Annotated in this window: 47 protein-coding genes and 2 pseudogenes (2 of these 49 running past the window's edge); 20 read left to right on the top strand and 29 right to left on the bottom strand. The window is 38.0% G+C overall.

Features of this window, described 5'->3' with window-relative positions; genetic code table 11:
• The 3 genes in view from accC to aroQ are tightly spaced (at most 17 nt apart) and all read right to left on the bottom strand, a layout consistent with a single transcriptional unit that may run on beyond the window.
• Positions 1-1,141, bottom strand: partial view of an acetyl-CoA carboxylase biotin carboxylase subunit gene (gene accC / locus D9K81_RS05455; protein ID WP_106986341.1) — the 5' portion only. It extends 224 nt beyond the left edge of the window; the window shows 1,141 of its 1,365 coding nt (coding positions 1-1,141); its start codon is at positions 1,139-1,141; the stop codon falls past the left edge of the window.
• A gap of 17 nt (positions 1,142-1,158) precedes the next feature.
• The gene (accB, locus tag D9K81_RS05450; RefSeq protein WP_120374160.1) at positions 1,159-1,578 is read right to left on the bottom strand and encodes an acetyl-CoA carboxylase biotin carboxyl carrier protein; all 420 of its coding nucleotides are present in this window, start codon (positions 1,576-1,578) and stop codon (positions 1,159-1,161) included.
• 17 nt (positions 1,579-1,595) lie between these two features.
• Positions 1,596-2,051, bottom strand: a complete 456-nt coding sequence (gene aroQ, locus D9K81_RS05445) for a type II 3-dehydroquinate dehydratase (RefSeq protein ID WP_120374159.1) — start codon at positions 2,049-2,051, stop codon at positions 1,596-1,598.
• 1,247 nt (positions 2,052-3,298) lie between these two features.
• Here aroQ and D9K81_RS05440 point away from each other — a divergent pair.
• From D9K81_RS05440 to D9K81_RS05410, 7 genes and pseudogenes are all read left to right on the top strand, one after another.
• Positions 3,299-3,778 (top strand): hypothetical protein, encoded by a 480-nt coding sequence (locus D9K81_RS05440; RefSeq protein ID WP_147395913.1) that lies wholly within the window; start codon positions 3,299-3,301, stop codon positions 3,776-3,778.
• A gap of 293 nt (positions 3,779-4,071) precedes the next feature.
• Positions 4,072-4,413 (top strand): immunity protein Imm33 domain-containing protein, encoded by a 342-nt coding sequence (locus tag D9K81_RS05435; protein WP_120374157.1) that lies wholly within the window; start codon positions 4,072-4,074, stop codon positions 4,411-4,413.
• A complete protein-coding gene (locus D9K81_RS05430; protein WP_227602042.1) occupies positions 4,403-4,792 on the top strand; it encodes a hypothetical protein in 390 nt (129 codons plus the stop codon). Before D9K81_RS05435 ends, D9K81_RS05430 begins: the two co-directional genes overlap by 11 nt.
• Before the next feature lie 1,064 nt (positions 4,793-5,856).
• Entirely contained in the window at positions 5,857-6,276 is a 420-nt protein-coding gene (locus D9K81_RS05425) for a YeeE/YedE family protein (RefSeq protein ID WP_120374156.1), read from the top strand.
• A pseudogene (locus D9K81_RS05420) lies at positions 6,273-6,688 on the top strand (DUF6691 family protein). The gene D9K81_RS05425 and the pseudogene D9K81_RS05420 overlap by 4 nt, the downstream one beginning before the upstream one ends.
• A gap of 4 nt (positions 6,689-6,692) precedes the next feature.
• Entirely contained in the window at positions 6,693-7,565 is an 873-nt protein-coding gene (locus tag D9K81_RS05415) for an MBL fold metallo-hydrolase (protein WP_120374155.1), read from the top strand.
• Between the two features lie 163 nt (positions 7,566-7,728).
• Entirely contained in the window at positions 7,729-8,490 is a 762-nt protein-coding gene (locus D9K81_RS05410) for an alpha/beta fold hydrolase (RefSeq protein ID WP_120374154.1), read from the top strand.
• Positions 8,491-8,517: 27 nt separating this feature from the next.
• Here the strand turns inward: D9K81_RS05410 and D9K81_RS05405 are convergent, their stop codons facing one another.
• From D9K81_RS05405 to tssH, 6 genes are all read right to left on the bottom strand, one after another.
• Entirely contained in the window at positions 8,518-9,498 is a 981-nt protein-coding gene (locus D9K81_RS05405; protein ID WP_120374153.1) for a M15 family metallopeptidase, read from the bottom strand.
• Positions 9,495-10,187, bottom strand: coding sequence for a hypothetical protein (locus tag D9K81_RS05400; RefSeq protein ID WP_120374152.1), 693 nt, complete (start codon positions 10,185-10,187; stop codon positions 9,495-9,497). The genes D9K81_RS05405 and D9K81_RS05400 overlap by 4 nt, the downstream gene beginning before the upstream one ends.
• Before the next feature lie 12 nt (positions 10,188-10,199).
• Complete coding sequence (gene icmH, locus D9K81_RS05395) at positions 10,200-11,009, bottom strand: type IVB secretion system protein IcmH/DotU (RefSeq protein ID WP_120374151.1); 810 nt, start codon at positions 11,007-11,009, stop codon at positions 10,200-10,202.
• An 11-nt stretch (positions 11,010-11,020) separates the two neighbouring features.
• Entirely contained in the window at positions 11,021-12,385 is a 1,365-nt protein-coding gene (gene tssK, locus D9K81_RS05390) for a type VI secretion system baseplate subunit TssK (RefSeq protein ID WP_120374150.1), read from the bottom strand.
• Positions 12,386-12,390: 5 nt separating this feature from the next.
• The gene (tssA, locus tag D9K81_RS05385; protein ID WP_120374149.1) at positions 12,391-13,521 is read right to left on the bottom strand and encodes a type VI secretion system protein TssA; all 1,131 of its coding nucleotides are present in this window, start codon (positions 13,519-13,521) and stop codon (positions 12,391-12,393) included.
• 103 nt (positions 13,522-13,624) lie between these two features.
• Entirely contained in the window at positions 13,625-16,327 is a 2,703-nt protein-coding gene (tssH, locus tag D9K81_RS05380; RefSeq protein WP_121523148.1) for a type VI secretion system ATPase TssH, read from the bottom strand.
• Between the two features lie 423 nt (positions 16,328-16,750).
• Here tssH and D9K81_RS05375 point away from each other — a divergent pair, with 423 nt between their 5' ends.
• The 11 genes from D9K81_RS05375 (at position 16,751) to D9K81_RS05325 (ending at position 30,425) form a co-directional block, all read left to right on the top strand.
• The gene (locus D9K81_RS05375; protein ID WP_120374147.1) at positions 16,751-17,410 is read left to right on the top strand and encodes a hypothetical protein; all 660 of its coding nucleotides are present in this window, start codon (positions 16,751-16,753) and stop codon (positions 17,408-17,410) included.
• Positions 17,411-17,429: 19 nt separating this feature from the next.
• The gene (tssB, locus tag D9K81_RS05370; protein ID WP_120374146.1) at positions 17,430-17,933 is read left to right on the top strand and encodes a type VI secretion system contractile sheath small subunit; all 504 of its coding nucleotides are present in this window, start codon (positions 17,430-17,432) and stop codon (positions 17,931-17,933) included.
• Entirely contained in the window at positions 17,926-19,407 is a 1,482-nt protein-coding gene (gene tssC / locus D9K81_RS05365) for a type VI secretion system contractile sheath large subunit (protein WP_120374145.1), read from the top strand. The genes tssB and tssC overlap by 8 nt, the downstream gene beginning before the upstream one ends.
• A 50-nt stretch (positions 19,408-19,457) precedes the next feature.
• Positions 19,458-19,961 (top strand): Hcp family type VI secretion system effector, encoded by a 504-nt coding sequence (locus D9K81_RS05360; protein ID WP_120374144.1) that lies wholly within the window; start codon positions 19,458-19,460, stop codon positions 19,959-19,961.
• Between the two features lie 82 nt (positions 19,962-20,043).
• Entirely contained in the window at positions 20,044-20,520 is a 477-nt protein-coding gene (gene tssE / locus D9K81_RS05355; RefSeq protein WP_120374143.1) for a type VI secretion system baseplate subunit TssE, read from the top strand.
• Between the two features lie 11 nt (positions 20,521-20,531).
• Complete coding sequence (tssF, locus tag D9K81_RS05350; RefSeq protein WP_120374142.1) at positions 20,532-22,340, top strand: type VI secretion system baseplate subunit TssF; 1,809 nt, start codon at positions 20,532-20,534, stop codon at positions 22,338-22,340.
• Positions 22,304-23,293, top strand: coding sequence for a type VI secretion system baseplate subunit TssG (gene tssG / locus D9K81_RS05345; protein ID WP_120374141.1), 990 nt, complete (start codon positions 22,304-22,306; stop codon positions 23,291-23,293). Before tssF ends, tssG begins: the two co-directional genes overlap by 37 nt.
• 2 nt (positions 23,294-23,295) lie before the next feature.
• A complete protein-coding gene (locus D9K81_RS05340) occupies positions 23,296-24,741 on the top strand; it encodes a hypothetical protein (RefSeq protein ID WP_120374140.1) in 1,446 nt (481 codons plus the stop codon).
• 20 nt (positions 24,742-24,761) lie between these two features.
• Complete coding sequence (tssM, locus tag D9K81_RS05335; RefSeq protein WP_120374139.1) at positions 24,762-28,604, top strand: type VI secretion system membrane subunit TssM; 3,843 nt, start codon at positions 24,762-24,764, stop codon at positions 28,602-28,604.
• A gap of 44 nt (positions 28,605-28,648) precedes the next feature.
• The gene (tagF, locus tag D9K81_RS05330; RefSeq protein ID WP_120374138.1) at positions 28,649-29,608 is read left to right on the top strand and encodes a type VI secretion system-associated protein TagF; all 960 of its coding nucleotides are present in this window, start codon (positions 28,649-28,651) and stop codon (positions 29,606-29,608) included.
• An 88-nt stretch (positions 29,609-29,696) separates the two neighbouring features.
• Complete coding sequence (locus D9K81_RS05325) at positions 29,697-30,425, top strand: OmpA family protein (RefSeq protein ID WP_227602048.1); 729 nt, start codon at positions 29,697-29,699, stop codon at positions 30,423-30,425.
• Positions 30,426-30,556: 131 nt separating this feature from the next.
• On the opposite strand, the gene D9K81_RS05320 is transcribed toward D9K81_RS05325, so the two are convergent.
• Positions 30,557-31,981: an amidase gene (locus tag D9K81_RS05320; protein ID WP_120374136.1), complete on the bottom strand. Its 1,425-nt coding sequence runs from the start codon at positions 31,979-31,981 to the stop codon at positions 30,557-30,559.
• Positions 31,982-32,650: 669 nt separating this feature from the next.
• Here D9K81_RS05320 and D9K81_RS05315 point away from each other — a divergent pair.
• The gene (locus D9K81_RS05315; RefSeq protein ID WP_120374135.1) at positions 32,651-32,893 is read left to right on the top strand and encodes a VF530 family protein; all 243 of its coding nucleotides are present in this window, start codon (positions 32,651-32,653) and stop codon (positions 32,891-32,893) included.
• Between the two features lie 127 nt (positions 32,894-33,020).
• Entirely contained in the window at positions 33,021-33,719 is a 699-nt protein-coding gene (locus D9K81_RS05310) for a DUF1826 domain-containing protein (protein WP_120374134.1), read from the top strand.
• A 93-nt stretch (positions 33,720-33,812) separates the two neighbouring features.
• Here the strand turns inward: D9K81_RS05310 and D9K81_RS05305 are convergent, their stop codons facing one another.
• The 19 genes and pseudogenes from D9K81_RS05305 to D9K81_RS05215 all read right to left on the bottom strand — a co-directional run.
• Complete coding sequence (locus D9K81_RS05305) at positions 33,813-36,971, bottom strand: efflux RND transporter permease subunit (protein ID WP_120374133.1); 3,159 nt, start codon at positions 36,969-36,971, stop codon at positions 33,813-33,815.
• Entirely contained in the window at positions 36,961-38,190 is a 1,230-nt protein-coding gene (locus tag D9K81_RS05300; RefSeq protein ID WP_120374132.1) for an efflux RND transporter periplasmic adaptor subunit, read from the bottom strand. The genes D9K81_RS05305 and D9K81_RS05300 overlap by 11 nt, the downstream gene beginning before the upstream one ends.
• A gap of 13 nt (positions 38,191-38,203) precedes the next feature.
• Positions 38,204-39,526: a TolC family protein gene (locus D9K81_RS05295; RefSeq protein ID WP_120374131.1), complete on the bottom strand. Its 1,323-nt coding sequence runs from the start codon at positions 39,524-39,526 to the stop codon at positions 38,204-38,206.
• A 47-nt stretch (positions 39,527-39,573) separates the two neighbouring features.
• Positions 39,574-40,002, bottom strand: coding sequence for a cation efflux protein, CzcI-like (locus D9K81_RS05290; RefSeq protein WP_198488395.1), 429 nt, complete (start codon positions 40,000-40,002; stop codon positions 39,574-39,576).
• Between the two features lie 214 nt (positions 40,003-40,216).
• Positions 40,217-40,345 (bottom strand): annotated as a pseudogene (locus tag D9K81_RS05285) (aldehyde dehydrogenase family protein); the annotation flags it as partial.
• Positions 40,346-40,384: 39 nt separating this feature from the next.
• Entirely contained in the window at positions 40,385-42,553 is a 2,169-nt protein-coding gene (locus tag D9K81_RS05280; protein WP_120374129.1) for a TonB-dependent receptor, read from the bottom strand.
• Between the two features lie 213 nt (positions 42,554-42,766).
• On the bottom strand, positions 42,767-43,402 hold the full coding sequence (locus D9K81_RS05275; protein WP_120374128.1) for an ATP-binding cassette domain-containing protein: 636 nt from the start codon (positions 43,400-43,402) through the stop codon (positions 42,767-42,769).
• The gene (gene modB / locus D9K81_RS05270; protein WP_120374127.1) at positions 43,389-44,087 is read right to left on the bottom strand and encodes a molybdate ABC transporter permease subunit; all 699 of its coding nucleotides are present in this window, start codon (positions 44,085-44,087) and stop codon (positions 43,389-43,391) included. The genes D9K81_RS05275 and modB overlap by 14 nt, the downstream gene beginning before the upstream one ends.
• 17 nt (positions 44,088-44,104) lie before the next feature.
• Positions 44,105-44,860, bottom strand: a complete 756-nt coding sequence (gene modA / locus D9K81_RS05265; protein WP_120374126.1) for a molybdate ABC transporter substrate-binding protein — start codon at positions 44,858-44,860, stop codon at positions 44,105-44,107.
• A 55-nt stretch (positions 44,861-44,915) separates the two neighbouring features.
• Positions 44,916-46,157, bottom strand: a complete 1,242-nt coding sequence (locus D9K81_RS05260) for a molybdopterin molybdotransferase MoeA (RefSeq protein WP_120374125.1) — start codon at positions 46,155-46,157, stop codon at positions 44,916-44,918.
• Positions 46,154-47,077 carry a bifunctional molybdenum cofactor biosynthesis protein MoaC/MoaB gene (gene moaCB, locus D9K81_RS05255; RefSeq protein WP_120374124.1) on the bottom strand — a complete coding sequence of 308 codons (924 nt, stop codon included), beginning with the start codon at positions 47,075-47,077 and terminating at the stop codon, positions 46,154-46,156. The genes D9K81_RS05260 and moaCB overlap by 4 nt, the downstream gene beginning before the upstream one ends.
• A 47-nt stretch (positions 47,078-47,124) precedes the next feature.
• Complete coding sequence (locus D9K81_RS05250) at positions 47,125-47,676, bottom strand: molybdenum cofactor biosynthesis protein MoaE (protein WP_120374123.1); 552 nt, start codon at positions 47,674-47,676, stop codon at positions 47,125-47,127.
• Between the two features lie 2 nt (positions 47,677-47,678).
• Positions 47,679-47,930 (bottom strand): MoaD/ThiS family protein, encoded by a 252-nt coding sequence (locus D9K81_RS05245; protein WP_120374122.1) that lies wholly within the window; start codon positions 47,928-47,930, stop codon positions 47,679-47,681.
• 4 nt (positions 47,931-47,934) lie between these two features.
• Entirely contained in the window at positions 47,935-48,960 is a 1,026-nt protein-coding gene (moaA, locus tag D9K81_RS05240; RefSeq protein ID WP_120374121.1) for a GTP 3',8-cyclase MoaA, read from the bottom strand.
• Positions 48,961-49,292: 332 nt separating this feature from the next.
• Entirely contained in the window at positions 49,293-49,919 is a 627-nt protein-coding gene (gene mobA / locus D9K81_RS05235; protein WP_120374120.1) for a molybdenum cofactor guanylyltransferase, read from the bottom strand.
• Positions 49,916-52,702 carry a nitrate reductase gene (locus D9K81_RS05230; protein WP_120374119.1) on the bottom strand — a complete coding sequence of 929 codons (2,787 nt, stop codon included), beginning with the start codon at positions 52,700-52,702 and terminating at the stop codon, positions 49,916-49,918. The genes mobA and D9K81_RS05230 overlap by 4 nt, the downstream gene beginning before the upstream one ends.
• Positions 52,703-52,997: 295 nt before the next feature.
• On the bottom strand, positions 52,998-54,608 hold the full coding sequence (gene nirD / locus D9K81_RS05225; RefSeq protein WP_120374118.1) for a nitrite reductase small subunit NirD: 1,611 nt from the start codon (positions 54,606-54,608) through the stop codon (positions 52,998-53,000).
• 20 nt (positions 54,609-54,628) lie between these two features.
• Positions 54,629-57,175: a nitrite reductase large subunit NirB gene (gene nirB / locus D9K81_RS05220; RefSeq protein WP_198488397.1), complete on the bottom strand. Its 2,547-nt coding sequence runs from the start codon at positions 57,173-57,175 to the stop codon at positions 54,629-54,631.
• Between the two features lie 62 nt (positions 57,176-57,237).
• Positions 57,238-57,671, bottom strand: the end of a protein-coding gene (locus tag D9K81_RS05215; RefSeq protein WP_120374116.1) for an MFS transporter. Its footprint extends 916 nt past the window's final position; 434 of the gene's 1,350 nt are visible here — the last part of the coding sequence; its start codon lies beyond the right edge, outside the window — the gene reads right to left on this strand; its stop codon occupies positions 57,238-57,240.

The following is a 57,671-nucleotide window of genomic DNA, read 5'->3' as shown; positions in this document are numbered from 1 at the left end:
AATCATAGTAAGGCGGAATGCTATAACCTTGATAGATATGAGAGTCTAAACGAATACCTGCACCACCTGGCGCATAGAAATGCTCAATTTTACCTGGAGAAGGCATAAATGTCGTAGGATCTTCAGCATTAATACGGCATTCCATAGCATGACCCTTGCACTCGACATCTTCTTGTTCGATGTTGAGTCCGAGGCCAGCAGCAATACGTAATTGTTGCTCAATAATATCGATACCTGTCACCATTTCAGTGACAGGGTGCTCTACCTGTACGCGTGTATTCATTTCAATAAAGAAGAACTCATCTTCTTCAAAAAGAAACTCGAAAGTACCTGCGCCACGGTATTGCATCATTTTACAAGCATTCACACAAGCTTCTAAAATTTCTGCGCGTGCTTGTTCTGGTAAGCCTGGCGCTGGTGCTTCTTCAAGTACTTTTTGATGGCGACGCTGTAAAGAGCAGTCACGGTCATACAGATGAATTGCATGACCATTACCATCTGCTAATACTTGGACTTCTACATGGCGTGGTTTTTGTAAGAAACGTTCCATATAGACCGTATCATCGCCAAACCACATTTCAGCATCACGTTGTGCAGCTTGTACAGATTCGAGCAGTGTATCTACACGTTCTACAATACGCATACCACGACCACCACCACCAGAAGCGGCTTTAACGATCAATGGGAAGCCAATTTCTTTAGCTTCAGCGAGTGCGTTATTTGGAGTCACTGCATGTGCAGAACCAGGTACTGTTGGTACGCCAGCTTTACGCATTGCCATAATGGCAGAAACTTTATTGCCCATTAGGCGAATATGTTCTGGGCGTGGGCCAATAAAGATAAAACCTGAGCTTTCTACAATTTCTGCAAATTCAGCATTTTCAGATAAGAAACCGTATCCAGGGTGGATTGCATCAGCACCTGTGATTTCAGCCGCCGTAATAATGGCTGGAATATTAAGATAACTTTCACTACTTGCACCTGGACCAATACACACAGCTTCATCACAAAAGCGTAGATGCATGAGGTCTTTATCTGCATCGGAATAAATCCCTACGGTTTTAATTCCTAAAGTTTTGCAGGCCCGCGTAATGCGCAGTGCAATTTCACCACGGTTTGCAATTAAAACTTTTTGCAACATTATCTTTCCCCGAGGTTTTAGGCGCGGTAGCGGAAAAGTGGTTGACCAAATTGAATCACTTCGCCATTTTTCACTAGAATTTCTTCAATCACACCGCTTTGAGTTGCCTCAATTGGGTTCATGATCTTCATTGCTTCAATAATACCGAGTGTTTCGCCAGCAGACACAGTTTGACCAACTTTTACAAATGGTGCTTCACCTGGGTTTGGAGCTGCATAGAACACACCGACCATTGGTGAAGTTTCAACAGCACCACGAGGTGATTTTGCTGCTGGTGTAGATGCTGCAGCAGGAGCAGGCATTGCCGGAACAGCTGCGGCTACAACTGGATTTCGGCGTGAAAGAGCGATAGATTGATCACCCTCTTTCACTTCGATTGCCTGTAAGTCAGATTCAATCATCAGGTCGATGAGTTTCTTGATTTTACGGATATCCATGAGACAGTATTCCTAAATTAAGATTGCAAAGTTGGTTGAATTTTTTCGATAGCAAAGTCAAGCGCTGACGCGTAGCCTTTTGCACCTAATCCGCAGATCACACCTACGGCTTTATCTGATAAATATGAGTGATGGCGGAAAGCTTCACGTGCATGTACATTAGATAAATGTACTTCGATGAATGGAATTGCTACGCCAAGAAGTGCATCACGCACCGCAACCGATGTATGTGTTAAGGCTGCTGGATTGATGATGATAAATTGAACGCCATCTTGTTGTGCTTGATGAATACGATCCACCACAGCACCTTCCCAATTGCTTTGGAAAGTTTGCAGATAAATAGAGGCTTTTTGTGCTTGTTCGGTGAGTTGCTGGTTTATATCCTCAAGTGTGAGGTGTCCATAAACTTCTGGTTCGCGCTTTCCTAGCAAATTAAGATTCGGTCCGTGAATGACCAAAATGGTCGAACTCATTCAGCATGCTCCAATTGAAAGATTGCAAAATTACTTTGCAAGATATCTGCAAAGTTTGCGTATTATGGCACATTTTTCCATATTTTATTTATAAATTCTTTGAATTGACATGAATCTAGTGTGCCAGATTTGGGCTATATAATGCGAATTTTGCGAACATTTGACAATGTTAAAAGATTACAAATTTTATAGTTATGTCTGTTTTTTACATTGTAAGCCGAATTGGCTAAAACTGTTATTATCATTTATGTAACGGATGTTTTACTGTTTAAAAATGTAAGGCAAAAAATAGTCCTACTTTAGATGATATTGGACATGCGCCGTATAGTGAATCTATAAAATCGAGTTGAATCGGTTGGTTGCCACACTCGTTGTTTCAAAATTTAAATGCATAATTAGACCAGTGTAGAGTCAAAATTAAACGTTTAAATTTTTCTGTACTTTTATGCTGAATTTTTTTTAATTTATATTCGATATTAAACATAAATTATGATTAAAAACAGTATTTTGGTTAATTACTCTAATTTTTCATCAGTTTGAAGATGAACTGAGTGGCATGGACCATTAAAAATCTTAATTTGATATGTTGCTTAAAAAATTGCTAAACAGTCATAGTGGATCAACTTCGGATGCATTAGGAGATACGGCACTTTTTAAAGATGAGCATAATTTTTCAATGGGCTCACAGATACATGGTGTGTATATAAAATCTAAAATATCTGGAGTGTATGTCAGATGAAAAGAAAGCTTTGAATTGACGGATTTGCTCAATATTGGTTATTAAATCCTCTTTGCATTCGGTTGGGTTTTAATCACAGGAATGGCAAAAGCATTGTTTATGATGTTGGTTTATGTGGCATTGATATCTAGAAGGTTATTTATATGAGATCTGTTTGCTCATCTTTAGAGCATCAATCATAAGGCTAGTTGGTGATATTGGTAAGCGCGCTAAGCTTTGGAGTGAATATGTGTATGCGATGAGGTGATAGATAAACTGATAACTTTGCTTCATGGGTTGAATAGCGGTTTAAAGGCAGTGTGTGAATTCCCAACATTAATAAAATTAGAACCTCGTCACGTGTATCACTGAATAGAACATACAGAATATTGTAGGGTGATACCTATTGAATAAGATCTTTTCAGATCATCATGTTGTGTTATGTTTAAAATATAAAATGATTATTGTTTATAATATGTAGTAATAAACACGATTATATTGTCTATTTAAATGTTATGAGGGTGAGCTGGTGAAGAAATACATTTTAAAAAGTCTTGGATTGACCATGGTACTTAGTGTTCTAGTTGCATGTCAGACTACGCCTGTACCTCAAAAGAGTGCTGCATTGGGTTTATTGATTTGTGAGCCAAATGAACTTTGCCCGATTGTTCAAGTGAGTTGGAATGAGCAAGCTTTAGATCATGTTGCGATTAAAGTGTCATTAGATAGCGTACAACAGGATTACGATATCCAAAAAATTACCTTTAGTAATGGCACTGAAGAGTTAAGTTTTGGTCCTACGGCGAAGACGACAAATAAAATGTTCTTTGGTCTGCACCGTTCTCAAAATAATTTTAGTATTCCTACGTCGCTTGTTCATACGTTGAAAGGAGATAATATTTCAATGTCTGTACATACGAATGAAGGGACTTTAGAGCGCTATATCTATAAATCTGGCCAAGAGTCTTTAATCTATCAGCAGCTTAAATCTATACGCGCTCAAAAATAAGCGAAACGATAGGTTTATATGTCTAACTTGATTCCAAGTGAGTCCGCTTGCTTGGATTTTTATTTTGATTTATCGATCGGTTGCTATTAGCTATATATAAGGCATCGTCGAAACGCATGTAATCAATCGTCAGTAGTAAGTCATAGGAGTAATTCAACGCGATTCAGTTGAGCATGACATAAAGATAAGAACCCTTGACCGAATGAAGCTAAATCTGACTTCACTTGATTGTATAAGCCCAATGAAAGCCTTAAACTGCGTGCATGATTAAATACCTAAATAGAGCTTTATAGATGGATGCCGATTTAATTGAAGAACAGCAGTTGGTCTGTGAAGAGTTTGGCTCGGCTTATCGCGCCGTAAAAGAAACAGATACGGTTGCTATAGCTTTACATACTTTAAATAAAGAGCCAGTGGTTGGTCTGCGTAAATTGCCAGACGATAATAATGTGTCGTGGTTTATCTATGGTGGTGAATTAGATGCTTCAGAAGACTTTTTTGAGCTGATTAGTGTAAAAGAATTAATGAAAGAGTTTCCAGAAGCACTTCCATATTTGGCTTTGGACACTGGTTACCGCTTTATGATCGATTCAGATGATTATGAAGATGTTTGGAAAGAAGGCGATGAAGCTTAAACGCTCCTATGCATTTGTGCTGACCTGTACTGTGTTGTCATTCATGCAGACAGTACAGGCTGAGCCACTCACACAGCAAACTTATGATGCACAGATGCAACATTATCTTGATGTGATCAAAGCAACCAAACCTATTTTAGATGATCCTAAATCAACAGCAGATGCTTCAGAAAAAAGTCAGTCTTTTTGTCAACGTATCGATGCATATCAACAAATTGTGAAATTGTCTGAAGAAAATAGTCAACTAGAGATGGCTTCAATCATGTATATGGCGGCTAAAAACTTTTTGGATCGTCAGCAACAGAGTTTAACCAAATCAGGTATGACCACTGGAGCGATGTGTAAACCCGTATCAGCTGTAACAATACCAGTGGAATAATCCTAGAACTGTCATTTATGGGTTGATATACTTCAAAATGGCATATAACGATACAAAAAAAGACAAAAGTGATAACTATTTAACATTATTATGTAACCTTAAGCTTAGACATAAATAATACTTCCCTGGTTATTTATGCTCTGGCTGAATAACATGATTGTCATGCTTGATGTTATTCGATTGGCCACTGAAAAGTGGCTTTTTTTATTATTAAGTGTGTGCGTTTTCATTCCTTCTTAAGAAACTGATTTTTTAAGCATTGAGTTAAGCTTTAAATTTATCTTCTTGTCTAATTGTCTTGATGGCTTAAAGCCAAAAGCAAATATTGACATGTATCACAAAGATTACACCTCATTCTTAGATTGCACATTTCTATTCGGACATGAAGCTATTTGAACTTCTGACTAGGTGACTTGGATTGATCGTTTAACTGCCCACATGTGCCACATTGTTCGTATAAACTATGCATATATATCTTTATAAGACCAAAACTGCTGTATTTACATAATTAACATGAGATCGTGGGTGGAAAACACTTGGTTATGAAGAATATATTAATAAAAATAGGCATGTGTTAGAAAATCCTCGGGGATATATCCCGTGAATTTTAATATTTATTAAGTTTTTATAATTAATTATTGTTTAAATTATCACTCATGCATACTTAAATGTTCGACACGACTGATTTGTGATAGATGTTTTGAAGTGCTTTTAGGACTGTTTCAAAATTTATCTTACAATAACTTCAGTCGTTCAATTATTTTGTTGAAAAGCTATTTTTCGCTTATATCAATGCAATCGTTGTGTAGGAGCTTAAGCATCTATAGTCATATCTAAAAATTAGAATAGCGCATTATTCTGGTATGGCGTCAGATAATTTCGTAGCCCTGGACTTGGTAAAATTCTTTATTTCTAATCAGTGATTTCTCATCTTCAAGCAGATTTTATTTATAGCGATAAAGATAAGTGTAGTGCGTAGAACCTAAAAGTTGAAAATAGGACTTGCATAAACAAAAAATAAACATATTATAAAAACATATAGTGTTTATTGGTTCATCATTCCTATGCATGATTTTGTTTTGGCTTTTTTAGGCGGTACGTTACTTGGAGTTTCTGTCGTTGGGTACTTATATATCAACGGTAAGATTGCAGGTATCAGTGGCATGATCGGCCAGTTGGTACATCCAGAAGGACTTTTCCAAAAACCTGCTTTTTGGTTTTTGCTGGGTATTATTGTCATTCCATTTATTTATGGTCTATTTGTACAACCTGAAATTGTGCTGAATGCCAGTGTGTGGCAATTGATTGTTGCAGGTCTCTTGGTCGGCTTTGGTACACGTCTGGGTTCTGGCTGTACAAGTGGTCACGGCATTTGTGGAATCAGTCGGCTTTCTAAACGTTCAATGCTTGCAACAGGCGTATTTATGTTAACAGGTGCGATGACGGTATTTGTTGTACGTCATGTTGTAGGAGCAGGAGCATGAAAAATATTTTTGCATTTCTGTTTGGTGGATTATTTTCTGTTGGACTAATGCTATCAGGCATGTCTAATCCAGAAAAAGTATTAGGTTTTTTGGATGTTGCAGGGCAGTGGGACCCAAGTCTTGCATTTGTAATGATAGGTGCAATTTTGATTGCATTTATTCCATTTCAATTGGCTGTGCGCCGTAATCAGCCTAAAACATTTTTTGGTGATGCCATTGATTTACCTCAAGCGACACAGATTGACGCCAAGCTTCTATTCGGTGCATCCATTTTTGGCATAGGCTGGGGCTTAACAGGCGTTTGTCCAGCACCTGCTTTACACTCATTGGCTTAGGATATACACAGATCTTATATTTCATTGTTTCAATGTTTATTGGTGTATTGGCACATAAAAAACTTATAGGACAATAAAAATATGACGATATCAGCTTGGGTCCAACATTTCTTTGATGAACAGACTAATACCTTTAGTTATGTGGTGACTGATCCAGAAACTAAAAAATGCGCCGTAATTGATAGTGTTTTAGATTATGACGCTGCATCTGCGACGACATCTACGCAAAGTGCAGACCACATTTTGGCATTTATTCAGCAAAATAGCCTAAGCGCAGAATGGATTCTAGAAACTCACGTGCATGCAGACCACTTAACAGCGTCCCAATATTTGAAAGAAAAGCTTGGGGGGAAAGTCGCAATGAGTCATCACATCAAAATTGTACAAGATACCTTTGCACAGATTTATCATTTAGATATGCATTCCTTGAATGCACAGCAAGAGTTTGACTATTTATTTCAAGATAATGAAACATTTAATATTGGGAATCTAAAGGCATATAACATTCCTACACCTGGCCATACACCAGCTTGTTTAAGCTATGTAATCGGCGACGCCGTATTTGTAGGCGATACCTTATTTATGCCAGATTATGGAACGGCACGTTGCGACTTTCCGAAGGGCAGTGCTTCCATTTTATTTGATTCAGTGCAACGCTTATATCAATTACCAGAACAGACACGAGTTTTTCTTTGTCATGATTATTTGCCAGAAAATCGCTCAAATTATCAGTGTGAAAGTAGTATTCAATCACAAAAGCTAACGAATATTCATATTAATTCCAGAACGCAGAAACAAGCGTTTATTGATATGCGTGAGCGCCGTGATGCGTCATTAAATATGCCTAAATTAATTTTACCTGCCATACAAGTAAATATGCGTGCAGGGAATTTCCCTGAACCTGAGAAAAATGGGATTCGATATTTAAAACTACCTTTGAATTATTTTAAATAGAAAGACGTTCAATTTGAACACAGGCTGATTATTTCAGCCTTTTATTTTTCACGGAGTCTAAAATAGCCTAAGCAAAAAAAAATAAAACTAATTTCACAATTGATTAAATTACAAATAGACCACATCATAAAGTTCATTCAAACGTTAAACCGAAAATAGCCCTATGATTCTAAATTTCGAGCAACATATAAACCCACAAACACAATCGACGACAATCGTTTTTATTCACGGTTTATTTGGTAGTTTAAGTAATCTGGGCATGTTGGCACGAGCTTATTTTGAAACACATCATGTTATGCAAATCGACGTCCGCAATCATGGTAAGTCAGAGCATTCTGAAGAAATGAATTATGCTGTGATGGCTCAAGATATTGTAGAAACACTAGACTCATTGAACATTGAAAAATTTAGTTTAGTTGGGCACTCTATGGGGGGCAAAATTGCGATGCATTTAGCTCAACAGCACCCCAATCGAATTGAGAAATTAGCTGTACTTGATATTGCACCTTTTGCCTATACTCAAAATCATCATGATCAAATTTTTAAAGCTTTAATTGCTGTTGAACAGGCCAATCTGTCCACACGTAGTGAAGTGATCGCATTGATGAAACAATATATTCAAGAAGATATGGTCATCCAATTTCTATTAAAATCATGGCATAAAGGGCAGTGGCTATTTAATGTAAATGCTTTAAATACACATTATGCAGATATTTTATCTTGGCCAATATCTACCCCCTTTACTGGCCCTACATTATTTTTAAAAGGTGAGAAATCACCTTATATTCAAAAAGATCAACATTTCGAAGCAATTCAGGCTCAATTTCCACATGCTGAAATTACAACAATTGCAGAAGCAGGACATTGGCTACATGCGGAGAAAACCACGGACGTACTCAATGCATTAGATAAATTTTTAAAATAAAATGCTGAATATTAATGTGAAGCCATTTTATGGATTCACATTAATATTTGAAGCCTGTAGTTGACCTTCAGAAGTCAGTTTTTCAGCCATTTCTCGAGTCTTTACCAGACCTGGCATACGGTATTCAGTATGGCCATAATCTTGTATAGATTTCCAGCGTCCACCCCAAGTTAATCCTACAGATTCAGCCACTTGGCCATAGAGCTGATATCCACGCATTGCCCAAGGGTCACGCTCTGAAATCACCACTTTACCATTTCGCTTAAATGCAATATCAGCAGCCAAGCCAAACTGATGATAACTTTGAAATCCTTTTGCACGGGTTGTATTAATATTTGTAGCTAAGTTATTTTGTCGTTCAGGGCTACGATAGCCTTCAAGTAAAACTATCTCATAACCATGTTGTTCACGCATGGTTTTTATCACCATCAATAACCGTTGTTTAAATCGTGGATTCATCTTATGCCATTTACGATCTGCTCCAGCTAAATCATTATGGCTATGCGCTTCAAATACGGCGTCATTTGTTAGCATTGTATTGCTTGGAGCGGTATTTGTGGCCTCAATCACTGAGCTATTCATACTCTCTAAGGCAAGGGCTTCAGCAATCGCATCTTGTACTAAGTTTTCTTCTACCTCTGGCGGTGCATTAAGCATTTCACCATTTAGCATTGCAAAAATTTGCGGATCCACTTTTTTTAAATAATCTGCTTCCATTTTCGATGCAGTGACAGGTTGAGTGAATGCAAATAATAAAATACTTGAAAATAGTACGGCGCCTGAGATCAATATCCACCACTGTTGCAAATGCCAATGTGATTGAATTTGATCAGGTGAAGCTGCCGAATTTAATTCATGAGCAAATTGTTTGGCATTTACCCAACGGTTTTTGCCTTTGGGGATTAATGATGCACAAAAATTCTGTATGATTTGCCTAAACTCATACGACAAAAGTAATGCCAAGACAAAGCTAAAAATTAAAAAACAGCTAAAAAGTAGAATAATCATGATTCAGCTTTTGGCTCTTTCGGTGTTTCCTTAATCGGAGCAATCGTTTTGGTGACAGTAACTTGTAATGAACCACGTGGAGATTCCGGTTCTGGTTCTTCAACAGCAACAGGTTTGGTCACTTTAGCTACGGCTTTAAGCGCTGGTGTGGTCTGGGGTGCTAGTTTTACTTGCGCTTGTAAAGATTGAGTGTGCGCAACATTTGGTTTCTTCGTTTTAATGGTATTCATCGCACTGTTTTTAGGCGTTACTTGAGCTAACTCAAAAGGATCCTGCGCCTGTGTAGCAGTGGGCGTTTTCGCAAGTTGTTGAGGCTTCGCTATTGTTGGATGCTTAAATGCATTTATAGGATCGACAGTCTGAACATCTGGCTCATCATTTTGGCCATGTTCAATTTGATCATGTGGATTCTGCGTATGATCAACCACATTTAATTCTTCACTATGTCCAGTTTGAGCTTGTGCTTCATTTGGTTCACTAAGTACGTGTTGCTGAACCTCCAATGGGTGCTCAGCCTGACGCATCATATTTTTATTTTCATTTGCCTGCATATTCATAAAGATGAATCCAGCAATAGAAATTACAGAAACCCCAGCTAAAAAGCCAATCACTGCTGTAATAAGAGGTGATAAAGATGTTTTTTTTGTCGATTGTAATATTCGAACATTATTTGATTTTTCGTTTGCCATTTTATTCTAGTCTTATGGTAAATGAATGGTGATATAAGCCTGTTCTGCTGGTGCACTAATGACATTTTGATATTTCGCCAAAGCAGTATCATTTTGTTTGCCCAACATATAATGTAAGCCTACAAAAGAAAGTACAGAAAATAAGACTAAAAAAATCAAAATCCAAAAGAATGGAAGCTCACGATGAATGATATGTTTGATTTGATCTGGTAAGTTTGCAAAAGGAGAAAATGCGACTTTTTTTCCTTTTAAATAATCAATTTCATCACCAATACGAGAAACCAGAAGATTCAGATGTTCTATGGATTCAAGACGATATTTACCATGAAATCCTAATAGCATGCAGTAATGATAAACTTCTAAAGCAGCTAGACGTTCTTTACCTTTAGCTCTAATTTCTTCTAATTTTTCAAAGAAACGATAACCTGCCAATTGCGAGCCAAACAAGCTAAGTTGTAGTGGATTGAGCATCCAGTTATTTTGTAAATCAAAAAAACGTCCATCTTGTTGCGTCACAATTGTTTCATCAATTAAGGCACAAAAAGCATATTTAGCATCTTGAATATCATCAGCATTAAACTGTAATTTACGTGCTTGATGATCAAAACGATTTAGTAAATCAATAATTTTTTGCTTAAAGCCTTCAGGGTCTGATGGTACATATTGGTTTTTTAATAAGAAGACAATGTAAAAACCATCATGTAATAAATCGACCATATTGGAAGAAGCAGTTTGTGCTTTGACTTCAGTTTGCGTTGGCATATATCCTGTTCCAATCGTGCCATCATCAAATAAAGAAGGTGCATTATTATTCATGTTCATTTTTCTATTTCTTATCCGTTCATTACTGCAATCAATTCAATTGAAATATCTTGGAAACCCGCAGGGATATAGACACAAATCGCTTCGGAATCCAACATGCGTTGATACAATTCGTTATTCGGTTCAATTTCAAAGTAGCTAACACCAGATCGAACAGGAATTGCCGTAGGGACTTGCATTAAATGTTGTAAAGTCACTGCAGGTAAGGCAGCCATCACACGTTGTTCTACATCTACAGTACTACCCACTTTAAAGCGAAGTGGAACATAAGAAATCAGATCATGCGTCGGCATCACACCACTCGAAACAGCCAAATAAAGGCGAGTGTCACGGGTGATTTTGTCCGACTCTAAACTTCCTATCCAATAAGAAGGGCGAGTTTCTTTTAAAACAATACTGATATAACGATTTGAAATAATCGTATCGAGTAAGTCCCTTAAAATTAAATCCAGTTGGCCAAAGCTTTCTTCTAGCTGAGTGTGCTTATATTCAGGTAAGTGTTCCACCTCATAAGCTGTTGAAAAGGTCAGCATAGAACCTGTTAAACGGAGTAATTCGAAATATAAGCGCTCTGGATGAATTAACGGATAACGCATTAAATGATTAAGGGTCGCATGTGCCGTATTTAAGGCATTGACCAACCAAAAAGAAACAATATCGCCAGATCGGAATTCAATCAGTTTTTGTTCATTTTCACGGTTATTGGCCTGAATAGTCTTAATTTTTGCTTTAATAACGTTGAGTGTTCTTTTAAGTCCAGACAATAAAGAATCAGATGCTGAGATGTGTAAAATTGCGGGAATAAATTTAGTATCTAAAATGAAATTGCCTGAACTTTGACGCTTTAAACGACCAATTTGAATATATAGATAACCATCCAAACTTTGCGCTGGCTCATGTGCATGTTCAAATAATTTTAACTCTGCACGACGCCTTAATAAGGTAATATCCGCCAGTGAAGCATCTGTAAATAAATCGTAGGCTTCACTCAAATGTGAATGATATCGACTGGACTGTGTATGTTGTTCAAAGCTTAAGTTTTTCTTATTGGCTTGTATAATGGGTAAGGCCAAATATACATGCATTTCATTTTTAAGGTTTAATTCATCTAGAAGCACAGGTTCAGGCAATAAGTCTTGTGTAGGTGCTTGATAAATTTCCCCATCTTGCCAAATCATCTCAATTTTATTTAAAGCTAAAATCTGGGTAGAAAGTTGTACTTCATCAAACTCTAACTGCTGTATACCATACGAAAATGACACAGTAGAACGTATAGTATGATTTAATCTTTGCTCATGATAAGCATCTTGCATTTGAAAATGTTGCGGTCTAAGGAATAAACCTTCGCCCCATAATACTTTTTCAGCTTTTAACATTTAGATTACCAATTATTATTTGCATCATTATTTTGTACGCCCAACATTTCTTGGACATTTTCTAAAGGATTTTCATTTTTAATGACTTGAGTCAGCCATTCATGTAATGGCATTTGACCCCATTTAATGGTTTTTAGTAGCATATAGCTGACTGGACTATGAGGCTCATTCACTTGAAAATAATCTGAGATTTCTTGTAATAAGCGCATGGCTTGATCACGATTTGCCAAATGACTGTTTTGTTGTGGCTGAAAAGTGGTTGTACGCTGTTCAACATGCATTTTGTTAGCCTGTTCTACATGATGGGTCGATACGCTTGTAGATGTATCTGTAGATATTGCTGTGGATGAAGTACTTGTGCTTTGCCCTGAAGATTGTAAAAAAGCATCGGCTTTATATATTTTCTTTAAGTTCAAATGAATACTCTCAATTTGCGAATCAATTCCAGCAAAGCTAGGCGCATCTAAACCCATCAGTTGATCCATCGTATTTTTGAGTGCTTGCCACTGCTTTAATACATCTAAAAAGGTTTGATAATTTTGATATTGAATACTTTTAGAGGTATTAAACAGCGCCTGATCAAATTGCTCGATCATATTGATGCTATTTTCTGGATCCTCGTCTTCAATATTTGCTTTACGTTTCTGATTTTGTTGGTGCAAAAATGATTCATAATCTGAAAGCGTGTAATACGGCGAAACATTCACAATCGGAATACTTTTAAATAATGTCGGTAAAAGATTAATAAGTCCTTGTAATAGCCCCAGGCGTTGATCCAAATCATCTTCTTCAATTTCTGGAAATAACTGCAACCAATACGCTTCTAAACTTTGTTGTGTGAGCGTAAGACTCTTATTTAAACCATCAAAACCATACAAATTTGCCCATGCTTCCATTAACCAAGTATAAAGGCGAATGTCCTTGGTTTTTTCAGTCAGCAATTCAATTACTTGAGACTGTACAAATGACCAATCTGCTTGTTTAGGTTCAGCCACCCAATCGCCTTGATCTAATAGTGGATCATCCTGCGTTTTCGCTTTTTTAATGGCATGAAATTCATTAGAAAATGAATAGTCTGTACCACAAGGCTGTTGTTCGCTAATGGGCTTTAATAGGGGTTCGAGTTCTACACTCATAATTCGCCTTTATTATTTCGATTCTACTTAAAATATTTTATGGTCTGGAGTGATTGAGACTGTGTTATCTCACTCCAATACAAACTTGATCAAAACCACTTATTTATTTAATATTTTCAATTTCTGAAGCTTTATCTTTTTTGGTTTTAGCTTTCTTAATGGTTTTAGACTCTGCAATAGGGTCAAGTAAATAAATGATTTCATCATTTTTGACATGAATTTCTATCTGCTTTGGAATGTTATTTTCACTCATGGCAACTAAAATTTGCGTTGCTAATGCAGGTAAAATTGTCGCATTTAAAATGTTATCTACATTACGCGCACCACTGTCTACTTCAGTACAGCGACTTAAAAGTAATTCGATTAACTCATCCGTGTAAGTGACTTTGGTTGCATATTGTTTTTCTAAGCGTGCCGTAATTTTGCCTAATTTATGATGAATAATACGAATCAGTAAATCATCAGACAATGGATAGTAGGGCACAATCCGCATACGACCTAAAAAAGCAGGTTTAAATTGTTTATATAAACTTGGTTTAAGTTGCTCAAGCAATTCTTCTGCCGTAGGCCATTCTTCTGTAGGTGCATTTAAACAGGCTTGCATAATCGTACTTGAGCCAGTATTTGAAGTTAATAATATGGTTGTGTTTTTAAAATCAATCACACGGCCTTCACCATCTTCAAGCGTACCTTTATCAAAAACTTGATAAAATAGTTCTTGAACATCCTTATGCGCTTTTTCAATTTCATCTAATAAAACAACCGCATAAGGATTACGGCGCACAGCTTCGGTTAGCACACCACCTTGACCGTAGCCGACATAACCAGGAGGTGCACCTTTTAAGGAAGATACGGTATGTGCTTCTTGGTCTTCCGACATATTAATTGTAATAAGGTGAGATTCACCGCCATACAGTTCATTGACTAAAGCCAAAGCTGTTTCGGTTTTACCTACACCGCTCGGGCCCACTAGCATAAATATGCCTTGTGGTTTATTTGGATCTTCAAGTTTAGCTCTAGATGTTTTAATACCTTGAATCAGTTGATGAAGGGCATAGTCTTGACCCATCACACGTTGCTCAAGTCTTTCTTCTAAGCTTAATATTTGCTTAATTTCATCATTGACCATTTTACCTACCGGTATGCCTGTCCAATCTGAAATAATTTCATTAATAATGTGTGCATTTACGCGTTCAAATACCAAGGGTTTTTGGCCTTGGCTCGTTTTAAGTTTTGCACGTAAAGATGCGAGTTCTTGTTGGTCAATTTCTTCAGTTAAAGCATTTTTTTCAAGTTGTTGAATCTGACGAACCCAATTTAATTCTTGCATCCACTGTGTTGTCACTTGCTCAATCTCAGATGCCAATTGCGACAAGTGATCTTTGAGCGCTTGTATACGTTCATGATGGATGGGAATACTCTTATGCTCATTTTCTAAAATGTTCAATTCAAGCTTTAAATTATGCTGTTGCGCTAGCAGTTGATCCAATTTAACAGGTTGAGCATTTTGAGTTAAAGCTACTCGTGCAGCAGCAGTATCTAAGACACTAATGGCTTTGTCTGGAAGTTGACGGCCTGTAATATAACGATGAGAAGCATGGACTGCGGTCATAATAGCTTCATCATCAATTTGTAAATTAAAATGTTGTGCCATTACAGGAATCATAGCACGCAACATATCAATCGCAACTTCTTCGGTCGGCTCTTCAACTTTCACCACTTGAAAACGACGGCTTAAAGCTGCATCTTTTTCGAAGTATTGTTTATATTCAGCCCAAGTTGTTGCAGCAATGGTACGTAACTCACCACGTGCTAAAGCAGGTTTTAGTAAATTTGCCGCATCATTTTGGCCAGCTTGGCCAGCTTGGCCACCTGCACCAATTAAAGTATGTGCTTCATCTATAAATAAAATAATCGGCTGTAAAGAAGCTTGAACTTCTTGAATTACCTGCTTTAAGCGATTTTCAAATTCACCTTTAACACTTGCGCCTGCTTGCAAAAGTCCCATATCCAATACATGTAATTGAACATTTTTTAAAGCATCTGGCACTTGATTATTGGCAATTTTTAAAGCTAAACCTTCAACAACGGCTGTTTTACCTACACCTGGTTCGCCCGTTAAAATAGGATTGTTTTGACGACGACGCATCAAAATATCGAGCATTAAGCGAATTTCAAATTCGCGCCCGATGACTGGATCAATGCCACCATTTTTAGCCTTCGTGGTCAGGTTAATGGTAAATTGATCTAGAGCAGGTGTTTTAGCTACTGATGAGATTGTAGATGTTGGATCTGTGTGCTCAGGATGAGTTTTTTCTGTACCAGCTTCGTTTTCAATACTTTCACTGCACATATCTAAAAATTTATGCTTCATGGTATCGATAGGGAAGCGTTCAAATAGATATGAAGCACGTATCGCAATTTGATATAAATCAGGTGCAGTCAGCAACGCAACTAATAAATGTCCACTACGAATGATTGGATTTTTCTCTGCAGATGCCAATAACCATGCTTGTTCTAATAAACGCATAATTGATTGTGCAAAAATTGGTGTGCGGGTATTGCCTTTTGGGAGTTGGTTTATACTCTCTTTGAGATCTTGGCTTATGCCATCACGATCAATTTTGTATTTTTCAGTTAAATAACAAATATCATTTTTAGTGTTTTGTTGCAGTAATTCTAGAAAAAAATGCTCAATTTCGATCTCATAATTTTGCTGTGATATACATGTATTCGCCGATTTTTCTAAACAAATACGCGTATGCGGTGACAATTTTGTAATTAAAATTTTTAAATTATTCATAATTTTCTCAATTATTAGACACCACTCAGTAGCTTAGAATTAAGCTTTTCTAAAGTGGTTTATTCTAAATATTTTTTAATATTTTGTTTTATATCAATTGTTTATGTAAAATTTTTAAAACTATGTAAGATATTCTACATATTTTTCTAAAAAAACAAAGTGCAATTTTCGTGCATCTTAAAGCTTAAATAGAAAAAAATTCAAGATAATCTGACAAAAAATGTTAATTATTTTCTATTTTTGTATTGACTTAATAACCTAGTATCTTGTTAGAATCGTCGGCATATTTTTATACAAGAATAACTGAGAAGCCTATTACAAGTAAATTGTGATAAATCTTACATAAATAATATTAAATAAATTAAAATTAATTTCAAATTAGAGGCTATTTTGAATAAGTATAATCTCATTTTAACGTTTGTCCTTATGGCAAGCTTAACGCAATTCAGCTTTGCAAAAGATCAAACGCAAGAAATCAGTAAATCTTGTTTGAAAGATTATTCTGTCGCTGTGGGTGATACTGACGCAGAGCTTATCAATTTTTATAACCAACTTTGTGATCGAAGCAATCGAAAAAATGATGCTTTAAAACAAGAAATTTCCTTAAAAATTGCAAAACGTTATCAAGTTTTAGGCTATAACTTAAAAGCATTAGAAGTGATTAATGTGTTACGCAGTCAAAATGTAACGTCTCGTGAATTAACCGATGTAACATTTTTGGCAGGTGTAAGTATTGCTCAAAATGCCCTCAATCAAATGCGCTCGACAGAACTGCGTTCTCTAAACGAGAGTAGCTATATACCAGCAAAGCAACTTGCAGAAACAATCCGTTTTGCTCAGCCTATGATTGAAAAGCCCGTTGAAGTAGAAGATGACAGTTTTAAAGCAAAAACGAATAAATCGACAAAATCTTCAATAAAGTCAAACACGCAATCCAAAAAAAATAAGAGCACAGTATCTTCAGAAAAGTCAGCAAAATCAAAAGCTGGCGCTAAAAACACTGCAACAGTAAAAAAAGAGCAAGCTGTTATTAAATCTGCACCTACTCATTCTGGATCTTCACCATTTGCGTCATTAAATAAATAAAAAAATAGGAAATATGATTATGTCTAAACGTGAAAGTGTTCAAAAAAAATTACAACGTATACGTCCGCCACGTGTACAGCTGACTTACGATGTAGAAGTAGGTGATGGTAAAGAAATTAAAGAATTGCCATTTGTGGTCGGTGTTTTGGGTGATTTCTCTGCAGCATCAGAAGTAGAAAAGACCAAACTTAAAGATAAGAAATTCATTAATGTGGATTTAGATAATATTGACGAAGTGATGGGTTCATTGGCGCCTCGTGCAAGTTTTCAAGTTGAAAATACATTGACTGAAGACGGTGGAAAAATAGGTGTGGATTTAACCTTTACTAGCATGGCAGATTTTACACCAGAGCAGGTTGTACAAAATGTAGATCCATTACGCAAGCTTGTAGAAGCGCGCGAACGTCTAACTGATTTACGTAATAAAATTTCAAATAATGAACGACTTGAAGATTTATTGGATCAGGTTTTACAAAATACAGATCAAGTACGTAAGTTAAGTGCAGAGGTTGAAGGTGAATAATTTTAATACCGCTACAGCTTCAGTTGCTGAAGTTAAAAATTACTCTTTACTGGATTCTATTGTAGAGCAAAGCCGTATTGCACGTAACGATCAAGAGCACGATCGAGCAAAAAGCTTGATTGGTGAACTGGCAAAAGAAGTGATGGCAGGTACGATTACAGTATCTGAAAATATGTCACTTTCAATTGATAAACGCATTGCAGAAATTGATGCCTTAATTTCAGAACAATTAAGCAAAATTATGCACCATGAAGAGTTTCAAAAAATTGAATCGACATGGCGTGGTTTATATTATTTTTGCCAAGAAACACCATCGAACTCTTTAATTAAAATTCGTATGTTAAATACAACGAAAAAAGAATTAGTGAAAGATTTCCAAGGCGCAACTGATTTCGATCAAAGTACTCTATTCAAAAAAATCTATGAAGAAGAGTATGGTTCTTTTGGTGGAGCGCCTTATGCAACAATTATTGGTGACTTTGAATTTGATCGTACACCTTCTGATATGTACTTATTGGAACAGATCTCACATGTGGCCGCCGCTGCTCATGCACCATTTATTTCAGCAACGTCTTCTGACATGTTTGGTCTAGAATCATTTACGGATATTGACCGTCCGCGTGATGTTGCAAAAATCTTTGAAACAGCAGAATACGTACAATGGCGTTCATTCCGTGAAAGTGATGATGCGCGATATGTTGCTTTAACTATGCCTCGTGTTTTAGGGCGTTTACCATATCACCCTAAAGAAGGTACAGCAACTGAAGGCTTTAACTACGTTGAAGAAGTTTCTGGTGAAAACCACAATGAATACTTATGGATGAATGCAGCTTATGCATTTGGTACACGGTTAACCAATGCTTTTGATCAGCATGGTTGGTGTGCTGCAATTCGTGGTGTTGAAGGTGGTGGCTTGGTTGAAGGGTTGCCAGTTCATACCTTTAAAACCAATGATGGTGAAGTTGTATTTAAGTGCCCAACCGAAATTGCAATTACAGATCGTCGTGAAAAAGAATTAAGTGATCTTGGTTTTATTCCATTAGTTCATTGTAAAAACTCGGATTATGCTGCATTTTTTGGTGCGCAATCCACGCAAAAACCAAAGAAATATGACAGTGATACGGCGAATGCAAATTCAGCATTATCAAGTCAAATACAATACATTATGGCTGTATCACGCATCGCACATTATTTAAAAGCAATGATGCGTGACAAAGTGGGTAGTTTTGCATCTGCAGGTAATGTAGAAGCTTTTTTAAACAGTTGGCTCTCACAATATGTGTTATTGGATGATGGCGCTTCGCAAGAAGCAAAAGCACAATATCCATTGCGTGAAGCCTCTGTAAAAGTTGTAGAAAACCCAGCTGAACCGGGTCACTACAAATCTGTGGTCTTTTTAAGACCGCATTTTCAGTTGGACGAGTTGTCGGTTTCTTTGCGACTCGTTACTGAGCTACCTCAGTCTTCAAATTAATTTTTTGAGGCAACATTATAATAACTTTAAATAAATAGGAAAAATTAATAATGAAAGATATATACGTACAGTTTCGTGGCAAATACAAAATTGATGGCGAGTCGCGTGACACTGAACATAAGGACTGGCTAGAAGTCAATTCATGGTCACACAATATCCGTCAACCTAAATCAGCAACATCTTCAAGTGTTGGTGGCCATACAGCTGAACGTGTAGAACATTCAGACATGATTTTTATAAAAGACTTAGATGCAACGAGTCCAAAATTATGGGAAGCATGTTCAGCGGGTTATACGTTTGATGAGGTTCAAATCGATTTCTATCGTGCGAATGGCGACAAACGTATTAAATATCTTCAAATTAAATTGAAACATGTTTTAGTTTCAAGCGTTACACCAAACGTGAATGATGAAGGTGTTCCACACGAAGCATTTGGCTTGAAATATGCTGCTGTTGAGTGGACATACAACCAACAAGATATTAACGGTACACAAAAAGGTGCTGTTACTAAGAAGTGGTCATTGTCTAATAATACTGCGTCATACGCTGCATAATAATAATTCAAAAAATAGGGGTTGGCGTCAGCTAGCCTCTATTATTTTGCAGTTCCATACCTTGCCATTAAATAAGAATGAAATGAATCTAGATCAACTTTATCCATTTGGATTTCGTACAACATTGTTCGATCGTATGTTGCCTAATGATCAGCAAGTACAGCGTGGCTTATCATTGAGTGAATTACGTGAATCTGTCGCATCTGATTTAGAAGACTTATTAAACAGCCGAGTGGCAAATTTTGGTGATTTAATTGAAGATTTTCCATTGGCGAAAAAGTCAATTTTGCAATTTGGCATTATTGATTTTGTTGGACTATCGACGGCTAATCCCAGTGATTGTGACAAGATTTGCCAATCTATAGAAACGTCTATTGCTGCACATGAACCACGTTTAACGCAAATCAAAGTTGAGATGCTTATGGAAGGCAATAACATGGGTGCACTTTGCTTAAGTATCCAAGCCTATTTAAATATTCATCCTTTATATGAGCCAGTTATGTTTGATGCATTATTAAAACCGACCACACAACAATATGTTATTTCTTCTAAAAGCTAAGTGAGTTATCCGTGATTGAAGAGCTACTCCCATATTATGAAAAACAATTACAGGAATTTGCACAGCAATCGCGTGATTTTTCAAATAAATATCCAAAAATTGCACAGCGTTTATCTTTAAACCAAGAACAGATTGATGATCCGCATATTGAACGTTTAATCCAAGCTTTCTCTTTGGTTGCTGCACGCATTGATAAAAAATTAGATGATAGTTATGAAGTATTTACACGTTCTATTTATGAGGTCATGTTTCCTCAATACTTAAAGCCATTTCCAGCTAGCTCTGTGGTGTCATTTGAAGATATTAATAAAATAAAAACACTGACTGAATTACATGTTATTCCTCGATCGACGATTTTGAAGGCCAAAAGTATTCGTGGTGTGCAATGTGAATATTCAACGGCCTACGATACGACGATCATGCCAATTGCCTTGCAAAATGTTTACTTTAAGACCCATCCAACAGCACAAATGCATGTTAATCATAATGCAACTTTAAGCTTTGTATTTAATATTTTTAATCAAAGTCATCGTTTGCTGGCACAACAAAAGCTCCCTATATATTTAGATGCTATTTCACATTTTCCACTGCAAGTGCTAGATCATATTTTTGGAAAAGGCACGCATTTTAGTATTAAAGCAGGACATCAAACTTATGCGATTGATAACCCATTTCACTTAATGGGATTCGAAGAATCTGAAGGGATTTTGCCTGTAGATCAGCATACGCATCATGCTTATCGTTTGTTAATGGAATATTTTTGTTTTCCAGAAAAATTTAATTTTTTAAAACTCGATTTAAGTAGTATTTCTAAATTAGCCTTAGAGCATTCGAACTTTGAATTACAAGTTCATTTTAAACTCAATTTAAATGACCAAGCCTCAATACGTAATTATTCTGAATTAAGTACGGCTAACTTTAAATTATTTGCGACACCAATGATTAATTTATTTAAAAAACAGGCAGAGCCACAAAAAATTAATCACAAACGTATGGACTATCCTTTAGTGACGGATGTGCATCATCCTGAATATTTTCAGGTTTATTCAGTTTTAAAAATGGATATGGTGCGTGAAAAAAGTGCTCAAGATGAAATGATCCATCCTATTTTACCTTTCTTTGCGATGAGCCATTATCACCATGATCAGGTTAAGTTTTTTTATAGTTTAAAAACTGAGGGATTAAATAATAAATCGCAAGAAATGAGTTATAGCATTATTTCAAAATCGCTTGATCCTGCAAGCACAAAGTCTGACTTTATTAGTACTGAACTGTTATGTACCAATCGCGACTTGCCTTATGAGAGCTATAACAAAGATCAAAATATATTAACTTTAAATGATAGTAGCCTAGCGCGACATGCACTAATGTTGAAACGTCCAACGCAACCTTTTTATTTTGAGCAGAATAAACAAGAACAATGGCGCATTATTTCTCAGCTTTCTTTAAATAATATGTCCTTAATGAAAGGGAATTCAGTTGCATATATTAAAGAACTTTTGGAGTTATACAATCTTCCAAAGAGTAAAGAAAATCAGCTCATTATTGATGCTATTAAAGAAATAGACTTTTCACTTGCGCAAAAATTAGTGAACAGCAGACCATTCCCGCTATTTGTACGTGGCGTCAAAGTAAAAATTAGCTTGGATTTAGAGGTTTTTCGTGGTTTTAGCGCTTATATCTTTAGTCAGTTGTTAAGTCGAGTTTTTAATTTAAGAGTGAATTTGAATAGCTTTGTTGATGTTGAAATTTATGATGTACAAACCCAACAGGAGATATACCAATGCGTGCAGAACGTTGGTGGCAAAATGCTTCTGTAATACAGGGATTATTTGAGCAACCTCAAAGTTATGATTTTATTCAGGCGGTACGTCTGCTTAGACATGCGCCTGTTAAAGCTCAACAACACTGGTCTTATGACTTTAATTTTCAAAGCTCTCTCAATTTAAATTTTCCATTAACTGAAATTGAAAGTTTGAAGCTGGATGATGAAAAAGTTTATTTAACCAATTTAGTGGTTGGCCTCACGGGAATGCAAGGGGCACTACCTTATAGCTATACCAGCAAAATCAAGCTAAGCGGACGGCATCAGCGTGATGAAACATTGGGTTTTTTATCGTTGTTTAATCATAAGTTAACTACACAATATGTTGATGCAAGTATTAATTATCAGCTTCCAATTCGTTATGAAGTTGAAGATGAAAATAGTTATTTAAATATTATTCATGCTTTAGCGGGCTATGTAAGTGAGCAACATGCTCAACCAGATTTAGATGATTATTTTGCTGAGTTTTCGGGGTTAATGCAGGGACAAAATAACAATGCCCATGCCTTAAAAACAATGTTAGGTTGTATATTTAATCAAGATTTTGATATTACGGAATTTATTCCAGAAAAATTTAATTTAGCAACTGATCAGCAAACATGCTTGGGTGGCGAGCATGCGTATATGCTCGGCGTTAATACGTTTTGTGGCAGTACGGTTCGTCAAATTGATGAAAAAATTGAAATTGTGATCGGGCCATTAGCACGTGATGACTATTTGAGTTTTTTACCGCATCACGCGCAAAGCATAAAACTCAAAAAAATTATACAAACATGGTGTACACCTACATTAACTGTGGATGTACGGCTTATTTTAAAAAAACAAGATATTCAGCCTTTGTGTCTGAGTTCAAATTTCGATTGTGGTTTGTCTCAGGGGGCTTTTCTAATGCCAATACAGCAGCAAGATAATGCTGAAACCTGTTATGCATTAATTGGTGGACAATAACAATGATTAAATTATTTATCAGCACCTTCATTGGCATCGCGGTTTTAGTCAGTGCCTGTGTGATTTATTTTTGGCGTGATACGGCGTATGCCCCATCTGCAACCGATTTAGCATTGTATTTTTTAGCTTTGCCTTTTTTTATTACTACATTAATTTTATCGCCATTTTTTGCGATCAGGGCACTTAAATCCCAAAAAGAAAAAAAGCAACAGCAAGCAGAACTGGAAACATTACGTGCTGAACAACAACAGATTGATGCATTAGAACAAGAAAAACCCAAAGCACGACCAACTGAACAATTTAGATTAAATATTTACTCTGCATATTCTTGGCATAGTTTTGGTGAAAATACTGAAATTATTGAGCGTATTAAAGACTTTAAGAGCCCTGAGCTAGATCAAAAGCTATTCAATAGTTATGGATTGCCTATTTTAAGCTATCGCATACAAGGTTTAGATGATCTTGTGGATGCCACACTTGAAGATGATGATGACATGCCGATAATAAGCATGAGAGAAAAACGTATCCATTGTTTAATTCATCAACAACTTGAACAACATGCTGATACTTTAATGAGTATCTCCAATCATTTAAAACATTCAGCACTGTTTTATGACACTGAATTGGCTTATCAATACCGAATGCACCCAGGGTGGAGCCAAGAAAGTTTTGTAGAGGAAAAGGAAGATGAGGCGCCTGTACAAGAAGTACCACGTCTTAGTCGCCTTAATGTGCATGTTTTACTGGCTGAAAATTTAATCCATCAATGGAACGAGCAAAGCAGATTTGAACTTCAGGAAGCGTTAAGTACTCAATATGCGATTTTGCCAGAGCAAATTGAAATTGAGCATCACTTTTTTAGTAATCAAACTGCCTATAGCGAATGGATAAAGTTGCTACAAGATGCGGCCAATAAAGCCCATGAAGTAAGTATTTTGATTAGTGTGGATTCAGAAATAGATCAAGAGTGTTTAGATGAAAGATTTTGGCTCAATGAGCAGTATATTGCGTCCGAATTTGCATCAAGTTGGTGTGTAGCAAATACATCGACGGCATTACTCGATTTACAACCTATCAGCACATTATATTTGAGTTTGAATGAAAATAATTTTGCGCATTATTTAAAAAACAATCAATTAAATGAGTTAGAGCAATTCCAGCAAGAGCATCCATTTGTGCTGGTTTTAGATGATGCAAACGATATTAAAACAACAAAAACTTTACAACGAGTCTTTGCAGACACAGCAATAGAATTTCATCATTTTTTATATACAAAACAAAATCTTGGGCATACACAAAATTTATCAAAAGTATTTGGTTTTATGTTAGGTATGCATTTGCCAGAAGAGATGATCAATATGATTTACAGCACTGAGCAAGATTCTACCTATGCTTTTTTCAAAGCTTATGAATTTGATCAACCAGAAACAGTCATTACTCAAAATTAAGAAAGTATAAAGAGAATAACGTGAACACATTATTTTATACCTTGCTTGGCTATGTTTGGCAGTATGCCACCAATCCAAAAGCAATGATGGCACTGTCTATGTTTGTTGCTTTAATTGCAATGAATAATTCTGTACCACCTAAAATATTTTGGATTTTGGTTGCAATTTATATCATCGGATTAATCATCTGGGGCATATACGAGCTGATCCAACACCGAAAAAATCGCGCACAGGGCGAAGAACTTGCAGAAGCTATTGCGAAAGATACTGAGTCTGAGTACGGAAAACAAAAAGATAAAGAAGAATTACAGTTAATTCATCAGCAAATGAAAGACTCGATTCAGCTGATCCGTAAGTCTAAACTTGGAGATAAAAAGGGCAATGCTGCTTTATACGAATTACCGTGGTATATGGTGATTGGTAACCCCGCGGCAGGTAAAAGTTCTGCAATTTACAATTCAGGCTTACGTTTTCCATTTGAAGAAACGCACCAAAAAATGGTATCTTCAGGCTTAAGTGGAACACGAAATTGCGACTGGTTTTTCTCGACTGAGGGGGTATTACTCGATACGGCGGGACGTTATTCTGTTTATGCAGAAGACCATAATGAATGGTTAGGTTTTTTAGGCTTACTTAAAAAGAATCGTTCTAAAGCGCCAGTGAATGGACTAATTTTGATTGTAAGTGTGGCGGAGTTAGTCAGTCAAAGCCCAGAAAAAACCATTAAATTAGCCAAGAACTTGCGTGCACGCGTACAAGATATTACTGAGCGTTTAGAAATATTTGCACCAGTCTATGTTGTTTTTTCTAAAATGGATCTGATCGCAGGTTTCACTGAGTTTTTTGAATGCTATGACAAAGATGAATTCGATCAGGTATGGGGTGCAACGTTACCTTACGATCCAAATACTTCAGATCAAGCAACTGAGCTATTCGAAAAGCATTATGGCTTATTATATGATGGCTTAAAAGGCGTAAGTACAACGCATCTTAGCCGTCGCCATTCACAAAATATTTCGCCTAGTGTCATGACATTTCCATTGGAATTTAAAACATTAAAACCTGTTTTAAAAACCTTTATTGGCACTTTATTTCAAGACAATCCATACCAGTTTAAACCAGTTTTTCGTGGCTTCTATTTTACCAGTGCACTACAAGAAGGGACAATTGAAAGCCCTATGACAGAGCAATTGGCAGAGGATTTTCACTTAATTCGTAGCGATGATGCCAATTTTGGTGTGCCAACCAATTCTATTTCTCAAGATCATGGCTATTTCTTAAAGGGTCTATTTTCAAATGTTATTTTGAAAGATAAAAATCTTGTAAAACAGCATATTAATCCAGCTCGTAAACGTCAGCGCTTTATGTCATTTTTGGGTGCTTTAATTGCTGTTGCAATTATTTTGAGTGTTTGGGTTTGGTCATATCGGAATAACCAACAATTGATTGCTGAAGTCCAAGCAGATTTGAATAAAGTCGTGCAAATGGAAAGTAACGCTTCTGGAAACTTAGCAACGCAAATGGATGCTTTGTTAATTTTACAGGGGCATTTACAACAGTTGGATCATTTTGACGAAGATCGACCTTTGAAATATAGTTTTGGTTTGTACCAAGGCAATGCGGTGCGTGAAAAATTAAAAGCTGAATATTTGAAGGGGATTCGGCAAATTGTACTTCAACCTGCTCAGCAAAACCTTGCACAATACTTACAGCGTGTAAAAACTAATGAAGCAACTTTGCGTGAAAATCATGTCAACGTGAGGTTAAATCAAGCTGTTCAAACGAAGCAACCATATTTAGAACCGTCGGATACTAATCCGCAAGATGCTTATAATGCTTTAAAAGCATATCTAATGTTAAGTAATCCGCAGTACAGAGAATCAAGTCATTTAAGTGATCAAGTCACACGTTTTTGGCGCTCATGGTTAGATTCGAATCGTGGCCAAATGGAACGTGGTGACATGATTCAAAAAGCAGAGCAAATTTTATCTTATGCGATGACTTTGGCCAATGACCCACTGTTTCCACGCATGGATTCTGATGCACAACTGGTTGATCAAACACGACAAATCTTAATGTCTGTGAGTACGGGGATTCCTGCACGTGATCGGGTCTATAACGAAATTAAAATGCGTGCTTCTGTTCGTTTTCCAGCATTAACGATTAAACAAATCATTGGAGAAGCAGGCCAATCTACGATGCTAGGTTCATACGCTTTGCCTGGTATATTTAGCTACCAAGCTTGGGATAGTTACGTTAAAGATGCCATTGAACAAGCAGCCAATAGCCCAACGGATTCTAAAGATTGGGTCCTCAATATGAATCAATCAGATGACTTAAGTTTTAGTGGGAGTCCTGAGCAGATTCGTAAACAGCTGACTGAGCTATATAAACAAGAGTACATTGCAGAATGGCGTAAATTTTTAAATGCTATGCACTATGCAAAAGGCAATGCTTTTGCTCAACAGGTGAAAATTATTGATGTGTTGGGGGAGCCGGAAAATTCGCCAATTCGTACTGTACTCAACCGCGTTGCACAAGAAACCAGTTGGGATAATCCTGTGGTACAAGCAGAGTTGGCTGCGCCTCAAAAAGGATTTATTGCTTGGTTCAAACGTAAAGTATTAAATCGCGATGAAGCCAAAGTTGCACAAAGCAATGCATTAACTGCAACCCAAGGTGTGATCTCAAAAGAGTTCCAGATGTTCTATCAATTGGTGCGTAAGCGTGATGATTTGCAAAATAAATCGCTTCTTGACGAATACATGGCAAATTTAGGTCAAGTTCGTAGTAAGTTTAATGATTTGCGCAGTGCGGGTGATATTGGTCCTTCAAGTATGGCTCTGGTGAAACAGACCATTAATGACCAAAGCTCTGTATTTAACATAACGCAAAAATATGTTGATGAAAAAATGGCAGTCGGTTTGAAAGAAGCTGATCAACAGCAATTACAAAAATTGCTCATGGCACCATTAACACAATCTTTTGAAACCCTTGTTATTCCAGCACAAGATGAATTGAATAAATTATGGAGTATTCAAGCTTATCAACCATTTAGTACTAATTTATCCACTAAGTATCCATTTAAAGCGGGCGCCACTGTACAAGCGACTAGTAATGAAATTGGTCAAATATTTGGTGAAAATGGCAGTATTGCGCGTTTTGTAAAAGAATATCTTGATCCGTTGGTGATCCGTCGTGGTTATACCTTAACATCCAAAACTTGGAAAGATTTAGGGATAAGCTTAAATCCACAATTTGTGGCGAATTTTCAAACCTATGTTGCACCAAGCAATGGTGTTGCAACGGGTGAACTCAATCAAAACTCAGCTACACCTGTGGCAACAAATCAGTCGAACTTCCAATTCTACCCACAAGAAAATACTCAGTTATTGTCTTATACGGTGGAAATTGATGGGCAACGTATGGTATTTGAAAATGGCGTACAGCAATGGGTGAACTTCATTTGGCCAAATAAAGGTGCGATTCCAGGTGCGCGTATTACGGCCATCGATTTAGAAGGCAAAACCCATACGATTGTGGATGAACCAGGTGAATATGGTATTAACCGATTAATTGAAGGTGCAACGCGTACTCAATCTGGAACTACCTTTGAGATGTTATGGCGTAGTAAAGATGATCCTAAGCTCTTCGTCAAAATGAACTTCCGCCTTATTAGTGGCAGTAGCACGGGAGGCATTGGCTCAAATCAAGGCTATAACGGAATGCTTTTAGTCGATAAAGTTGTAACCAATAAAGCAGTGCGCGTTGTTGCTGCGCAAGCGATGAACTCAGCACCAGCATCAATGACCACATCTGCACCTGTGCCAGTAGCACAAGTGCAAGCTGGGGTAACACCATGATGTATCTAAAAAATAAAAACATGGACGTTTAAAGGGGAAAGCACATGTACGAAGTCAAAACCACGCCTTTGTATTATGGAAAATGCCCAGCTCGAGGTGATTTTTTAAAGACACGCGGGCAGTATTCTCTCATACAATTGATAGATCAATGGATGACTGAGGCGCTTGAGCATGCAATGCAAAACCAAGCATTTCGTGAAAAATATGCCAATCTGCCATCTTTGGATTTTTTTATTGCCAGTCCACAAGATAAAAGATTCTTGGTTTCCAATTTGATCAGTAGTGAAGACAGTTCTGGTCGCCAATTTCCAATGGTGCTGTGTCATCTTCTAGAAATTGATGATCCTCAGGACAATATTCAATACGCACCATACCGTTATAAACAAACGCTGATTGATCTTTACCAACGCAATAGAATTATGCGTTCTATTCGAGATCCAGATATTTTATTGGATAAACTGAGTAAATTAAGTGATGACATTCAAATTTTTGGTACAGATGAAACAGCATCCTTTTATGAACACCACACAGTATATTCATTTGCCAAATTATTAAATTTAAGCACAGAGCAATTGGCGCAAAGCATGATTGCCTTGGGCTTATTATTACAGCCCGTAATAAAACAAGGCACTGCAAAGCTCAATAAAGTGTTGATTTTACCTATTAATAATATTAGCTATTGCTATGAAATTGCTGCGTTTTGGGTCAATTTAATCAGTCGTTTTGTGGCAAAACAAAATGCAGAATTATTAATTGGTATTTTACACAGTCATGCGCCTGTCTTGTTGTTTGGTTTTCAAGGGGCAGATATTCGCGCATTAAGTGATGTATTTACCCAGAATATGCAGAGTGATCATTGGGTGTCATTAACTGCAACTGAATGGATTGAACCTTATTTAGAGCAAAATGCAGGTTTAGCTACCTTAGAGCAAGGCTTGTGTGAGCGACAAATGAGTTTAGCTCAAGCATTTAAACTATTTAGACAAACTTTTATTGACGGCTAATAATGCCCATAAAGAAAAATAATAGGCAAATTTTATGAAAATAAATGCAAAAGTGATCAATAATAATCGCTTCGTTGGGCAAAGCTTAATGCTGATTTGTTCTTTGGGTATCAGCTTTTTGGCAGTCGCACAAGAACCGATCATTGTGGAAGGAGCTGTACCGAATGAAATGGCAAAACAAGAAATTTTAAATAAACTATATATGACTTATGGTCGTGAAAATGTGGTTGATAAGATACAAGTTAAGATGGTTAGCGCACCCAGCGGGTGGAGCAGTAATGTCAGTTCAGCCATCAATGATGATTTAAAAAAAGTAAAGCAAGGTAGCTTAACTGTACGTGGCACACAGGTAAATTTGACTGGAAAAGTTACGAATCCGAATGATATCCAGCCAGCAACACAACGCTTACAAAGCCTAGTACCAAATTACAAAGTCAATGCTCAGCTGAGTGTAAATGCTGCAGAGCAACAAATTATTGATGCAACGCTCAAAAATCGCATTATTGAATTTGAATCGGGTAGTGCTGTTTTGGCTACATCAGGAACCCAAATTTTGGATGAAATGGCTGTAGCTCTAAATAAAGTGGGTTGTAAAAAAGTCAAAATTATTGGCCATACCGATAGTTCTGGAGATCCAGCTAAAAATCTAAGTTTAAGCCAAGAAAGAGCGATAGCTGTAAAGAATTACCTTGTAGCTAAAAATATCAATGCAGACAGTATGTCAACTGAAGGATTAGGACCAAATAAACCTGTAGCAGATAATACGACACCAGAAGGCCGTAAGAAAAACCGCAGAATAGAATTTGAAGTGTTATAAATTTAGTAATTCATTTTTCTTTAAAAAACCGTTCATTGAACGGTTTTTTAAACACCTGTGTCATTACAATAGAATTGCATTGTAATGTTTTTATTAAGTCTTTAATAATCAAGAAAAGTATAAATTGAAGATTAACCTTGAATTTTACGCCAAGGTTGAGCAGATTCAATCTCGTAAGCCAGCTCAATAAGTGTTTTTTCATCACCTAAATTGGCAGAAAATTGCATCCCAATAGGTAAGCCATACTCTTGGGTATAGCCCATGGGTAATGATATGGCTGGTGCACCTGCAATATTTTGAATGGGTGTAAACGTGACATAGTTTTGAATGCGCTGAAATAATTTATCAAACTCTAATTGTGGAGAAATATAGCCTAGTTTTGGGGTGGTATGCGCTAGCACAGGTGAAAGTAACACATCATAATGTTGGAAGATTTGTTGATATTGGCTTTGTATTTTCTTTAACCGATAGATAAATAATGGTGTTTTATAAAAATTATTTCTATAGAGTTTAGCTAAACCACAAGTTAAGTTATCGAGTTTTTGACGTTCAAAATTACTTCCAAATAGCTTATTACCAAAAGTAAGTAACATAAAAGAAAGTAAGCCCCAATAATGACTAAAGTCATTTACAAAGCTTTGAGCAAAGGGGAGCTGATAATATTCAACGTGGTGACCCATAGATTCTAATAATTGAGCAGTTTTTTCTAAGCAAATTGCAGTTTCTGAGTCAACACTACCAGTAATAGATTGTTGTACCACACCAATACGAAGCTTTCGATTTGAACTATGTTCAAGCAAACCTATTTTAGGAAGTTTTGGGTTCGCATAGCATTGTTCCATACCAGCAAAAAAATGTGCGGTATCACGAACGCTACGCGTAACAACGCCTTCAGAAATAATGTTAATGGGTAGTTTGCTTGTTGCATCACTATTATAGGTTCGACCACGTGTGGGTTTTAAACCAATTAAACCGTTACAGGCTGCTGGAATTCTGATTGAGCCACCACCATCATTGGCATGTGCTATTGGCACTGCACCAGAAGCTACTAAAGCGGCTGCACCACCAGATGATGCTCCACAGGAAAAATCTATATGCCATGGGTTTTTTGTTGCAGTACCATTTTGGTATTCGGTAGTCGCATTTAAACCAAATTCAGGTAAGTTACTTTTACCTAAAACAATAAATCCTTGATCCAACAGTTGCTGGCTCAATCTATCGTGTTTTTTTGCAACTGGGCTATGGATTGCTTGAGAACCATGATGTGTAGCTAAACCTGTAAAGTCTGTATTGTCCTTAAAGAAAAAAGGAACACCTGAAAAAATTGCTGTTGAAGAATGATTTTCATTGATATTTTCTAATGCAAGATCAAACCGCTCTGATGCAATTGCATTAAGTTGTGGATTCACTTTTTTTGCGCGTAATATAGATGCTTGGATAACTTCTTTTGCCGAAACTTGTTTATTTTTAATTAGTTGTGCAATTTTTACTGCATCAAAGTCTTCTAAAACATCATTGCTGAAGCTATGCACACGTTTTATTTGTGTATTCTGCATTATAAGTCCTTATTTTTAATATTTAAAATCCATTTTTCACTTTGACATGATGTATTGTCAATTTGATTGTATAGCTTGCACTATAAATAGGCAATCTAATAGAGCATGATTAGTTTGATTGTCTGATTTTATTTGTAGAGACATTACTTTATAGGAATAGTAAAGATTCTAAGGCGAAGGATCTTTAGCCAGTATAAGCACGTTAAAAAGAAACTATTCATTTTTAAAAACAGAGGTTCAGCACATTAAAAGAAAGTACGAAAATTTTTATGGAATTCAATTGAGTGTTCCTGAATGAAGAAATATTGAAAACCCAAATGCTGGAGCAAGAATTAATACTTTGAGGATTGTATACATACAATGTTAGTGCTAAGCACAAGTTAAGTATTATATAGAGCAATAAATATGATGAATCTATTTGCTAGCCTGAAATACACTATTTCGTATAATGTATATTATGTTAAATAAGATATCATGTAAGTAGCCTATTCACATGTCATTTGCAATAACAAAGCCAATAATGGTTAGAATTAACTTAAAAAAGCTTTAGGGAAAATTTAACTTTAAATTAGTTGTAATGCTTTATATTGATTAGGTTTAGATAGTCACTCTCATTTTTCAACTTGCTCAGGTTATAATCACGGCCTCCCAAAATATGATTGATCTATTATGAATGCCTCTAATGACCCTTTACACGGAAAAAAACTTGCTGACATTTTGGATGAATTATTGGATTACTACGGTGGCTTTGAAGGCCTAAGTCGTAAAATTGAAATTAGATGTTTTTGTATAGATCCAAGTGTTAAATCTTCATTGCGATTCTTACGTACTACTCCATGGGCGCGTGAAAAAGTAGAAAGCTTGTACTTATATATTTTACGCCAAAAAGCCAAACAAAATCGTAATGATTAAAATCCAGTTTCTAATCATCTGTTATATCTAATACTTGGCAGTTTCTGTTTAAAAATGAAGTTGCTAAATTTTTTTCGCTTTGCCTTGTGCGCTGTATCATCGCTTTAGATTTATTTTGATCCTCATTATGACCAATCCTTTTTCCCAATATCCTCAAGTTGGTGTGGTATCTACATTTTTCGACCTTAGTCATTGCAATTTCAAAGGCGAAATGAATGCTTTATGTTGGCATCGGAATTTACAGGGCGACTTTAAAGAAATAGCTGAAAAATTAGAACTTATTGAAAATATAACCGAAGTTTCTACGGAAGATTTGAAGGACTTAAATCTTTCAGCACAAGGAAATTTAGCCAGAGATGTTATTTTAAATGACATGCAACAATTGACGGAATTTGGTGCTTCACCTTCTCTTAATTTAATTAAATGTTACGAACGAGATGATGAATTAGATTTTATCTCAACAGATGTTTATTCCTTTCATGTCGATCGTTCGCCCATCGCAACTGATACCTTTTTATGCACATATTATGGTGCTTCAAGCGATATTGTGCCGAATAATCAAGTCCAGCAAAAGATTTTAATTCCAGAAATACGTGAGCAGTTAAAAGCGCTCTATGATGGTCCTATCTCACAATTTGATGATTTTTTAGCGGAATATTTTTTTGATTTGCATTACCAACTTGAAGAAAATGCAGTACCTGTAAATTTAGGCAATAGCCATCTGTGGCGTTTAGCAGTCGATCACCCAACACAGAAAGTTCTACCTTGTGTGCACCGAGCACCTGTTGAAAATGCTGGTGAATATCGCTTAATGCTGATTTGCTAATTCTGAAAGTATTTAATTTAGCCCATTCACTAATCAACCATACGATTCATTCGATGTGTAGAATGTATCGTATGATTGGAAGTTCAACCAAAATTATTTCGATTTAACTGTACCTAGCCAGCGATATAAAACAGGTAGCAATACCAGTGTGAGTAAGGTAGAAGAGATAATTCCACCAATAACAACAGTCGCTAAAGGCCGTTGCACTTCTGCACCCGTACCAGTTGCCAAAGCCATAGGCACAAACCCTAAAGAGGCTACACAAGCAGTCATGAGTACGGGACGTAAACGAAGTATAGCGCCCTGCCATACCGCTTCATGTAATGGATATTGGCTTTTAAGCTCTTTAATAAAGGTTAACATAACCAGCCCATTTAATACGGCGACGCCTGATAGTGCAATAAATCCAATACCAGCAGACATTGAAAGTGGAATATCTCTAAGCCAAAGAAATAGCACACCACCCGTTAAAGCAAACGGTACGCCTGTGAACACCATTAGGCTTTCTTTAACATTATGAAAAACGGCCATCAATAAGATAAATATAGTGATCAATGCCAAAGGAATAACAATTTGCATACGGGCTTTGGCGGATGCGAGGTTTTCAAATTGACCACCATATTCAATCCAATAACCACTTGGTAAAGAATACTGTTTAAGCTGTGTCTGCAGATCAGATACAAATGAGCCTAAATCACGACCTTCAACATTGGCAGTCACCACAATACGGCGTTTACCATTTTCACGACTCACCTGATTAATGCCCTCTACATTAGATACGACTGCAACATCTGACAGTACAATACTGCCTCCATTGGGTAATGTTAAAGGCAACTGCGAAATAGTTGCTACATTGCGGTCTTGATCATTTAAACGAATGACAAAATCAAAACGTCGATCACCTTCTAAAATTTCTCCAACGCTTTGTCCACCTATACTTGTGGCAACAGCATCCTGAATTGATCTAACGCTTAAGCCATATTGTGCAGCCAAAGCCTTGTTAATCTCAATATTTAATAACGGTAGCCCCGAAGTTTGTTCAACTTTTACGGCGCTACTGCCAGAAACTTGCTGGATTATTTTGGCAATTTTAGTGGCTTCTGTATTTAATACCTGCATATCATCGCCAAAAATTTTCACGCCTACATCGCTACGTACACCTGAGATTAACTCATTAAAACGTAGTTCAATTGGTTGGGAAAATTCGCTGTTATTACCCGGAATAGTCGCAACATAAGCCACAATACGGCTACGTAACTCATCAAGACTTTGCTTTGGATTTGGCCATTCATTACGCGGTTTGAGCATAATATAACCGTCTGAAATATTCGGTGGCATAACATCTGTGGCCACTTCAGCTGTACCTGTGCGGGCAAATACAGCTTTAATCTCAGGAAATTTTTTCAGCAACAATTTTTCAGCATTTTCTTGTATTCTTAAAGACTCTTCTAGTCCAGTACTTGGTGAACGCATTAACTGAACAGCAAAGTCACCTTCGCTGAGTTGTGGCGCAAATTCACTGCCTATTTTCGTTGTTAAAAATCCTGTTGTGAGCAATAAACACAGTGCAAAAGTGAGTACAACAGTTTTGTATGCATAAGCTGTGTTTAAAATTTTAAGATAATTCTTTTTCAGCCAAATCATCCAGCGACTTTCAGTTTCTTTAATATCTCCTTTCACCCAAAGTGCTACAGCAGCAGGTACAAATGTAATAGAAAGAATAATGGCTGCGACCAATGCCAATACAACGGTGAGCGCCATTGGATGGAACATTTTTGCTTCTACACCGCTTAAAGCAAAAATAGGTAAATACACCACCAAAATAATGAGCTGACCAAAAATAAGCGGACGCCGTGCCTGACGTGCGGCCAAAAAGACTTCTTTAAAGCGCTCGTTTTGAGTTAAGGGTCGTTTTAAAACTTGCTGTGCATGCGCCAAACGGCGGATACAGTTTTCTACAATCACCACGGCACCATCAACAATAATACCGAAATCCAATGCACCTAAACTCATTAAGTTTGCGCTGATATTTTTTTCTGCCATCCCTGTTAAAGTAAACAGCATCGACAGTGGTATGACACAAGCGGTAATGAGAGCAGCCCGAATATTACCCAAAAAGATAAACAAAATGATGATGACCAGAATCGCGCCTTCAACTAAATTTTTTTGGACGGTTTTAATTGCTTTCTCAACTAAAGTTGTACGGTCATAAACCGTTTCAATTTTTACACCTTTGGGCAGACTGGCTTGAATGTCTTTAATCTTAGCATCGACAGATTTAGACACGCTTCGGCTATTTTGACCCATTGCCATCATGGCAATGCCTAAGACCGTTTCTTCTCCATTATAGGTTGCGCCTCCTGTTCGCAGATCATGTCCAATAGAAACTTGTGCGACATCCCCCACCCGAATTGGACTGCCATTGGGGCTGTCAATCATGGTGTTTTCAATGTCTGAAATGGTATTTAGTGTTCCAGGCACACGAACTGTGAGCTGTTGACCGTTTTCTTCAATAAATCCAGCACCACGGTTTTCATTATTTTCCGTAAGCGCTTGCTGCAATTGCGCTAAGGACAAATTCAGCTGTTGCATACGGTTTAAATCAGGCGAAACCACATAAGTTTTGTTAAACCCGCCAATGCTGTTGACTTCAGCAACTCCCTGAACACGTTGTAATTGCGGGCGAACAATCCAATCTTGAATTTCACGTAAATCCATGGCGCTATACGCTGTGCCATTGGATTTACGAGCGTTGGGTTCTGCTTTAAGCACCCATTGATAAATTTCACCCAAACCTGTCGAAACAGGTGACATCGTTGGAGCAACCTGTGCTGGCAATGCCGACTGAACTTCTTGTACCCGCTGGTTAATTTGCTGACGTGCCCAATAAATATCGGTACCATCTTTAAACACAATGGTCACTTGCGATAAACCATAACGGGAGATCGAACGCGTCAGTTCCAAATCTGGAATACCTGCCATCGCATTTTCAATGGGATAAGTAATCCGCTGCTCAACTTCAAGTGCTGTAAAGCCATTGGCTTGTGTATTAATTTGCACTTGGGTATTGGTAATATCTGGCACGGCATCAATTGGCAATTTTTGGTAGCTATAAACTCCAACAGCGATCCATGTACAGACAAAAAGCATTACCCAGATTGCGTTTTGTATAGAAAATTGAATAATACGTTCGAATAGACCTTGAGGCTTTGGTAACTCTTTATTTGTATTTTCTTGATGATCAATGTTCATGGCCGGCCTCGTCTTTTTCCAGTTCAGATTTCAGTAAAAAACTGCCTTGAGAAATATATTTCTGACCAACTTGAATACCTGAAACAACTTCCAACCATTGACCATCACTTGAAGTTTGTCCACGTTTTACAGGCTGTGCTTTTAAATGAACTTGGCCTTTTTGCTCAGACTCAATAACAAATACACTGTCTTGCCCTTCTATGCTTTGTAAGGCAGACTTTTGCACGCGCAAAGCTTTTTTAGTACCTGATTCTGCCAGCAACACATTCACCATCACATTTGGGCGTAATTCAGCAGATTGCTGTTTTAATTTAGCGCGTACCACCAATCGGCCAGTTTGCAGATCTGCCTGCGAAGTGAGACTTTGTACGTTGGCGTTATAAATCTGATCTGAACCATTCACTTTAAATGAAACGTTTTGACCCGTTTGTAATTGTGCGGAATATTGATGAGGCAAATTAAATTCCAGCCACAAATCTTTTAGCTGTTCAATGGTAAATAACTGATCTGCTAATTGTACATTTTCACCGACAACAATATCTTTTTGACTAATGACACCAGAGATAGGTGCTCGAATAATAAAGCGTCCGTTTTGACTGCCACTTGCCCCTAAAGCTTGTAACCGTGATTGTGTAGACTGCACACTAATTTGAGCTTGGCGATAAGCATTTTCAGCACGCTGTAAATCCTGCTTGGCTGAAATTCCTTGCGACCATAGCTTTTGTTCCCGTTGATAATCTTGACGAGCCAAATTTAAATTGGCTTCTGACATACGTAAATTGGCTTGCTGATCAATTAATTCAGGTACAGAAAGCACAGCTAAGGTTTGTCCTTTTTGCACGCTCTGACCTAAAGTAACACTGACTTGCTCAACATGCCCACTAAAGTTGGGAGATATATGTGCTTGTTGATCCGTATTTACTGCTAATTTACCGGGTAAATTAACAATATTTTCGACCAAACCATGTTCTACAGTTGCAACTTTTATCCCTTGTTCAGCCATTTGCTGTGCTGTGAGTTGAAGCTCACCTTCTTCGGTATGTTCTGTTTCAGTTTGCTGACTCTTATCCTTAGCATCTGTGTTTTCTTCTTCATGCTCATTATCCGCAGTCGCTTTATTTTGACTAAACCAAATTGCAGTACAAATGATGAGTGTTAAGCCAATCAACATCGCAATGATTAAAGGCTGTGATATTTTTCCATCTTGTTTTATGTTCATTTGATTGACTGCCTTATTGACCAGATACGGTGCTAATTAAATTTTGCGATGCCTCTACAGCTTTTTTATTTAACTGACTATAAGCATCTGAACGACTGATTTCTTCATAACTTGTGCCAATACTCAGTGCTTCAGCACTCAAGGCACTCTGCCAAGCTTGCGCCAAAACCTGCATTTGACTTAAACGTAAGTCTTGCAACTGCTTGGTCGTTTGCTGAACCTCGGTAATGGAAAATTTTCCAGCTTGAAACCCTTGTAAGGTTCTGTTTTGGACTTTTTCAGCTAAACCAATTTGGTTGCTTGTAGCATTAAATTGTGCCCGTAGTCCTTTAAGCTGATGAATATGGTTCGCAATATCTAAAATTTGCTGTTTTAATTGAAGCTGTTGTTGTTGATTCAGTAAAATTTGTTGCTTTTGCGCCATTGGAATAGCGTATTGCTGACGATTAAAAATATTCATTGGAATATCAACACCTAAAACTAAAGCAGTGTCATTGGCTTCCGTTGGTGATTTGGTTCTGGTCATACCTACATTTAAGGTGGGATTTGAGCGCTTCTGTACTTTTAAATGCTCAATTTGCTGATTCGCTTGCTGTATATTCAAGGCATACAATTTTTTTAGCCAATCTTCGGATAAATTACGCTGAACCAGACTTTGACTTTGTTCTGGCCAAGGGGTGACCGTATTGTCTAGCTTTATTTGTGCAGCAGTTTCGCCCCATAAATTTGAAAGCTGGCGAGTAGCAGTTTGTTGTTTTAGCACTGCTTGCTGATATATGCGCTGAATGTCTAAAGTTTCAATTTCAGCACGTTCCACATCCACTAAGGCAATACTGCCTGCCTGATATCGTTTTTGTGCGCTGTCCAAATTCGCTTTGCTAAGTTTTAATTGCGTGGCATAAACAGATTGCTCATTTTGAGCAATTGCCAGCTGTGACCATGCAAATTTTACAATAAGTTGGCTTTGTGCATTCCAGAGTTGTTGTTGCAACTGTAGTTGCTGTGCAGAGGTATTTGCTAATGCTTGATTGATTTTACGCTGACCAAATATATCCAGTGGCTGGCTGATCCCAATACTCAGTTCTTGATCTTGATTAGTGCCAAAGCCATTTTGCTCTACAGAGAGGCTTGGATTTTGCCAAAGCCCACTTTGTTTTATATTGAAGTCAGATATTTGCTGTTGTTGTTGCCAAATGTCAGTTTGGGCTTGATAGCTTTGCACTTTAGCTAATGCAGACTCAAAACTACTGACATTTTCTGCAAAAGCACTTTGTAAAGCCATCGTAATACCGACAGCTAAGCCAAGACGTCTAAACGCCGTAAAATATGAAGACATGATTTTTCCCACTCATTTATTAAAAAAAGTGGCGGGAATTTTTTAGGCTACCCCGCCATTAGCGGGGAAAAGACAGGAGGCGGTGTTTGAGTTAGCAAATCAGGCGCTTGATAGAGATTCTTCCAATCAAATTTTGGTGAATACTCAATGGTCTGATGTGGAACTAAATGAATAGATTGCTGATTCTGCACAATCAAATGCGTCATAGACGGCAAATGATCTTGATGATCTTCACCGATTTGCAGATTGTTCACGGTGTCTTTGAATTGTTTGGAGACAGATTCTGATACGTCGTGATTTGAATGCTGTGAATGACTTTCACTGCTAACGCATAAGGTATTTTGATGATGCCCAAAATGATAGCTTTGTTGCACTTGAGCTGGTTCTTCATGAACACAGAAAGCCGCTGCCACGTTCCAAAGACTTTGGAACATGAACAATCCGACCAAGACTGTTATCCATGTTGTAGAACGCATATTGAATTAATCAATAAAATTTTAACAATTATAAAGCTTAGACTAAGTCCAAGGTCAAGGTTTTCGTATCATTTATATTATTTGCATATCCTATTCAAGGGCAAAGTGATGTACCTAAGCACTGGCCAACTTAACACTGTTTTAGAATTAACGTAAATAAAATCAATACTTGAAATAAGGATCTGATGATCCTTATTTCATACGATATAGCGGTTTAAATACCAATACACATATATTTAATTTCTAAGTAGTCTTCAATACCGTATTTAGAACCTTCGCGACCATTTCCTGACTCTTTAATACCACCAAAAGGTGCGACTTCAGTGGAAATGAGGCCTTCATTCCATATTCCAGTGCTTCTGTAATATGCCAAAGCACGATGTTAAAAATTCACAGTCCAAGATAACTGCGCGGTGCGAGGTGTACCCAAAAATAAATAATCATCGCCAAAATAAGCCCCAGCATCACGCCAGTATTTTTTATTCAAAAGATTATCAACCTTAAAACGTACTGTGTTTTCAAGACCATTGGCTTTAAATTGATAGTTCGCACCTAGGTCAAATAAGGTATAACTTGGCACAGATACATTGCCCAGTTTATTGGCATTTTTACGGTCGCTATATTGCATGCCAGCCAAAAGTTTGAGGCCTTCAACTTGTGCAACTGTATAGGTCAAATACTGTGACAAACGTAATTTAGGTACATTTTGCGCTTGATGCCCTTCGTTTTCAAAAGCATCTGTGCCTTTTAAGCGTGCACGGGTAAGCGCAACACTGGATGCCAGCTCTAAATTGGGTGAAACATTCCCTTGTAGACCCAGTTCTAGCCCAATATTATGTTGCTCACCTTGATTCACAAAATCCAAAGCCGTATTGGTATATTGATGATCTTGCTTTAAATCAAATAATGCTGCACTCAACTGTAAAGATTGCCACTGTTGCTTTATACCTAACTCATATTGTGTGGAATTGATTGGGGCTAATGTTTCAAACGCATTATTAGCAAACCAAGGGGCTTGACCACCATCACTTAGACCTTTGGCATAAGATGCATAAATGTTTGCACCCTGCCAAGGTTGGTACATAACTGCTAATTGAGGTAGAAAGCGGTGAATATCTGTGTCACGTAATTGGGTTTGTGTTGCATCAAATGCTTGTTCATTTAAATGAAGAAGTTTTCCACCCACAAGTACTGACCATTCTGCATTTAAATCAATGAGATCAGAAATATTTAACGCAGTTTGGTTGCTGTCTAAAGATTTATAATGATTACCCAGTGCAACTTGGGTAGGTGCAAGATCGATATTGTCTTGATAAATATTACCTGTTCCTATCCATTCATTAACAGCATCATATTGGGCATGTCTTTTATAGCTATGTGACAACTCTAAATTTAAGTGATGTTGCCAAGTCCCTGTTGCAAATTGTCCATTTAAGCCAGTTTTAAATTGATTTGTGAGATACCCATCATTTGGGTTTCGGTAGTCGTAAAGATCATAATTGCCATTAGGATCAAAGGTATTTCCTAAGCCTGTATTTTGACATATTGCGTCATAACAGCCCCATGGAAATGCTGAATAATCATCTACGACAGTACGGCTTTGTGATGCTGATGCATAAGCTGACCACAAATCATTAATTTGATAGCTATATTTTAAGCTACTGTTCAAACTGGTATTGGTCACCGGATTACTCCAGCTCTGATAGCCCAGTAAATGATCCCAGCTTACGTCACTGGGTACAGTGCTATTGTTTAACAGTTGGTAGCCTGGTACGGATCGTTGACGCTGATGTTGTGATTCAACATCAAATTCCAGTTTTGAACGGTCTGAAATATTCCAGTCCAATGCTAATGAAGCAAATAAACGTTGGCCAATAGCGTGTTCAACATTCGGATGTATTTGTTCTTTGGCAATATTTAAGCGATAACCAAATTGTTGTTCTTCACCGAATATATCCCCCATGTCGGCAGCAACACGATGTCCGCCATAGCTGTCTACATCCATACTTAGTGCACGAACATGCTCAGGACGTTTTGTCACATAGTTAATTACACCACCCGGTGTAGACATGCCACTTTGTATGGCACTAATACCCTTTAATATTTCAACTTGTTGTTTATTTTCAAGTGCAATATTTTGTTCGCCTCGAAGCAAATGACCATTGAGTAAATAGCTTGAGCCAAGGTTCAGATAAAAACCGCGCATGACAAAATTAGCGTAATAACCAATTGGAGCATAACCTTCACCCACGGTAGCATCATTTTTCACCACATCTGCAAGTGTTTTAGCTTGTTGATCTGCCATAGTTTCGGCATTTATCTGGCTAATCGATGCAGGTATATTGATGAGATTCGATTGATTAAAACCCATTAAATTTATTTTTTCTTTGCTTTCTTCTGTGCTCGAAGCACTAATGTGAATGGTATCTAACTGCTGTGGTGCTTCTTCATTTGCATGGGTAAGTGTCGAAACAAGTCCAAAACCTGAAATTGCGCCAACGGCCAGTAATGCTTGTTGTAATTGAGATAATGAAAAAGGATGCGCTTTCACAGTGTGACCTAACCTTAAACAGGGTTTTTAAGACTGAAATTTACGGCGTGAGTATTGACAATTTTATGGCGCATAACAAGTACATTTTCGGTCAACAGTACGAATTTTTATACACCTCACCAAGTTCATTCATAAAAAAAGATTAATTAGGCAATTTGGGTGAAATGGGGAGAAAATCCATACGGACTCTTCCCTTTTAAATCATGATGGCGCTTAAGTTATTTTTCCATTTGCCATATACATCACCTGTGCATCCAAATATCGAAGTTCTTCTAAATGGTGCGTGACATAAATCATGGGTAATTGTGTATGAGCTTTAATATCTTTTAAAAATGGTAAAATTTGCTCTTTTAATTGACTGTCTAAACCCGTTAAAGGCTCATCTAGCAGGAGTAAATCTGGTGATGACAATAGTGCACGTCCAATTGAAACACGCTGTGCTTCTCCACCAGACAACTGATGTGAACGGCGCTTTAGTAAGGCCTTTAATTGCAAAAGATCAACAACTTCATCAAAGCTAAATCTGCCCAAGGCTTCATTTTGAAAGCGTAAGGCATATCGTAAATTTTGCATCACATTTAAATGCGGAAAGAGGCAAGCTTTTTGAAAAATCAACCCAATACGGCGTTGATGCATGGGTACATGTAACTTGCTCTGCGCATCATCTAGTAATTGTTCATTTAAGGCGATAAAACCATCTTGAGGTTGTAATAAACCGACAATATTTTTTAAAAAAGTTGATTTCCCACTGCCTGAAGCTCCCATAATGCCCAGCAGTTGCGCTTGCATGTCGATTTGGGCATGTAGCTGAAAGTCTGCATATTGGAAATTGAAGTTACATCGAAGCATGCTTCCCTCCTAGCTTTCGCTGATAGCTTTGTAAAATATAATAATTTGCAATTAAGGCCAGCATAGCAATACAAATGGACAGCACCACTAAACGTAGTGCAGCTTGTTCACCATCGGGCTGTTGAATAAGCGAATAAATAGCAATAGGTATGGTGCGTGTTTCATCTGGAATATTGCCCACAAAGGTAATCGTGGCACCAAACTCACCTAAACTACGGCTAAATCCTAAAATGCTACCAATCAAAATTCCCGGTAATGCCAAAGCTAAACTGATGCTTCGAAATACTTGTCTTGGATTTGCCCCCAAAGAACCTGCAACTTGTTCTAATTCTTGATTAATCATTTGAAAGGATAGACGAATAGGCTGCACGATTAAGGGAAAAGCGACTATCATGGAGGCTAAGACAGCCCCTTTCCAATTAAATACCAACTGAATACCCCAATACTGAAGTACTTTTCCTATCCAGCCCTGAGCACCCAAAAGAATTAAAAGCATATAACCCAATACTACAGGTGGTAAAACCATAGGTAATTGCAATAATGCTTCTACTAAAAATTTGCAATAAAAGTCATGCCGAGCAAGCACCCAAGCTAAGGCAATAGCAAATGGTAAGCACAGAAGCGTGGCGCAAATGGCTACCTTGGCAGATAAGTACAACGCGCTTAGCTCTTCAGGACTTAGCATGGAACTCACCCTAAACTTTAGAGTTTAAAACCATATTGTTTAAATATATTTTTTGCCACGGATTGCTCTTTTAAATAATGATAGAACGCCACAGCATCTTTGTTTTGCGCACCTTGTAGCGTTAATGCGATTGGATATTCAATTGGGTGATGACTATTTGCAGGAAATACACCAACAACTTTAACTTTTTTGCTAATCAGAGCATCCGTACGATAGACAATACCTACCGAACATTCTCCACGCTCAACAAATGCCAAAGCCGACCGTACATCATCTGTTGCGACAATTCTGCCAGAAAGACTATTTAACCAATTTAACTTGATTAAACTCTGCTTTGCATATTTGCCCACTGGCACAGATTCCATTTGGCCCGTACATAAGTGGCCTTGAAATGACTGAGCAAATGCAAATTCAGGTGTCGTTTTGATTTTGAGTGTACTTGTGCGTGGGCCAATCAGTACCAAATCATTAGACAGTAAAGTCTTAACTGAGTTCGGCTGGATTTTTTGTTGTTTGCGTAAATAGTTCATCCAATCTTGATCTGCAGAAAAATATAGATCACTTGGAGCGCCTGCTTCAATTTGCTTGGCCAAAGCTGAAGATGCCCCAAACACTGGGACAATTTTTACGCCACTGTGCTTAGCTTGATACTGTGTAGCAATGTCTGTAATGGCATTACTTAAACTTGCAGCAGCATATATTTTAATAGTTTCAGCGTGTGTGGTATTGGACAACACACATAACCCAAGTATGAAAGTAGAAAGTAGGCGCATTTGTAATTCCTAGTCGATTGAATCATGAACACTAATAGTGATAAAGCCTTGGAGCTTAAATAAAGATTCCAGTGAGGCATTGCCCAATCTGTATGCTCTCATTGGCAGGCACACGTACCAAACAATTGGCCTGCATAAGATTTGTTAGCATGTGTGATTGTTGTTTACTTAAGCTTTGTAACTGAAGTTCACCCTGATCAAATTGTGCCGACATCCGTAAAAAGCGTTCGCGTGCATCGGGTTTTAGCGTATGGGTCATTTTTCCACTGAACCAATTTGGCATCTGACGTTGATTTTGAAGTGCATTGAGTAATGTGGATGTATAAATTTGCATGCCTACATAGACAGCTGCAGGGTTGCCTGGCAAACCCAATAAGCAACAATGATGTGAATTAAGATTACGATATTGAGCAAACAACATGGGTTTACCTGGTTTTTGTTTTATTTTCCAAAATATTTGCTCAAAACCCACTTTAAGCGCTACAGGACGTATAAGGTCATAATCACCGACAGAAACGCCACCTGTGCTAATAATTAGGTCATACTCATCTTTGAGCTGATGAAATAATTCTGTTAGTGCGTCTTCATGATCTGCAACATGAAAAATACTGACCTTTTGCTGACGTGCTTCAAACCATGCTTGTATCAATGGTGCGTTAGCATCAAAGATTTGGCCTGTCGTAAGATCACTCGCTTGCGATGCAACTTCATCACCCGTAATCACTACAGCTATACGTGGATAACGGTACACCTTAACAACTTTAACTCCTGCCATGCTTAAAGCTGCAATTGCACCGATACTTAGCTGTTGGCCGTGCTGTGCAAGTTGTTGTCCAGATGCTACTTCTTCTCCAGCATCTCGAATATCGATGTGTATTGCCAAGTCTTGGCGTATTAATATCTTATTTTCAATCGACTGAACTATTTCTTGGCGAGCCACAGTTGTGGTGTTTTGTGGAATGGCCGCACCCGTAAATATACGTACAGCTTGACCTTCTGTTAGACAAATATCAGTCGATTGGCCTGCACGTAGCTCACCCACCAATTCAAATTGTGTTTGAGCGCTAATATGACCTGTTGCTACGATGGCATAACCATCTACAGCACTTTGCGAAAACATTGGCAAATTAATTGATGAATACACATCATCTGCTAGAAAGCGGTTTAAAGCCTTTGATAAAGCCACCGTTTCAGTATCCAAACTCTGTACTTTTTCTAAAATAAGCGACAAAGCCTGATCAACTGAAATTAAATCAGCTTCTGCACCACAGCCTGAATGCTCGACATATTGATTCATTGATACCCTCCTACATGAGGGATATTTTTTTGCACATCAAATAAATGAACTAAAGCTGGCAGTATGGCAATTAAAGACTCTTGAGCACCCTGACGGCTTCCGGGTAAGGTGATGACTAAACTTTGATCGATATAGCCCGCAACGCCTCGACTGAGTGCGGCATAAGGCGTACGTTTTTGGCCAAAACTACGCGAAGCTTCCATTAGGCCGGGTATTTCACGATGTAACAGCGGTTGAAGAGTTTCAACGGTTAAATCTTTTGGCCCTAAACCTGTGCCACCCACTGTTAAAATGAATGCAAATTGATTTTTTTGTTGCTCAATTAAAGCTAAAAGTTGTTTTGGGTCATCTGGAAGAACCTGATATGCAATCGGACCAAAATTCGCTTCTTCTAAGATCTCTAAAACATTCTGTCCCGCCGTATCTGGTTTTTTTCCTGAAGCAACGGTATCTGAAAGCACAATTATAGAAGTAGCAACAGATTCTTTAAGTACACGGCTAAAGTGAGATTTGCCACCTTTTTTCTTCTGTAGTTTGACTTGATCTAGACATAAATCTTCCGGTTCACAATGCGGTTTTAGCATGTCGTATAACGTTAAACCTGCTAGACTCACAGCAGTGAGAGCTTCCATTTCTACCCCTGTTGGGCCAATGGTTTCGACTGTCGCAATAATTTCCACTTGAGTATCACGAAGTTCGTATTCAATATCTGCACGATATATTGGTAATGGATGACATAAAGGAATGAGTTCATCTGTTCGCTTTGCCCCTAAAATACCTGCAATACGTGCTGTTTTAAGTGCATCACCTTTTTCGGTATTACCATTTCTGAGTAATTCAATGCAATGTGCTGGTGCGTAAAGTATCCCTGTGGCGATTGCTGTGCGATAGCTTTCAGCCTTCATCCCGACATTTTTCATTGCATCTCCTTTATCTTATTTTTAAATGTATTTAAGTTGGTTAAAACTTATAAAGGCCATTGATAAAAAACAGGCATGTTGTTTTTTTCTTCTGTATATAAGCTCAAGTGGCTTTCATGATGATCATGGGTGCGATGTAAAGAATGTGACTTAGGCTCATGGTCTGTACGAATACAGCAACCTTCTACGTATTGGCTACTGCCGTCCATGTAGAATTCTTCTTTCCACACAGGAACTTCATGCTTTACACGCTCTACTGCTTCTTCACAAGCTTGAAACGCTTCGCGTCTATGTGTCGCGTAGGACAGTGCAATAATGGCGGTATCCCCCACATCTAAAGCACCAATACGGTGAACCACCCGTACATAAGACACGCCGTATTTACCTTGAATTTCTCGTTCAATTTGGCGAATCATTTTCTCAGCAACTGGAGCATAGGCTGTATATTTCAAGGCCTTAACTGCCTTACCTTCATGGTGATTACGTACAGTGCCAATAAATACGCCTATACCGCCACACTCTGGAAATGCATGAATCGGGTCAAATAGTGCTTGGCTAAATAATGTATTTTGTATGCGTGAAAAATCTTTAAGCATCATGACTAGCCTCCAGCAACAGGTGACAACAGCACAACGGTACTATTTTGGGTTAAATGATGATGCCTGGAGATGATGTCTTCACCCATGGCACAAGCACAGCGTTCTAGCATGTGTTCAGATTGCGGGTATGCCTTTACAATTAATTCCAATATTTCTGCCACAGTTGCATTCGGTTCACAGTAAAAATCGAGCTCCTGTGGGAGTTGTTTTTCAATTGCACCAAAGGCCTCTATACGGATATTTATGCTTTTCATTGACTTAGCCTCCAATCATGTGCATGCTGATTTTACGAACATTACTTTGTGGTTTTTTTATCATTAAGCTATGAAAACCTTGTTCTTTTTGCCAAATATAAGAAGTCAGTTTACTATTTAGAAGTATGTCAACTTGTTGCGGATCAGAACTTAAAGTCTCTATATCTTGCTTTAAGTTCAGCCCGTTTAAGGAAAACAAACAATTATAAAATTCGCCTTGAGCATTCAGTCTTAAACGATCACAGCGACCACAAAATGAATGCGTAATCGTAGAAATAATCCCGATGATTTGACCGTTAACTCGATATTGGCGAGCTGGTTGCGTACCGTGTCCGTCTACACGCTGTACTTCAAATTGGCGACTTAAACTGTCTAAAATGTACTGTTCAGAAACAACTTCTTGTTGTGTCCATTTTTGATCGCCATCTAAAGGCATAAACTCAATAAAGCGTAATTCAATTTGCTCTTGGGTCGCCCATTGCACTAAAGGAATGATTTGATTTTCATTAAGGCTTTGCATCAGCACAGTATTTATTTTGAGCTTTAAGCCCGCTTTTTGGGCTTCGGCTATCCCTTCAAGTACAGGGCCAAGTTTCCTTTGGGTTAATTGCTGAAATTGCTGTTCATCTAAGCTATCTAAACTAATATTGAGATCATCTAAGCCTGCTTCTTGCAATGCATGTGCATAATGCTTTAAGTAGTGACCATTCGTGGTCATAGATATACGTTTTAAACCCAAAACTTTTAAGGTTTTTAGTTGTTGCACAAAATGAACCACACCTTGACGCATGAGCGGTTCACCGCCTGTAATGCGAATTTGCTCAATGCCACGTTGCACCATAAATTTGCAAAATGCATATAAAGCTTCAAAGCTAAGTAAATTATGTTTATGCATCCATTCAGGATGCTCTGGCATGCAATATACGCATTTAAAATTACACCGATCTGTTATCGATATGCGTAACTTTCGCTTGTGTCGACCAAATTGATCTTGGAACGGCTTCGCGTGTAATTTTGTTATGCTATTCATGGGTCTAATCCATTGCACTCATTGCGCTATATGTGAACAGCTCATTCGAGTTGCTCTATTTTCTTGCAATATATCTAGCAAAATTTAGCAAAAAGCGTTCCAACTTTAAGTTAAGGGTTTTAAAATCACGTAAAAATATTTTTATTTTTAAAAACATAATCTTAAGATCTAATCCTTGATATGTTGTTGTAATCCAAAACTATCTCCACATGATTTTTAACCTTGCATTATTCGCTTTGGTTTATTCATGGGACCAAATACCAACATCATCTAATGAGCCATTTATTCACCGCACATAAAATGGGCATAGCTTTGAGCTGATCATTGCAGATTTATAAGAAACTCAGTTGTTGATGTTGTTGTAATTCGTCAAATGAATTAATACTGTGAAAAAATAGTGCATGATTTTTAAAACGTGCCAATTGCATGTGCATTTCTGCAAAACAGTGCTTTAAACTGCGTTGATTTTGTTCTAAATGCATGCAAATTTTAGGCAGACTACTGCGCTTTAAAAGGCAAAAAGGGAAAAGTGCTTTACCGTTAATTTCAACAACAGCCACCTCACATAAAGGATCGCGTTGTATAGCTTGATGTAAACGTGAAATCACTTTTTTAGGGATATAAGTCACATCACACGGCACAAATAATACATAGTCAGCCTGTACGTGTGACCATGCGCTTTTCATTCCCATTAATGGCCCATGAAACCCAGCTTCATCATCCTTAAAAAACTGAATTGAAGGAATAATACGTTTATAAATCGAATAATCACGGTGGCTGTTGACCCAAACCTGCGCAACGCGACTTTTTAAATGTTGATGAATTTTGATTAATTGAATGTCATCATCAAATTTATGTAAGAGTTTATTGATGCCATTCATACGGCGAGCTTGACCACCAGCCAAAATAACTAAATCAGTTTGAGAATAAGTCACTTGTTTAAATATTTTCTTTTTCATTCTGCATACTCCGTTTGACAGGACTTAATCAGCCCACGAATTTCTGCTAAACACGAACCACAATTTCCGCCCGCTTTTAAACAAGCAGTGACTTGTTTTTCGTGGCTCAATTTTTTCTCTTTAATGGTTGCAACAATGCGGTTTTTACCAACCTTAAAACAGCTACACACCAAAGGCCCTTCACTATTACTCGAAGAGATTGCTGAACCTGCAAGAAGTGCTTTACGGTGCAATGCACTTAAACGTTTACGCTTAAATAAGCCTGAAACCCAATCACGATCAGGCAATAAAACTTTGGGTGCGATATAAAGACTAGCAATAAGTAGTCCATCTTTTAAAATTACATGATGGCTGAGGTGAGCAGTCGGATCTTCAAGGTTTAACCATTCATAATTTTCATCAGTAAACGGTAAAAGTGCCTTAATATGTTGCACTGTAGCACTCAGTGTTTTGCGGTCTGCCAATTCATAGCGCACGGCTTTTGCAGTTTTTATTTTGGTCCACCAGACCATATTTTGAACGCTGACTTGAACGAGGTGCTCAAATCCCTCTCGCACATACAGCACGCCTTGCCATTGGGTATAAAATGGTTGTATACATACTGGCGTATGTTTAAATTCAGGCTCGCCCGAAATTGCATCCACTACAGGGTTTACCAATTTACCAATACGTGCATCCGATGCCACTTGATCATTCCAATGAATAGGTGCAAAAATCTGACCGCGACGAATATTGTTACTCAGGTTAGCACGTAAAATACATCCGCCCCATTTCGATTTAACCTCCATCAGCTCACCATCTTTGATACCAAACTTAAGCGCATCTTGTGGATGAATTTCGCAGTAAGGTTCGGCCCGATGGGTACTTAAATTTGCAGATAATCCTGTACGGCTCATGGTGTGCCATTGGTCACGTATACGGCCTGTATTTAAAATCAGTGGATATTCAGCAGAGACTCTATTTATAGGATTTTTTGCTACTGTAGCGATGAATTTAGCTTTTGCGCTTGCATGGCTGAATTGTCCATTAGAAAATAAACGGCTAACAACATCAGCTGTTTGGCCTTGTTGCCAGACTGGCCACTGTGTTGGCGCTAAATTGTTGTAATCTTTTAAACTTAACTCGCATAAGCCCTGCAAGTTAAAGTAGCGAAAATGCTGAGCTGAATCACGTTGATCTAAAGGTATATTTTGATAGGCAGATAATTTCGCATGTTCGATAAATATGTCATAGCTATTGCTATAGTCAAAACCTGCGTAGCCCATCTTTTGTGCCACTTGAGTAATAGACCACCAATCTGCTTTTGCTCCTGCTGGTGCATCTAAAAATGCAGTTTGGCGTGATATACGGCGCTCAGAATTGGTCACTGTACCGTCTTTTTCACCCCAACCTAATGCTGGTAAAAGTACATCTGCATACACTGTTGTATCAGTGTCCTTACAAATATCAGAGACTACAACAAATTCACACTTTTCTAAGGCACGTTTGACTTGATCTGCATCGGGCAAGCTTACAACAGGATTAGTGGCCATAATCCAAATGGCTTTAATTTTTCCACTTTCTACAGCCTGAAAAAGATCGACTGCTTTCAATCCTGCTTGATTGGCAATGTATGGACTTTGCCAGAAGCCTTGCACTAAAGCTTGATGTGCAGTGTTGTCTAAATCTAAGTGTGCTGCCAACATATTGGCTAAACCACCTACCTCACGGCCACCCATTGCATTGGGTTGACCTGTCATAGAAAATGGCGCTGCGCCTAATTTTCCTATTTTTCCGGTCAACAAATGGCAGTTAATAATACTGTTGGCTTTATCTACGCCTTGTGAAGACTGATTAACCCCCATAGAAAATAGCGTCATAACTTTTTGAGTTTGAGAAAATTTTTCAAAAAACTGCTGCAATTTTTCTAAGGAAATACCCGTTCGCTGGGAAACCGCCGTGATAGAAGCTTCGGTTTCAGTTTGCTCTAATGCTTGAACCAGACCTTCTGTATAATTCGCTATAAAATCTAAATCACTATAGTTATTTTTGACAAGGTACTGCAATAAACCATTAAAAAGTGCGACATCTTGGCCGGGTAAAATAGGTAAGTGCAAATCTGCTGTTTCACAGGTACTGGTAAAACGCGGATCAATGACCACCACAAACACATCACGATCTTCTTTGGCTTTCATAATGCGCTGATATAGCACAGGATGGCACCATGCAGTATTGGAGCCAACTAAGACCACCATTTCGGCATGTTCAAAGTCTTCATAACTGGCTGGAACCAAATCTTCACCAAAAGCACGCTTGTGCGCAGCCACGGCAGACGACATGCAAAGGCGTGAGTTGGTATCTATATTGGCTGTGCCTAAATAGCCTTTTACGAATTTATTCACCGCATAGTAATCTTCTGTTAACAGTTGCCCAGACACGTAAAAGGCAATACTGTCGCGTCCGTATTGATCTATACATTGCTGAAATTTGTCTGCGATCAAGGTTGTTGCTGTATTCCAATCAGTAGCCTGTCGCGTCCCCAATGTTTGACGACCCAGCATTGGCTCTAATACACGAGTTTCTAAACCCAGCGTATCGGCTAAATTACTCCCCTTAATACATAATCTCCCATAATTAGAAGGATGATTTACGTCTCCAGTGACAGAAACTTTTTGCCCTGTGGCTGTATATTCAACTGTTGCACTGACACCGCAACCTACGCCGCAATATGGGCAGGTCGTTTGTGTGGTTTTTATTTCATTTTCTGTGGAGCTATGCAGTTCCACTATTGGAATACTATTCACGTCTGCTATGCTCCTTATACTCTGAACCTTTTCAATTCGATTCATCTAAAATACTTCTGCGTCGTGTTCTTCGCGGGGCTTTTTAAGACGCTTGATTTGCCATCATTAACCTTCAGTTCGGCCTACTTTTCTTTCTGGAAAAGTAGGTAAAACCATTTCATACACAAAACTCGTTCACTCATGTGTTCTAACTTATTGATTGCATAAGCATATTTATCAATATTTGTGCTGTCTTGAACCGTTGTGGATGACATTTCCGCGTATCATGTTTTTTACATTAAAACTTTCATTATTTTTAGCCTGCTTTTTTTAATGCAAAATCTTTACCAAACAGTAGTTTGTTTCGAATAGTCGAAATAGATGTTTGATCTGAAATTAATTCTGCATACCAAGCGCCATCTTCTGTATCACCAAATAGCACCGCACCTATTACTCTGTCTTTTTGAATAATAATGCGTTTATAAATCTGACGTTTTTCATCATTTAAAATAATGTCTTCAAAATCATCTTGTGGTTCAAAATTACCCGCAGAAAAAACATCACAGCCACTGACTTTTAACTGGGTAGGCACTGTCGGGGCTTTAAAGGTCAAACTGCCATGTTCCGCCAAATGCGATGCACAAATGAAAGCCTGTCCCCAAAGCGGTTCAACAAGACCGAAGGTTTGATTACGGTGTTCAATACATTCGCCCACAGCATATATACTCGGATCAAATGTTTGCATGGTATCGTTGACCATTACGCCATGACCACAGCGTAGGCCTGCACTTTGTGCCAGTGCAATATTGGGCCGAATACCAACGGCAAAAACGACAAGATCAGCATCTAAAACAGTGCCATCTTGCAAACGAAGTTGTTTCACATGACCATCTTCGCCAATCAATTCTTGGGTATTGGCTCCTGTTAAAATTGTGATGCCTTTTTGCTCAATCGCATTTTTTAACATCAGACTGGCTTTTTTATCCAGTTGGCGGTCCATAATACGATCCATCAAATGCAAAACCGTGACATTCATGCCTCGTTGTTTAAGACCGTATGCAGCCTCTAGACCTAATAATCCACCGCCAATCACCACCGCATTTTTCTTAGATTTACAATAGTCCAGCATGCTGTTGACATCATAAATATCACGAAAACTCAGCACACCTTTTAAGTCTGCGCCTGAAATTGGCGGAATAAAGGGTTTCGAGCCGGTAGCTAAAATCAGGCGGTCATAATCAATTACTACGCCTTTTGCTGTGTATACCTGTTTACGTGGACGGTCTATGCGAACAGCTGCATCGCCAGCAACAAAACGGATATTTTTATCTTGATACCAAGCATGTGAGTGCAACATGATGTCTTCAATGGTTTTATCGCCAGACAATACAGGGGAAAGCATAATGCGGTTGTAATTGCCCCACGGTTCTTCACCAATGACGGTAATTTCATAGCGTTCAGGTGCCATGTCTAGTAAATCTTCTAAGCAACGCATACCTGCTAAACCGTTGCCCACCAAAACCAATTTCATTAGCTCAGAGGATGGCGCATTATTGGTAATATAGGTTTTCTGTGCTGTCGGACTGATCAGTACTCGACCATTTTCAATTTTGCTTGGAAAAACCAAGAGTTTGTGGTTTTTATCTTCTAGGCAACGCCCAGTCGCAAGGCTAAAATGCTGTTTGTAAATAGGTGATGCGACAACCCGCTCACCTTGTAAATCGCCAATAATCCCGCGTGACATCACATAGGCTTGGCTAAACGGATCTTGATTGCTCAGTGCATAAACCCGCTTTTCTTCCCCCACGCGAAAAATAGCAATTTGCTGATTTTCAATCAGCGCGCCAACTCCTGTATTTGGCGTAATGTCATCTAAAGCACAGATTTCAACCCAGTCCAGCTCATTCATGTCTTTTAAAATCGTCATCTTTATTGTCCTTATTCTGTTTAAGCTTCAACTACTGGAATTCGGTTTGCATCACGTTCCAATTCATTTTTTGGACGAATTTGACCACGCACGGATGCAAATTGAATATGCGGATCATTTTGCTGTTCGGCTTTTGCATTCACAAAAGTGACAAAACGTTTACGCACTTCTGGATCTTCGACTGCGCTACGCCATTCATCTTGATATGTCCCTACCACATGGCTCATACGGCGCTCAAGTTCTATGGCAATACCAAGTGAATCATTTACTACCACATCTTTAAGATAATCTAGGCCACCTTCCATGTTGTCACGCCAGACGGATGTCCGTTGTAAACGGTCTGCTGTTTGAATGTAAAACATAAAGAAACGGTCAATATATTTGATCAGTGTTTGCGTATCTAAGTCCGATGCTAAAAGCTCTGCATGACGCGGTTTCATACCGCCATTACCGCATACATACAAGTTCCAGCCTTTTTCGGTGGCAATTACGCCTACGTCTTTACTTTGCGCCTCTGCACATTCACGAGTACACCCAGAAACTGCCATTTTAAGCTTGTGTGGTGAGCGCAAACCTTTGTAGCGGTTTTCAAGAAAAATGGCTAAGCCGACAGAATCATCTACACCATAACGACACCACGTACTACCAACGCAAGATTTAACTGTACGTAATGATTTACCGTAGGCGTGACCCGACTCAAAACCAGCAGCAATTAATTTTTCCCAAATTTCAGGCAATTGATGCACTTGTGCCCCAAACATATCGACACGCTGACCACCTGTGAGTTTGGTATATAGTCCATATTCTTTGGCAATTTGACCCACTGCAATTAAACCGTCAGGCGTTACTTCACCACCAGCCATACGTGGTACAACTGAGTACGAGCCATCTTTTTGAATATTTCCGAGATAATAGTCATTACTGTCTTGTAGGCCTGCATGACTCGGTTTTAATACAAAATCATTCCAGCAAGAGGCCAAAATATTGGCTACAGTTGGTTTACAGATATCACAGCCTAAACCGTGCCCATGTTGTTGAATCAAATCATCAAAAGTTTTGATTTCATTAACGCGAACCAAGTGATATAGCTCTTGGCGTGAATAAGCAAAGTGTTCACAAATATGGTTATTGACAGTTACGCCTTGACGTTGTAATTCTGATTTAAGCACTTGAGTGACTAAAGGTGCACAACCTCCACAAGCTGTTGCTGCTTTTGTACATTTTTTAAGTGCACCTAAAGAAGTCGCCCCATCTGCAATTGCTGTGCAAATATCTGCTTTAGAAACGTTGTTACATGAGCAAATGGTTGCACTATCTGGCAGTAGATCGACTCCACTCCCCCCAGATTTACCTGCTGATTGTACATAGCCTGGCATAATGAGGCTTTCGGGGCTTTCTGGAACCTCTAAGCCATTGAGCATCATTTGCAGTAGATCATTATATTCTTTTGCACACCCAACCAAGACTGCACCCAATAGCTTAGTTTTGTCGCTATTCACCACAATTTTTTTATAGATTTGAGCAGCTTCATCAGCATAAAAATAACTTAAGGCATTAGGTGTCATCGCATGTGCATCACCTACAGATGCAACATCAACACCCATCAGTTTTAACTTGGTGCTCATATCAGCACCCATAAATTCTGTGCAACTTTGCGCCATAACGTGTTTAGCTGCAATGCGTGCCATGTCATAACCTGGTGCGACTAAACCAAATATTTTGTTTTGCCAAAGTGCGCATTCTCCAATGGCATAGATATCTGGATGAGAGGTTTGGCAATAATCATTGATGCTGATGCCACCACGTTCTCCAATCGATAAACCACTCTGACGTGCCAATTCATCACGTGGGCGAATGCCTGCTGAAAATAAAATGATGTCAGTTTCCAACGCTGAGCCATCAGCAAATTTCATAACATGTTTAGTATTTAAACCAGCTTCAATACAAGAAGTTGCTTTTTGGGTATGAACTTTTACCCCAAGATTTTCAATTTTTGTACGTAAAACTTTGCCACCTAAATCATCAATTTGCACCGCCATCAAACGTGGCGCAAACTCAACGACATGGGTTTCTAAGCTTAAGTCTCGTAGTGCTTTGGCTGCTTCTAAACCGAGTAAGCCACCACCGATGACTACACCTGTTTTAGCACTTAAACTCGCAGCACGAATCGCATCTAAATCGTCAATGGTACGGTAAACAAAACAATTTTCTCGTTCATTGCCAGGAATGGGGGGTACAAATGCATAAGAGCCAGTTGCCAACACGAGCTTGTCAAAGTAAAGAATATCACCGTGATTGGTCTTCACTGTTTTATGACGTTGATCAATTTCCACGGCTTTAGTATTTAAACGTAAATCTATGCCGTGTGCATCGGCAAAGTCGCTACGGCACAGCGTTAAATCTTTGGCGGATTTCCCACTAAAGTATTCTGTTAAATGTACACGGTCATAGGCTAAGCGTGGCTCTTCTGCCAAAATTGTGATTTCGACCTCATCACCTGCGTGTTCTAGTACAGACTCGATAAACTTGTGGCCAACCATGCCATGACCAATCATGATGATTTTCATATTCTTTCTCCGCAATTTTTTTATTTGGCTTAAGCCTCTTGTTTAAAGCCAAATTTTTTATATTAGTTTTGAGCTTCAGCTAAATTTCGTTCATTCACAGCTTGTTCAAATAAACGCTGTTCTTTTTCTTTATGCTCTACAGAGAAGCGAATCATCAGTACACAACTAGCAGCAATCACCACCAAGCCACCGAGCATCATCAGCGTGGTTTGAATGTCTAACATACCTTTGAGTAAAAACCCTGCTGCTACAGCACCGACGTTACCACCTGCGCCAATAATACCTGCCACGCCACCTAAGGCATCACGGTCAATAAATGGCACCAAGGCATAAGTTGCACCACAAGCCATGTGGGTAAATAGTGCAAATACAGTCATAGCAAGAATCGCGAATACTGGCGTACTCATTTGCGAGAAGAGAATTAAAAACAAGCCTTCGAGCAGAATCATGGTAAATAACACTTTGGTACGGCCATCTAAGCCTTTTTTAGTCGCCA

The sequence above is a fragment of the Acinetobacter chengduensis genome, from assembly GCF_003664645.1.
In the GTDB taxonomy this organism is placed as follows: domain Bacteria; phylum Pseudomonadota; class Gammaproteobacteria; order Pseudomonadales; family Moraxellaceae; genus Acinetobacter; species Acinetobacter chengduensis.
The sequence above is the reverse complement of the archived record's forward strand: the minus strand, read 5'-3'. Positions and strand labels throughout refer to the sequence as shown.

What these genes read in the sequence shown, in the direction of transcription:
- accB (WP_120374160.1), bottom strand. Translation starts at nt 1,578, where the DNA reads ATGGATATCCGTAAAATCAAGAAACTCATCGACCTGATGATTGAATCT.
- aroQ (WP_120374159.1), bottom strand. Translation starts at nt 2,051, where the DNA reads ATGAGTTCGACCATTTTGGTCATTCACGGACCGAATCTTAATTTGCTA.
- D9K81_RS05435 (WP_120374157.1), top strand. Translation starts at nt 4,072, where the DNA reads ATGGATGCCGATTTAATTGAAGAACAGCAGTTGGTCTGTGAAGAGTTT.
- D9K81_RS05430 (WP_227602042.1), top strand. Translation starts at nt 4,403, where the DNA reads ATGAAGCTTAAACGCTCCTATGCATTTGTGCTGACCTGTACTGTGTTG.
- D9K81_RS05425 (WP_120374156.1), top strand. Translation starts at nt 5,857, where the DNA reads ATGCATGATTTTGTTTTGGCTTTTTTAGGCGGTACGTTACTTGGAGTT.
- D9K81_RS05415 (WP_120374155.1), top strand. Translation starts at nt 6,693, where the DNA reads ATGACGATATCAGCTTGGGTCCAACATTTCTTTGATGAACAGACTAAT.
- D9K81_RS05410 (WP_120374154.1), top strand. Translation starts at nt 7,729, where the DNA reads ATGATTCTAAATTTCGAGCAACATATAAACCCACAAACACAATCGACG.
- D9K81_RS05405 (WP_120374153.1), bottom strand. Translation starts at nt 9,498, where the DNA reads ATGATTATTCTACTTTTTAGCTGTTTTTTAATTTTTAGCTTTGTCTTG.
- D9K81_RS05400 (WP_120374152.1), bottom strand. Translation starts at nt 10,187, where the DNA reads ATGGCAAACGAAAAATCAAATAATGTTCGAATATTACAATCGACAAAA.
- icmH (WP_120374151.1), bottom strand. Translation starts at nt 11,009, where the DNA reads ATGAACATGAATAATAATGCACCTTCTTTATTTGATGATGGCACGATT.
- tssK (WP_120374150.1), bottom strand. Translation starts at nt 12,385, where the DNA reads ATGTTAAAAGCTGAAAAAGTATTATGGGGCGAAGGTTTATTCCTTAGA.
- tssA (WP_120374149.1), bottom strand. Translation starts at nt 13,521, where the DNA reads ATGAGTGTAGAACTCGAACCCCTATTAAAGCCCATTAGCGAACAACAG.
- D9K81_RS05375 (WP_120374147.1), top strand. Translation starts at nt 16,751, where the DNA reads ATGGCAAGCTTAACGCAATTCAGCTTTGCAAAAGATCAAACGCAAGAA.
- tssB (WP_120374146.1), top strand. Translation starts at nt 17,430, where the DNA reads ATGTCTAAACGTGAAAGTGTTCAAAAAAAATTACAACGTATACGTCCG.
- D9K81_RS05360 (WP_120374144.1), top strand. Translation starts at nt 19,458, where the DNA reads ATGAAAGATATATACGTACAGTTTCGTGGCAAATACAAAATTGATGGC.
- tssE (WP_120374143.1), top strand. Translation starts at nt 20,044, where the DNA reads ATGAATCTAGATCAACTTTATCCATTTGGATTTCGTACAACATTGTTC.
- tssG (WP_120374141.1), top strand. Translation starts at nt 22,304, where the DNA reads ATGCGTGCAGAACGTTGGTGGCAAAATGCTTCTGTAATACAGGGATTA.
- D9K81_RS05340 (WP_120374140.1), top strand. Translation starts at nt 23,296, where the DNA reads ATGATTAAATTATTTATCAGCACCTTCATTGGCATCGCGGTTTTAGTC.
- tagF (WP_120374138.1), top strand. Translation starts at nt 28,649, where the DNA reads ATGTACGAAGTCAAAACCACGCCTTTGTATTATGGAAAATGCCCAGCT.
- D9K81_RS05325 (WP_227602048.1), top strand. Translation starts at nt 29,697, where the DNA reads ATGCTGATTTGTTCTTTGGGTATCAGCTTTTTGGCAGTCGCACAAGAA.
- D9K81_RS05320 (WP_120374136.1), bottom strand. Translation starts at nt 31,981, where the DNA reads ATGCAGAATACACAAATAAAACGTGTGCATAGCTTCAGCAATGATGTT.
- D9K81_RS05315 (WP_120374135.1), top strand. Translation starts at nt 32,651, where the DNA reads ATGAATGCCTCTAATGACCCTTTACACGGAAAAAAACTTGCTGACATT.
- D9K81_RS05310 (WP_120374134.1), top strand. Translation starts at nt 33,021, where the DNA reads ATGACCAATCCTTTTTCCCAATATCCTCAAGTTGGTGTGGTATCTACA.
- D9K81_RS05305 (WP_120374133.1), bottom strand. Translation starts at nt 36,971, where the DNA reads ATGAACATTGATCATCAAGAAAATACAAATAAAGAGTTACCAAAGCCT.
- D9K81_RS05300 (WP_120374132.1), bottom strand. Translation starts at nt 38,190, where the DNA reads ATGAACATAAAACAAGATGGAAAAATATCACAGCCTTTAATCATTGCG.
- D9K81_RS05295 (WP_120374131.1), bottom strand. Translation starts at nt 39,526, where the DNA reads ATGTCTTCATATTTTACGGCGTTTAGACGTCTTGGCTTAGCTGTCGGT.
- D9K81_RS05290 (WP_198488395.1), bottom strand. Translation starts at nt 40,002, where the DNA reads ATGCGTTCTACAACATGGATAACAGTCTTGGTCGGATTGTTCATGTTC.
- D9K81_RS05275 (WP_120374128.1), bottom strand. Translation starts at nt 43,402, where the DNA reads ATGCTTCGATGTAACTTCAATTTCCAATATGCAGACTTTCAGCTACAT.
- modB (WP_120374127.1), bottom strand. Translation starts at nt 44,087, where the DNA reads ATGCTAAGTCCTGAAGAGCTAAGCGCGTTGTACTTATCTGCCAAGGTA.
- modA (WP_120374126.1), bottom strand. Translation starts at nt 44,860, where the DNA reads ATGCGCCTACTTTCTACTTTCATACTTGGGTTATGTGTGTTGTCCAAT.
- D9K81_RS05260 (WP_120374125.1), bottom strand. Translation starts at nt 46,157, where the DNA reads ATGAATCAATATGTCGAGCATTCAGGCTGTGGTGCAGAAGCTGATTTA.
- moaCB (WP_120374124.1), bottom strand. Translation starts at nt 47,077, where the DNA reads ATGAAAAATGTCGGGATGAAGGCTGAAAGCTATCGCACAGCAATCGCC.
- D9K81_RS05250 (WP_120374123.1), bottom strand. Translation starts at nt 47,676, where the DNA reads ATGATGCTTAAAGATTTTTCACGCATACAAAATACATTATTTAGCCAA.
- D9K81_RS05245 (WP_120374122.1), bottom strand. Translation starts at nt 47,930, where the DNA reads ATGAAAAGCATAAATATCCGTATAGAGGCCTTTGGTGCAATTGAAAAA.
- moaA (WP_120374121.1), bottom strand. Translation starts at nt 48,960, where the DNA reads ATGAATAGCATAACAAAATTACACGCGAAGCCGTTCCAAGATCAATTT.
- mobA (WP_120374120.1), bottom strand. Translation starts at nt 49,919, where the DNA reads ATGAAAAAGAAAATATTTAAACAAGTGACTTATTCTCAAACTGATTTA.
- nirD (WP_120374118.1), bottom strand. Translation starts at nt 54,608, where the DNA reads ATGACGATTTTAAAAGACATGAATGAGCTGGACTGGGTTGAAATCTGT.
- nirB (WP_198488397.1), bottom strand. Translation starts at nt 57,175, where the DNA reads ATGAAAATCATCATGATTGGTCATGGCATGGTTGGCCACAAGTTTATC.